The organism is Streptomyces sp. JL2001, assembly GCF_050917515.1.
Taxonomy (GTDB): domain Bacteria; phylum Actinomycetota; class Actinomycetes; order Streptomycetales; family Streptomycetaceae; genus Streptomyces.
The window spans coordinates 1,753,932-1,810,381 of record NZ_CP169421.1; the positions used below are offsets into that span (position 1 = coordinate 1,753,932).

Below are 56,450 nucleotides of genomic sequence, written 5' to 3' on the forward strand. Positions count from 1 at the left end.
CGCGTACGGGTGGACGTAGCGGTCCTCGTGGAAGGGCGTGAACCAGGTCGCGAAGGCCATCGGGGTGATGCCGAGCGACTCCGCCGCCGGGTCCTCGTCTATGCCGTCCATCGAGTCGTCGTAGAGCCACTCGAAGTCCCGGTCCTCGTAGACCCCGGCGGCGAAGACCTCCAGCGCGGCGACGACGCCGTCGTCCAGGAGGTCGTAGAGGTCGAGCGTGATGTGCGCCTGCTCCAGCAGCAGTTTGAGGACGAGTTGCTCGGCGACGCAGCCGAGCCGGCGGAAGCCGCCGTCGGTGAAGCGGGTGGTGAGGGCCACGGCGGTCACCAGGAAGCGGCGGGCGAACCGTTCGTCGTACTGGAGCGCGTAGCGGGGCGGCAGGTCACCGAGGTGCCACAGGTGCCCTTCGCAGGCGGCGGCGTTCGCGTCCTCCTCGGCCAGGACCTGGACATCGTCGAAGAGCTCGTCGACGAGGAGTTCCGCGGCGTGCACGATCGCCCCCGCCGCGACCTCGGCACTCTCCGGGGACACCCCGGCGGTCGCGCTGCCCGCCGCGCCGCCGCGGTCGGCTCCGGGCTCCCCGACGGTTTCGGCGACGGCCGCCGTACCGCCGCGCGGAGCGCCGGCGTCGGCCTCGCCCCGGGTCGGCCCCGGCTCGGGCGGGCGGACCCCGAAGGCCTCCGGCCCGAAGGAGCGCAGCCGGCCGGAGGCCGCGCGGAATCCGGCCCGGTGGTCCGTGCCGTCGGCCGCCCGCTCGGCGGCCGACGCGGCGCCGGCCGTGTGCCGGGCCCGGCGGGCCTCCAGGTCGCTCGGCGGCGCGTCCGGCCCCTCGGCCGCCTCCAGGCTCTCGCGGGCACGGTCGGTGTGCAGCTTCACCTCGCTGCTGCGGACCACCCAGTCGGCCAGCAGCTCCGAACGGTCCAGCACCTCCTCCGTCACGGAGCCGACCGCGTCCTCCGCCAGTTCCAGCGACGTCGCGTCGACGAACACCTGCAGCACCGCGCCGCTCGGATGGACCTCCACGAGCGTGTCGATGAGGTCCACCTCCGTGCCGTCGGGTCCCTCGATCCCGGCCACCGCGTCGAATCCCTGCCGGAGGAGCGCGGTCGCCCCCACCCGATGCAGTTCGTCCAGTTCCGGAGCGCCCTCCGGCGTGTGCGTTTCCACCGTCACGACATAGGTCACGACGGCAAGCCTGCCAGGCCCGACCCACCGGTAACGGGCGAACGGGCAAGCCGGAAAGCCCACATGACCGACAGTCGCCCCCGCCCCGCGTCCGGGTGGCCGGATCACCGGCAGAGGGCCGCGATCCGGGCGATCGCCGGTGGGATCCGGGCGCCGCCGATACGGTGGATGCCGTGATCGAATCGATTCTTCCCACGGGCACGGCGGTCTCCGAGGCGTTCGGGGACTCGGCGGAGGCGACCCTGTACCCCGGCGAGGAGGAGTTCATCGCACGGGCGGTGGAGGCACGCCGCCGCGAGTTCACCACCACCCGGCACTGCGCCCGGCTCGCCCTGCGCGATCTCGGGTACGAGCCGGTGGCGATCCCGAGCGGCGAGAAGCGCGAACCGGTCTGGCCGACGGGGGTCGTCGGCGCGCTGACGCACTGCCTCGGATACCGGGCGGCCGCGCTGGCCCGGGCGGAGGACGTCGTCTCCCTGGGCATCGACGCGGAACCCCATCTCCCGCTGCCCGAAGGCGTTCTGGGATCCGTCTCCCGGTCCGAGGAGCGCGAGCGGATCGCGGAGCTGACGGCGTACGTGCCCGAAGTGCACTGGGACCGCCTGCTGTTCAGTGCGAAGGAGTCCGTCTACAAGGCGTGGTTCCCGCTGGCCCGCCGCTGGCTGGACTTCTCCGAGGCGACCCTGGAGTTCGATCCGTCCGGTCGCGCCTTCCACGCGACGCTCCACCAGGAGGGCCCGCCGGTGGACGGGCGGCCCCTCACCTCGATGAGCGGGCGCTGGCTCGTCGACAACGGCCTGATCACGACGGCGGTCGCCGTCGTCCGCTGAACGCTCGGCTCTCGTCGGCCTCGTCGGCCGGCGGGTTCCAGTGCCGGGGCAGCTCGGCCCCGCAGGGCGCGCAGACGTAGTCGTCCTCGCGCACGACGTTCAGCTGCGCGCAGCGGGGACAGCGCCGGAAGACGACGACGTGGTCGAAGCCCCCGTCGTGGGCGAGGCCCGCGCGGTCGAGGGCGAGGGCGACCGAGTCCCAGGAGTCGGCGTCGGGACAGTAGCCGGTCGACTGGTTGCTGATCTCGACGGCCCGCAGCCCTTCGGGCCCCTCGGCGAAAGCGACCTCACCGGCCGCGCGCACCAGCGCACGGCGCCCGGCGCACGCGACGTGCTCGCTGCGCCGTGGCGCGAGCAGGAGCACGCCGTCCTCGTCGACGACGTAAGTGAAGGGTTCGGCGAGATCCGCGCGGCTCTGCCCGGCGAGCCAGGCCGCGAGGTCCGCTGGGCGGGAGATCGGGCTGCCCGTGCGCCGCTCGGGGGCCGCGGCCCTGATCTCCGGGGGTCCGACGTATCCGTAGCGGCGCGGCTCCGCCGAGGAGATCACGATCCACGGGCGCAGCGTCCGCACGCCGGGACCGGACAGGCGCACCTTCGCCGCGCAGGGCGGGGTGACGGAGTCGACCGGCCGGCCGTGGAAGTCGATGTCCTCGAGGACGAGGGTGTCGCCGTCGAAACGGTCGCCGACCCGGGGTTCGCCGCCGACGCAGCGCACGACGCACCCGGCCGTCTCGGGCGCCGGCCTCGCCTCCCCCGCCGGCCACCGCCCGGTCGTGGGCGGCCCGCCGTCCCCGTACCGCGCCACCTCCAGGATCTGGAGGGCACCACCCCGTAGGTCCACGGGCCGCACCTTAGGGGGCCGTCCCGGGTGTACGCGACCGGACCTCCCTTCCAGGCTACTGGCATCATGGCACTGAGTGTGTTTTGCTGAGGGTACTCAGTGCCAAAAGCCTTCAAGGGGAGCTCCAGATCATGGGCAAGGACTTCGACCTGTATCGCCTGTCCGAGGAGCACGACATGCTCCGGGAGACGGTCCGTGCGCTGGCGGAGGCGAAGATCGCGCCGTTCGCCGCCGCGGTGGACGAGGAGGGGCGGTTCCCCCAGGAGGCGCTGGACGCGTTGGTGGCGGCGGATCTGCACGCGGTGCACGTGCCGGAGACGTACGGGGGTGCGGGCGCGGACGCGCTGGCGACGGTGATCGTGATCGAGGAGGTCGCGCGGGCGTGCGGCAGCTCGTCGTTGATCCCGGCGGTGAACAAGCTCGGGTCGCTGCCGGTGGTGCTGTCGGGTTCGGAGGAGCTGAAGGCGAAGTACCTCGGGCCGCTGGCCAAGGGTGACGCGATGTTCTCCTACGCGCTGTCGGAGCCGGACGCGGGTTCGGACGCGGCGGGCATGAAGACGCGTGCGGTGCGGGACGGGGACTTCTGGGTCCTCAACGGGGTGAAGCGGTGGATCACCAACGCCGGGGTGTCGGAGTTCTACACGGTGATGGCGGTCACCGACCCGGAGAAGCGGTCCAAGGGCATCAGCGCGTTCGTGGTGGAGAAGTCCGACGAGGGCGTCTCCTTCGGTGCGCCGGAGAAGAAGCTCGGCATCAAGGGCTCCCCGACCCGTGAGGTCTACCTGGACAACGTGCGGATCCCCGCGGACCGGATGATCGGCGCGGAGGGCACCGGGTTCGCCACCGCGATGAAGACGCTGGACCACACCCGGATCACGATCGCCGCCCAGGCCATCGGCATCGCGCAGGGCGCCCTCGACTACGCCAAGGGCTACGTCCAGGAGCGCAGGCAGTTCGGCAAGCCGATCGCCGAGTTCCAGGGCGTGCAGTTCATGCTCGCCGACATGGCCATGAAGCTGGAGGCGGCCCGGCAGCTCACCTACGCGGCCGCGGCGAAGTCCGAGCGGGTCGACGGCGACCTGACCTTCTTCGGTGCCGCCGCCAAGTGCTTCGCCTCCGACGTCGCGATGGAGGTCACCACCGACGCCGTCCAGCTCCTCGGCGGCTACGGCTACACCCGTGACTACCCCGTCGAGCGCATGATGCGCGACGCCAAGATCACCCAGATCTACGAAGGCACCAACCAGGTCCAGCGCATCGTCATGGCCCGCAACCTCCCGTAATCGTCTGCCACTTGAAAGGAGCCAGGCCGTGACCCTGAGGATCGCTGTCTGTGTGAAGTACGTTCCCGACGCCACGGGCGACCGCGGTTTCGCCGATGACCTGACCGTCGACCGCGACGAGGTCGACGGCCTCCTCTCGGAGCTGGACGAGTACGCCGTCGAGCAGGCGCTCCAGATCTCCGAGGAGTCCGACGACGCCGAGGTCACCGTCGTGACCGTCGGCCCCGACGACGCCAAGGACGCGCTGCGCAAGGCGCTGTCGATGGGCGCCGACAAGGCCGTCCACGTCAACGACGACGACATCCACGGTTCCGACGTCTTCGGCACCTCGGCGATCCTCGCCAAGGCGCTGGAGAAGACGGGCTTCGACCTGGTCGTGTGCGGCATGGCGTCCACCGACGGCGGCATGGGCGTGCTGCCCGCGCTGCTCGCCGAGCGCCTCGGCCTGCCCCAGGTGACGCTGCTGTCGGAGCTCTCCGTGGCGGACGGCCTGGTCAAGGGCCGTCGTGACGGCGACGCCGCCACCGAGCAGCTGGAGGCCCCGCTGCCGGCCGTCGTCTCCGTCACCGACCAGTCCGGCGAGGCCCGTTACCCCTCGTTCAAGGGGATCATGGCGGCCAAGAAGAAGCCGGTCGAGGAGCTGGACCTGGACGACCTCGGCATCGACGCCGACGAGGTCGGTCTGGCCGGGTCCTGGACCCTGGTGGACTCGGCCGCGGCGCGCCCGGCCCGTACCGCCGGCACGATCGTCACGGACGAGGGGGACGGCGGCAAGCAGCTCGCCGCGTTCCTCGCCACGCAGAAGTTCATCTGACCGTCACCGTTCACCGTTTCAGGAGCAATGAATCATGGCTGAGATCCTGGTTCTCGTGGACCACGCCGACGGTGCGGTCCGCAAGCCGGCCCTCGAACTGCTGACCCTGGCCCGCCGGATCGGCGAGCCCACCGCCGTCGTCCTCGGCGCCGGTGAGGCCGCGGCGGCCATCGCCGCCAAGGCCGGCGAGTACGGCGCGGCCACCGTCTGCGTCGCGGACGCCGCCGAGTTCACCGAGCAGCTCGTCGTGCCGAAGGTCGACGCGCTCACGCAGATCGCCAAGGACAGGGGCGTCGCCGCCGTCCTCGTGACCTCCTCCGGGGAGGGCAAGGAGGTCGCCGCGCGGGTGGCCCTGCGCCTCGGCTCGGGCCTCATCACCGACGCCGTCGAGCTGGAGGCGGGCGAGAACGGCCCGGTCGCCACGCAGTCCGTCTTCGCCGCCTCGTACCAGGTGAAGTCGACCGTCTCGCACGGCGTCCCGGTCGTCACCGTCAAGCCCAACTCCGCCGCCCCGGAGGCCGCCCCGGCCGCCGGCACGGTCGAGAACGTGACCGTCGCCTTCACCGGCAACGCCGCCAAGGTCGTCTCGCGGACCCCGCGCGTCTCCACCGGGCGCCCCGAGCTGACCGAGTCCGCGATCGTCGTCTCCGGCGGCCGTGGCGTCGGTGCGGCCGAGGGCTTCGAGGTCGTCGAGAAGCTCGCCGACTCGCTCGGTGCCGCCGTCGGCGCCTCGCGCGCCGCGGTCGACGCGGGCTGGTACCCGCACTCCAACCAGGTGGGCCAGACCGGCAAGCAGGTCTCGCCGCAGCTGTACGTCGCGGCGGGCATCTCCGGCGCGATCCAGCACCGCGCGGGCATGCAGACCTCGAAGACGATCGTCGCGGTCAACAAGGACCCGGAGGCCCCGATCTTCGACCTGGTCGACTACGGCGTGGTCGGCGACCTGTTCGCCGTCCTGCCGCAGCTGACGGACGAGATCGGCGCCCGCTGACCGGAGTTCGCCGAGGAACGGCCCGCAGGTCCGGTCAGGACCCGCGGGCCGTTCCCGTACCGGGGCCGCGCAGGGACATGAGCCCGTGCCGCAGGACATGAGAAAGGGCCGGTCAGTGGCACCCCGTGCCACCTTCCGGCCCTTTTCGCGCCCGGTCAGATCCAGCCGTCGAGCGGGACCTCTTCACAGAGACGGACGACCGGCTGCGCCGGCACGGTGCCGCCCGAGGAGAGTCTGACGCGCACCCCGGGGCGCACCGCGTGCAGCGGGCCGTCGACCCGGCAGCGGACCACGAAGCCCTCCGCCATGTGCACCGGCCAGAGATCCGCCTCGGCGGCGGTGACCCCGCGGCGCACGGTGATCACGCCCTCGCCCTCGCTGAGTTCGGGCGTCAGGTCGGTCGACCCGCAGGTCGGACAGAGCAGTCTCTGGAACGTCGTGGTGTGGCACCAGCAGCAGCGCTGGAAGTAGAGCTCGGCGCCGGCGGCCGATTCCTCGGTCCGGACGGCGCCGCCGTTCCTCAGTCCCATCTGGAACACGATGCCTTCTCCTTGCACTCGGCGGCTCAACCGTGCATGGAGTCAATCTATGGCACTGAGTGCCATGGAATAAAGACCTGGGGAGACCTGCGTTCCCCGTCGTGATGACACTGAGACCCCTGGGGTACCGCGACCACCCTCACGGCCGCGGCGCGGGTGCCGTACTCAGCTCCCGCCGATGCTCGATTCCACCTCGCGCACCACCCGCCACATGGGCGTCGAGCGCTTGGTGATGACGACGACCACGTCCTCGGTCTCCTCGCCGGCCGCGGCGCCCTGCGGGTGGCCGTCCGGGCTCCAGGTGTCCCGTACGAACTCCAGCGCCCGGTCGACCTCGGCCAGCGGATCCCCCTCGCCGCCGGAACGGAGCCAGTGCCGCAGCGCGTGGTTGTGGGCGGCGACCACACCGGCCGCGGCCACGTTGGCCCGCAGGGTGCCGTCGCGGCGGTCCGCGTAGCGGGTGCGGAGGTAGTCGCCGAGGGTCTTCTCGTACCGCCAGACGACCGACAGTTCGTACGTCCGCAGGCCCGCCACCTCACGGGTGAGGCGGTAGCGCTGCACGGAGAACGTGGGGTTCTCGGCGTACATCCGCATGACGAGGCGGGCGGCGTCGCAGACCCGGCCGATGGGGTCGTCGGTGTCCTCGCTGGCGGCCAGGAACTCGGTCATGTCGGCGAGGCACTGCTCGTGGTCGGGGAAGACCACGTCCTCCTTGGACGGGAAGTAGCGGAAGAAGGAGCGCCGTCCGACCCCGGCCGTGCGGACGATGTCGTCGACGGTGGTCTGTTCGTACCCCCGCTCCAGGAAGAGCTGGAAGGCCGCGGCGATGAGGGATTCCCGCATCCCGGGCTTCGCGGAGTTCGTGGACGCTGTTCCCGTTCCCATGGGCCCGAACCTAGCACCCGGGCACCATGATCACGGCACTTGGTGCCAGCCAAAGCTGGCACCAAGTGCTATCGATCAGCCGGCTCCGTGGGCCGCGGCCTCAGCGGGCCGCCATGCGCAGGGCGCCGTCCATCCGGATCGTCTCGCCGTTGAGGTAGTCGTGCTCGGCGACCATGGTGACGAGCCGGGCGTACTCCTCCGGGCGGGCCAGACGCTGCGGGAAGGTGACGCTCGCGCCGAGCCCGGCCCGGACCTCCTCGCTGAATCCGGCCATCATCGGGGTGTCCACGATGCCGGGGGCGATGGTGACGACCCGGATGCCGAACTGGGCGAGGTCACGGGCGGCCGTGACGGTCATGCCGGCGACGCCCGCCTTGGAGGCGGCGTACGCGATCTGCCCGACCTGGCCCTCGAAGGCGGCGATGGAGGCGGTGTTGACGACCAGCCCGCGCTGGCCGTGCTCGTCGGGCTCCTGGCGGGCGATGGCCTCGGAGGCCAGGCGCATCACGTTGAAGGTGCCGAGCAGGTTGACGTTCAGGACCGCGCGGAAGAGGTCCAGGTCGTGCGGGCCCTTGCGGCCGAGGACCCGGGCGGAGGGCGCGATCCCGGCGCAGTTGACGGCGAGCCGCAGCTCGGCCCCGTCGGCCTCGATCCGGGCCAGGGCCTCGCGGACCGGACCCTCCTCGGTGACGTCGGCGGAGAGCAGGGTGACGCCGTCGGGCTGCGGACCGGCGGCGACGACCGCCTTGTCCAGGTCCAGGCCGTAGACGGTGGCGCCGCGGGCGGCGAGTGCGGCGGCCGTGGCGGCGCCGAGACCCGACGCCGCGCCGGTGACGAGCGCGGCGGAACCGGCGATGTCCATGGAACTCCTCGATCGTGTACGGATGGTCGGCTGGTGTCGTGCGTCAGCGGGCGAGGCCGCGGCTGATCACCAGCCGCTGGATCTGGTTGGTCCCCTCGAAGATCTGCATGATCTTCGCCTCGCGCATGTAACGCTCGACCGGGAAGTCACGGGTGTACCCGTACCCGCCCAGGACCTGTACCGCGTCCGTGGTCACCTTCATGGCGGCGTCGGTCGCGATCAGCTTGGCCGCGCTGGCCTGGCGGCTGAACGGGCGGCCGAGGTCGCGGCGGCGGGCGGCGTCGAGGTAGGTGGCGCGGGCGGAGTCGACGGCCGCGGCCATGTCGGCGAGGAGGAAGCCGAGGCCCTGGTGGTCGACGATCCGGCGGCCGAAGGTGGTGCGCTCGTTGGCGTAGTCGACGGCGGCGTCGAGGGCGGCCTGGGCCAGACCGGTGGCGCAGGCGGCGATGCCGAGCCGGCCGCAGTCGAGCGCGCTGAACGCGATCTGGAGGCCCTGGCCCTCGTCCCCGATGAGCCGGCCGGCGTCGAGCAGCGCGCCGTCCCAGTGGGCGGAGGTGGTCGGGACCGCCTGGAGGCCCATCTTGCGCTCGGGCTTGCCGAAGGAGAGGCCCTCCGCGCTGCCCGGGGCGAGGAAGCAGGAGACGCCGTGGCTGCCGGGGGCCGTCCGGGCGAAGAGGGAGTAGAAGCCGGCCTTGCCGCCGTGGGTGATCCACGCCTTGGTGCCGGTGACGCGGTACGCGGTGCCGTCGGCGGTGCGCTCGGCCTTGCAGGAGAGGGCGGCGGCGTCGGAGCCCGCCTGGGGCTCGGAGAGGCTGTATCCGCCGACCAGGTCGCCGGCGAGCATGGCGGGCAGCCAGCGCTGCTTCTGCTCGTCGGTGCCGAAGGAGTTCAGCGGGTGACAGGCGAGCGTGTGGACGCTGGTGGCGACGGCGACGGCCGCCCAGCGGGCCGCCAGCTCCTCCAGGACCTGGAGGTACACCTCGTACGGCTGGCCTCCGCCACCGAACTCCTCGGGGTACGCGAGGCCCAGCAGCCCCGCGTCGCCGAGGGTGGTGAACAGGCCCTCCGGGTACGTCTCGGCGGCCTCGTGTTCGTCCACGCGGGGAGAGAGCTCCTTGTCGGCGATCTCCCGGGTGAGGGCGATGAGGTCCGCTGCCTCGGGGGTGGGAAGCAGGCGGTCGACATCCATGGCGACTCCAGTGACACTCAGCACCGCTCGAAACGGTACTGGGGGCGGTACGGCAGTACCGTTGAGAGTAGCGCAGAACTGGGGCGCCGTAACCCCCGGAGCAGGCCGACCGGCATACTGTTCGGGTGATCGAGACCTCAGCCGCCGACGCGCCCAAGCTGACGGGCCGCGGCGCGGCCCGCCGGTCCGCCCTGTTCGAGGAGCTGGTGGCCCTCCTGGTCGGCGAGGGCTTCGCGCAGCTGACGCTGGACGATCTCGCCGCCCGCCTGCACTGCTCGAAGCGCACGCTGTACGGCCTGGCGGGCAGCAAGGAGCAGCTGGTCCGGGCGGCCGTCGTCCACTTCTTCCGGCGCGCGACCACCCGGGTCGAGTCGGTCCTCGCCGCCGAGACCGAGCCGGCCCGGCGCCTCGCCGCCTATCTGCGGGCCGTCTCGGCCGAGCTGGCCCCGGTCTCGCCGCAGTTCTTCGACGACGTGGCCGCCTTCGAACCGGCCGCCGAGGTGTACGAGCGCAACACGCGGGCGGCGGCGGGCCGCGTGCAGCAGCTGATCGAGGAGGGCGTGCGGGCGGGCGCCTTCCGCGAGGTGCACGTGACCTTCGCGGCCGACGTCATCGCCTCGGTCATGGTCCGCATCCAGCGGCGCCAGGTGGCGGCGACGACCGGACTCGCGGACGCCGAGGCGTACGAGCAGCTGGCGGAGCTGCTCCTGAACGGCCTGACCAAGGCGTAGCGGGAACCACCGGAAGGCGACCCGTTCGCCACGGGCGACCCGGTGGCGCGACCCGCGTCACCGGGACCGGGGCCTGTGCCCGTCCGCGGACGCCCGGTCCGGGACCAGGAGGCGTCCGTGGTCAGGGGACGGGGACGACCGGCGGGTCCGCCAGGCGCAGGAGCTCCAGGGCCTGGGCGGGGAACCACTCCCCCGCCCGCGGGTCGGCGATCCCCCGTTCGGGATCCAGCGGCCCCGCCGTGCCGCGCAGGCACTGTCCGTCGGACTCGCCGGGGATCTTGATCCAGAGACGGGCGTCGTGGAGCGGATCGCCGGTGGCGGTCGTGGGCGGGGCGCCGAGCCCTCGGCCGGGCGGATTGCACCAGTCCTGCGGATCGGTGTAGCGGCCGGCGGGCGGGGTCCAGGGACCCCGGCCGTTGCGGCTGGAGTCGGTGACGAAGTGCCTCATCCGGTCCGTCGGCGTGGTGACGTGGGCGGCCAGCCAGGTCCGCGCCTGCGCGCGGGGCAGCGTACGGTCCGGGCACTCGGCGGGGTCGCCGCCGCCTTCGGCGTGGGCGAGGCAGGAGGCGACGAGCGTGCCGTACCAGGTCGTGTCGTCGTCGGTGCGGTGGTTGGAGACGTTCACGGCGAAGCCGGTGGCACGTCCGGCCCCGGCCTTCAGCAGGCGGGAGACGACGGTGGGGACCGAGTGCCAGGCTGAATGGCCGGCGTCCACGTAGACCCGGGTGGCGGGCAGGGGTTCGAGGGCGTCGACGGCCCGGGCGAGCGAGGCGTACCGCTCGGCGGTCCGGGAGCCGGCGGCGTCGTCCTGTCCGCACTCCGAGGGGAGCAGGGCCAGGCCGTCGGGCTCCAGGACCACCAGGGCCCGGTGGTCGCCGATGCCGCGGGCGACGGCCTCGGTCCACGCCGTGTACGCGGCCGCGCCGCTCGCACCGCCGGCGGAGTACTGGGCGCAGTCCCGCCCCGGGAGGTTGTAGAGCACGAGGACGGGAACGCTGCCGTCCTCCTTCGCGGCGGAGACGACCCCGCGCACCTCGCGCTCGGTGTCGGCGGGGGTCGCGTCGCCGAACCACACGGCCTGCGGGGTGCGCGTCATGGCGAGCAGGGCAGCGGCGGTGGACGCGTCGCCGCGGGCGACGAGGTCGCGGTGGTGGGCCCGGGCCGCGGCGGAGGGTTCGGGCGCGTACAGCCGCACGGGGGTCCCGGAGGGCACCGGGTCCTGGGCCGTGGGCGGTGTCCGCGCCGGCAGCAGGGCGACGAGTCCGAGGACGAGGGGGGCGAGGAGGGCGAGCGGCAGGGCGGCGCGTCGGCGCATGGGCCGTCCCTTCGTGCGCGTCACGGGATCGGGTCCCGTGACCGGAGTGCCCGGCTCCCGGGAGCGTTCCCCCCGAGCCTCACCCCCGGCCCGGCGGGCGTCAACCGCGCGAACGGCTGATCACGCGGCCGGCCGCCGTGGTTCGGGGCGACCCGTCAGGCGACCCGTCAGGCGACCCGTCAGGCGACCCGTCAGGCGACCGAACCTATCCGGCCGGCGGGCGGGCGCGGGCCGTCGTGGTGGATCGGGGTGTGCGCGCCGGCCAGGGAGGCGCCCGTGCCGCCGCGGCGGTCGGCCACGATCTCGGCGGCGATCGACAGCGCCGTCTCCTCCGGCGTGCGGGCGCCGAGGTCGAGTCCTATCGGGGAACGCAGCCGGGCCAGTTCGAGTTCGGTGACGCCGACCTCCCGCAGCCGCTTGTTGCGGTCCTCGTGGGTGCGGCGGGAACCCATCGCGCCGACGTAGGCGACGGGGAGCTTCAGGGCCGCTTCGAGGAGCGGCACGTCGAACTTGGCGTCGTGGGTCAGCACGCACAGGACCGTGCGGCCGTCGACCTCGGTCGACGCCAGGTAGCGGTGGGGCCATTCGACGACGATCTCGTCGGCCTCGGGGAACCGGGCCGGCGTCGCGAAGACGGGGCGGGCGTCGCACACGGTCACGTGGTAGCCGAGGAACTTCCCCACCCGCACGAGCGCCGAGGCGAAGTCGATGGCGCCGAAGACGATCATGCGCGGGGGCGGCACGGACGACTCGACCAGGAGGGTGAGCGGCTGCCCGCAGCGGCTGCCGTCCTCGCCGATCACGACGGTGCCGGTGCGGCCGCCGTCCAGCATCGCGCGGGCCTCGCCCGCCGCGGTGCGGTCCAGTTCGGGATGGCCGCCGAGACCGCCTTCGTACGACCCGTCCGGGCGGACCAGCAGGGCCCGCCCCATCAGGTCGGCGGGGCCCTCGACGATCCGGGCCAGGGCCGCCGCCTCGCCGGAGACGGCGGCTTCCAGGGCGGCGGGGTAGACCCCGCCGCGTACCGGGGTGACGAGGATGTCGATGATGCCACCGCAGGTCAGACCGACCGCGAAGGCGTCCTCGTCGCTGTATCCGAAGCGCTCGACGACGGTCTGGCCGTCCTCGAGCGCCTGCGTGCACAGGTCGTAGACCGCGCCCTCCACACAGCCCCCGGAGACCGAGCCGATCGCCGTGCCGTCACTGTCGACGGCGAGCGCGGCGCCGGGCTGCCGGGGCGCGCTCCCGCCGACCGCCACGACGGTGGCGACGGCGAACTCGCGTCCCTGCTCGACCCACCGGTGCAGCTCTTCGGCGATGTCCAGCATCTCGGTCTCCTCGGGTGGTGTGGGGAGGGCGGCGGTACGGGCGTCAGCTGACGCCGAGCCAGCTCTCGATCGGATGGATCGCGAAGTACACGATGAAGATCGCGGTCAGGCCCCACATGAAGGCGCCCACTTCGCGTGCCTTGCCCTGCGCCACCTTGATGACGGCGTAGGAGATGACGCCGGCCGCGACACCCGTGGTGATGGTGTAGGTGAACGGCATCAGGACCACGGTGAGGAACACCGGGATCGCGACGGAGCGGTCGCTCCAGTCGACGTGCTTGGCGTTCTGCATCATCATCGCGCCGATGACGACCAGGGCGGCGGAGGCGACCTCGGCCGGCACGATCGCGGTGAGCGGGGTGAAGAAGAGACAGGCCGCGAAGAACGCGCCGGTGACCACGGAGGCGAGACCCGTACGGGCTCCCTCTCCGACGCCGGTCGCCGACTCGACGAAGACGGTCTGGCCGGAGCCGCCGACGCCGCCGCCGAGGACGCCGCCGGCACCGTCGATGAACAGCGCCTTGGACAGGCCCGGCATCCGGCCCTGCTCGTCGGCGAGCTTGGCCTCGGAGCCGACGCCGATGATCGTGGCCATGGCGTCGAAGAAGCCCGCGAGCACCAGGGTGAAGACGATCATGGAGATGGTGATGTAGCCGACGTCGCCCCAGCCGCTGAAGGACACCTCGCCGATGAGCGAGAAGTCCGGCGCGGAGACGGCGCTGCCGTGCAGCTCCGGCGGGCCGGAGAACCAGGCGCCCGCCCCCTCCTTGGGGATGTCCGCGACCGCGTTGACGACCGCGGCGATCACCGTGCCGGCGACGATGCCGATGAGGATGGCGCCGGGGATGTTGCGGGACTGCAGGGCGAAGATCAGGAGCAGGGTGACCGCGAAGATCAGTACGGGCCAGCCCTGGAGCTCACCGGCCGGGCCGAGGGTGACCGGGCCTCCGCCGGGGGAAGGGTTCTCGTGCACGAAGCCGGCCTTCACGAAGCCGATGATCGCGATGAAGAGGCCGATGCCGATGGTGATCGCGTGCTTGATCGCCAGCGGGATCGCGTTCATGATCATCTCGCGCAGCCCGGTGACCACCAGAAGGCAGATCACCACACCGTAGGCCACACACATGGCCATCGCCTGGGGCCAGGTCATCACGGCGACGACCTGCGAGGAGAGCACACCGGAGACGCTGAGACCGGCTGCCAGGGCGAGGGGGACCTTGCCCCAGAAGCCCATCAGCAGGGTCGTCGCGGCGGCCGCCAGAGCGGTCGCCGTGATGAGTGCGGGCTGGCTGAGGACGTTGCCGTCCACGTCCTTGCCGCCGAGGATCAGGGGGTTGAGCAGGAGAATGTACGCCATCGCCATGAAGGTGGTGACGCCGCCGCGTATCTCCGTCGCGACGGTGGATCCTCTCTCCGAGATGTGAAAGTACCGGTCGAGCCAAGAGCGGCCGGCGGGGACGTTCGAGCCGGAGCCCGCGTCCTCCGAGGCGGTCTTGGGCTCCACTGACGACTGGGTCATGGGGCCTACTCCCAAGGTTCAAAGGGACACCCGCATCCGACGGGGAAGACGGAGGTGCTGCGGGATTTGGGATGGTGCGTTGGCTGCACGACCCGGGGGACGGCCCGAGACGAACGTGGACGGATCGGATCCATCCGGTGATTCGCGGTACTGCTGGTGATGCGGGTGATGCCGGGGATCGCTCCGGACGGCGCGGGCGGGGAAGTGTGACGTTCCCGGATGGCGCGCCGCCCGGAGAGTCCTACAAGGTGCCGGTGAGCGCCTCGGGGCGGACCGGCGTCTTGTTGAGCTCCAGACCCGTCGCCTGCCGGATCGCCGCGAGGACGGCCGGCGTGGACGAGAGGGTCGGGGCCTCGCCGAGTCCCCGCAGGCCGTAGGGCGCGTTGGGGTCGGCGAGTTCGAGCACGTCGACCGGGATGGTCGGCGTGTCGAGGATCGTCGGGATCAGGTAGTCCGTGAAGGAGGGGTTGCGCACCTTCGCGGTCTTCGGGTCCACGATGATCTCTTCCATCACCGCGACGCCCAGGCCCTGGGTGGTGCCACCCTGGATCTGGCCGACGACGGAGAGCATGTTGAGCGCCTTGCCGACGTCCTGGGCGGTGGCGAGCTCGATGACCTTCACCAGGCCGAGCTCGGTGTCCACCTCCACCACCGCGCGGTGCGCGGCGAAGGTGTACTGGACGTGGCCGTCGCCCTGACCGGTGACGAGGTCGAACGCCTGCGTCGGCCGGTGGCGGAACTCGAGCTCGATGTCGATCGTCTCGTTCTCCAGGACGTCCGCCAGCGAGGCGAGGACCTCGCCGCCGTCGGTCACGACCTTGCCGCTCTCCAGGACCAGCTCGGCGGTCGCCCACGCGGGGTGGTACGAGCCGAACTTCCGCCGGCCGATCTCCAGGACCCGCTCGCGGACGGCCTCGCAGGTGTTCTTCACCGCGCCGCCGGTCATGTACGTCTGCCGGGAGGCGGACGTCGAACCGGCGGAGCCGACCTGCGTGTCGGCCGGGTGGATGGTCACCTGCGTGACACCGAGCTCCGTACGGGCGATCTGGGCGTGCACGGTGACACCGCCCTGACCGACCTCGGCCATGGCCGTGTGGACCATCGCGACCGGCTCGCCGTTGATGACCTCCAGGCTCACCCGGGCGGTCGAGTAGTCGTCGAAGCCCTCGGAGAAGCCGACGTTCTTGATGCCGACGGCGTAGCCGACACCGCGGACGACGCCCTCGCCGTGCGTGGTGTTCGACAGGCCACCGGGCAGCGCGCGGACGTCCGCGCCCTCGCCGGCGGTCTCCCACTGGCGCTCCGGCGGCATCGGGCGGGCCTTGACCCGGCGCAGCAGCTCGGCGACCGGGGCCGGCGAGTCCACGACCTGGCCGGTCGGCATGATCGTGCCCTGCTCCATGGCGTTGAGCTGGCGGAACTCGACCGGGTCCATGTCCAGCTTCGCCGCGAGCTTGTCCATCTGCGCCTCGTAGGCGAAGCAGGCCTGGACGGCGCCGAAGCCGCGCATCGCGCCACAGGGCGGGTTGTTGGTGTAGAGCGCGATCGCCTCGATGTCGACGTCGTCGATGACGTACGGGCCGACGGAGAGGGAGGACGCGTTGCCGACGACGGCCGGGGAGGCCGAGGCGTAGGCGCCGCCGTCGAGCACGATCCGGCACTTCATGTGCGTGATCTTGCCGTCCTTGGTGGCCCCGTGCTCGTACCAGAGCTTCGCCGGGTGGCGGTGGACGTGGCCGAAGAAGGACTCGAAGCGGTTGTAGACGATCTTGACCGGCTTGCCGGTGCGCAGCGCCAGCAGGCAGGCGTGGATCTGCATCGAGATGTCCTCGCGGCCGCCGAAGGCACCGCCGACGCCGGAGAGCGTCATGCGCACCTTCTCCTCGGGCAGGCCGAGGACGGGGGCGATCTGCTTGAGGTCCGAGTGCAGCCACTGGGTGGCGACGTACAGGTCGACGCCACCGTCCTCGGCGGGTACGGCGAGGCCGGACTCCGGGCCGAGGAACGCCTGGTCCTGCATGCCGAAGACGTACTCGCCCTCGACGATCACGTCGGCCCTCTTGCGGGCCTCCGCCACGTCGCCGCGGATGATCGGCTGGCGGTGCACGATGTTGGGGTGCGGGACGTGACCGCTGTGGTGGTCGTCGCGGCCCTCGTGGATGAGCGGCGCGTCGGGGGCGAGGGCGGACGCCTCGTCGGTGACGAGCGGCAGCTCCCGGTAGTCGATCTTCACCTTGGCCGCGGCACGGCGGGCGGTCTCCGGGTGGTTCGCGGCGATCAGGGCCACCGGCTCGCCGTGGTGCCGCACCCGGCCGTTGGCGAGCACGGGGGTGTCCTGGATCTCCAGGCCGTAGTTCTTCATCGCGGCGGGCAGGTCGTCGTACGTGAGCACGGCGTACACGCCGGACATCGCGAGGGCCTCGGAGACGTCGATGGAGACGATCTCGGCGTGCGCGACGGTCGAGCGGAGGGTCTGGCCCCACAGCATGTCCTCGTGCCACATGTCCGAGGAGTAGGCGAACTCGCCGGTGACCTTGAGGGTGCCGTCCGGGCGGAGCGTGGACTCGCCGATGCCGCCCTGGTTGTGCTTCTGGGTGACGTTCGTCGGTGTGCCCGCCGGAGCGGTGCGCGTGTTCTGCGCCATGGTCAGACCGCCTCTCCCTGACGGGCGGCCGCCAGGCGGACCGCGTCGAGGATCTTCTCGTAGCCCGTGCAGCGGCAGAGGTTGCCGGACAGGGCCTCCCTGATGTCCTGGTCGGACGGGTCGCTCTGCCGCTCCAGGAGCTCGTCGGCGGCGATCAGCAGACCCGGCGTGCAGAAGCCGCACTGGACGGCGCCGGCGTCGATGAACGCCTGCTGGATCGGGGAGAGTTCCACGCCCTCGCCGGTCTGCGAGTCCTGACCGGCCCGCGAGCCGGACTCGCCCTGCGAGGGACGCGCCTCCCACTTCCGGGCGGTGTCGAGCGAGGTGCCGCAGGCGCCGGTGGCGCAGCCGCCGTGGCCGGCGTGCTCCTCGCGCTGCTTGGCGAAGTCGGCGAGGCCCTCGACGGTGACGACGTCGCGGCCCTCGACCTGGCCGGCGGCGACCAGGCAGGAACAGACCGGAACGCCGTCGAGGCGGACCGTGCAGGAACCGCATTCACCCTGCTCGCAGGCGTTCTTGGAGCCGGGCAGGCCCATCCGCTCACGCAGGACGTAGAGCAGGGACTCGCCCTCCCAGACGTCGTCGGCTTCCTGCGGACGACCGTTGACCGTGAAATTGACGCGCATGTCTATGCAGCTCCCTCAAGCGGGCGGCCGGTGCCGCGGTACTGCTCCCAGGTCCAGCCGAGCTGGCGGCGGGCCATGATGCCGACGGCGTGACGGCGGTACTTGGCGGTGCCTCGGACGTCGTCGATCGGGTTCGCCGCGCCCGAGCACAGGTCGGCGAACTGCTTGGCGATCGACGGGGTGATGATCTTGCCGCTCTCCCAGAAGCCGCCCTCCTCCAGCGCCGCGTTCAGGAAGGCCTCGGCCTCCTTGGCGCGGATCGGGGTCGGGGCCGCCGAACCGATGCCGGTACGGACGGTGCGGGTCTCCGGGTGGAGCGCGAGGCCGAAGGCGCAGACCGCGATGACCATCGCGTTGCGGGTGCCGACCTTGGAGTACTGCTGGGGACCGTCCGCCTTCTTGATGTGGACGGTCTTGATGAGCTCGTCGGGCTCCAGCGCGTTGCGCTTCACGCCCGTGTAGAACGCGTCGATCGGGATGAACCGGCTGCCTCGCACCGATTCGACCTCGACCTCGGCGCCCGCGGCGAGCAGCGCGGGGTGCGCGTCGCCGGCGGGGGACGCGGTGCCGAGGTTGCCGCCGACGCCGCCGCGGTTGCGGATCTGCGGGGAGGCGACCGTGTGCGAGGCGAGGGCCAGGCCCGGGAGCTCGGCCCGCAGGTGCTCCATGATCGCGGTGTACGGGACGGAGGCGCCGAGGCGCACGTTCTCCTCCCCGACCTCCCACTCGCTCAGCAGCTCGATACGGTTGAGGTCCAGGAGGTACTCGGGGCGCCGGTGGTCGAAGTTGATCTCGACCATGACGTCGGTGCCGCCTGCGATGGGCACGGCCGTGGGGTGCTCTGCCTTGGCGGCGAGCGCCTCCTCCCAGCTGGCGGGGCGAAGGAAGTCCATGGTGGCTCTCTTCTTGTGCTTCTAGTGGTCGGGGGTCCGTCGTACGGGCCCGGGGGGACGGCCGGCCCTCGACTTCGAATTCGTGTTCATGTGCTGTTCACGCGATGTGTGGCCTAGTACACAAGCCCGGCGCGGCGGGGTGCAGTCACCGAAAACATGAAGGAGTTGGCTGGTGACCTTCCTCGTCTTGTAGATTCGAACGAAAGGCGAGGCTCGGCAACCTCTCCGTTTTCCCCTGGAAACCCCGGCACCGGGCCACCGTCGACAACGCGACACTCTCCCGCGCCGCGGATCCTGGGGATCCACCTGTTTATGTCTTACCCACGAGTGACTGACGAGAAGGAACGGCGGCGACGAGATGCGGCTGCGCGCACTGCTGGAAACCGACGCGCTGGGGCTGCGCCTGCTCGGTGGTGAGGACGAGCTGGACCGCACCGTCCGCGGCGTGATGACGACGGACCTCAAGGACCCCAGCCGGTATCTGTCCGGGGGCGAGCTGGTCCTCACCGGACTCGCCTGGCTCCGCGAGCCGGCGGACGCCGAGCCGTTCGTACGGATCCTGGCCTCCGCCGGGGTCGCCGCCCTCGCGGCGGGCGAGGCGGAGCTCGGGGACATCCCCGACGACCTCGTCCAGGCGTGTTCTCGCCATCGTCTGCCGCTCTTCGCGGTGAACGAGTCCGTTGCGTTCGCGACGATCACCGAGCACGTTGTTCGACAGGTCTCCGGCGAGCGGGCCGGCGACCTGGCCGCCGTCGTGGACCGCCACCGGCGCCTGATGACCTCCGGCCCGACGGGCGGCGGTCCGGACGTGGTGCTCGACCTGCTCGGCTCCGACCTCGACCTGCGGGCCTGGGTCCTCTCCCCCACCGGTCGCCAGATCGCGGGGGCGGGGGAACCGCTGGACGGGAACCTCGCCGCGCGGCTGGCCGGCGAGCACCTGGCCGCCACCCGGACCGGCCGGCGCGGCCCGCACCGGCTGAACGCCGCCGGGGCGACGTACTCGCTCTTCCCGATCCGCAACACCGGCCGCGGGGCCGCACCCGCCTCGCGGGACGTGCGGGAGACGGTGCTGTCCGACTGGCTGCTGGCCGTCGAGGCGGACGCCGGGGACTGGCCCGCGGCGCGGCTGGACCTGCTCCAGGGCGTCACCCAGCTGATCGCCGTGGAACGGGACCGGCGGGACGCGGCCCGCACGGTCCGGCGCCGGCTCGCCCAGGAGGTCCTCGAGCTGGTCCAGACGGGCGCGGCGCCGGCCGAGATCGCGGCCCGCCTGCGGGTGGCCGCGCCGGTCCTGCTGCCGGGCCTGGGCACCGCGCCGCACTGGCAGGTCGTCGTCGCCCGGGTGGAGTGGGAGCCCGAGGGCGCGGCCGGCCAGACGGTGGACGGCGGCCCGGTCGCCCAGGCGCTGCTGGAGGAGATCCTCGTCGACCCCGCGACCGTCGGACCGGACTCGGCCGACCGGATCGCCGTGGCCCACCACGGGGACGAGGCCATCGCCCTGGTCCCGCTGCCCGCGGGCCCGCTGCCGGACAGCGAGGACGAGGACCGGGGCACGAGCGCCGGTCTGCACGCGGACGTGCTCCTCGCGGGGGTGCGGGACCCCCTGTCGTCCGGCCTCGCCGACGACGGCCGCCTCACCCTGGGCGTCAGCGCCGCCGTCCACTCGGCGGAGGGCCTGCGCGGCGCGCTGGAGGAGGCCCGGCACGCACGCCGGGTCGCGGCCGCCCGCCCGGGCCGGGTCTGCGCGGCCGGCCATCACGAGCTGGCCTCGCACGTCCTGCTCCTCCCGTTCGTGCCCGACGACGTCCGCCGCGCCTTCACGGCCCGGCTGCTCGACCCGCTGCGGGACTACGACCGCCGGCACCGTGCGGAGCTGATCCCCACGCTGGATGCCTTCCTGGACTGCGACGGGTCCTGGACACGCTGTGCGACGCGACTCCACCTGCATGTGAACACCCTGCGCTACCGGGTCGGCAGGATCGAGCAACTCACCGGGCGGGACCTGTCGCGCCTCGAGGACAAGCTGGACTTCTTCCTGGCCCTGCGGATGAGCTGAGCCGGACCCGCCGCCCGGCCCGGCTTCCCGGGCCGGGCGCCGGGTGTTGGCCGCCACGGGGCGCCCGCGGTGCGGGACACGCGCGCCCGGCCCCGGGTGGCCCGGCCGCCGTTCCGCCGTCCTCCCCGCCACCCGTCCGGCCCAAGCGGGTGTCCTGGCCATCACGCCGGGAGCCCGGCGAGATCGCCAGGACGCTCCCCGACGCTGTCCCGGTCCTCACCCGGAAGACGGACACGGAGATTCATCTCTTCGAGCGAGGGCGCGGATCCCGCGCACGGGAAATCCGTCCCGCGCACGGCGCGGGACGAGAGCCCCCGGCTTTCCCGGAAGAGTCGGGAACCGCTCCGAATCGGCCCGTCCACCGGTCACATCGGGCCTTCCGTGTCCGTATACCGGATAAACACAAGGCACTTGTGAATTCATTCACCTGACCCCTTGGCCAGGCCCGCCCGTTCGTGCTGAGATTCCAGCCTCACTCAACAGCTCAATGGTGCGCTCGGGGAGGGCAATGTGGCGGACACCGCCATGTCTGGTTCCGAAACGACGGAGGGTGACGATCCGTCCCTTGCCTACGGCAAGGCGACCCCCATGGAGACGGCCATATGGCGGCTGCGTTCGCGCGGCTGCTGGACGGACGCCGCCGCGCTGCTCGCGCCCCGCGCGACCGAGCCGGCCGCGGCGCTCGAACGGGCCGCGCTGCTGATCGAGCGGTGTCTGTACACCGAGCAGGGCTGGGCCGAGGCGGACGAGGCGCTGCGGGCGGCCGAGGCGGTGGCCCAGAGCGACGAGGAGCGCGGGGCGGCGGCCTGCGAACGCGGCTACCTGGCCTACGCGTCGACCCTGCTCGGCGTCCGGGACCGGGCGGACGAGGCGCGGGCGGCGCTGGGCCGGGCCGCCGCGCTGATCAGCCCCTCGGCCGAGGGGCGGCCCCTGCTCGACTTCCGGCGCGGGCTGGTGGCCCAGAACCTCGGCGACTCCCCGGAAGCGGCCCGCGCGGCCTACCGTCGCGCCCACGCCGGGGCGACCGCCCAGGGCGACGCCCTGCTGCTGTCCTTCACCTGGCGTCACCTCGCCGGAATCGCCCTGCGCGAGGGCGAGTTGGCGGAGGCCCGGCACGGGTTCGCCGAGTCGCTGCGGATCCGGGAGGAGCTGGGCTACCTCGTCGGCACGGCGCCGGCGCTCACCGCGCTCGCCGACACCGAGACGGAACCCGAGGCCGGGCGGCTCCGGGAGGAGGCCCGCCGGCTGTTCCGGCTGCTCGGTGGTGTTCCCACCTGGCTGGCCGGACAACTGGCCGTCCCGCGCCCGGCCGTCTGAGGACGATCCGGGCCTCCCGGCGACCGGGGTGGCGGCGCGTCGGCCGATGACGCGTCGTCACCTCGTCCTGCCGGTGGGGTTCTTCACCCGTTCTCGTGGCCGGCCGGGTCCAGGCGGACCAGCACCTCGTCCATCCCGATCACCAGCGCGCCGTCCGGGGTGACCGCCACCGCGCGGACGGGCGGCCCCGGGCGGAAGGCCAGCCGGGTGCCGGAGTCGAGGTGGTGCAGTTCGACGAGCCCGTCGGCCCAGGCGACCGCGAGCGCCGGCCCGGCCGCGGTCGGCGTCGCGTGCAGGTCCACGACCGCCGCCTCCCGCGCGGTGAGCGGGCCCGGCTTGGGATCCTGGCCCGGGACCCAGACGCGGACCGTGCCGTCCGCGCCGCCGCTGCAGACGAAGGGCGTGGCCGTCTCGACGGCGGTCACCGCGGTGACGCGTCCGCTGTGCAGCGCCGCCTGGTGAACGCCCGTCAGACCGAAGGCGTGTACGGAGCCGAGCCGGTCGCCGACCACCACCGAGCCGGCGATCGCCGCGAGCGCGGTGCCCGGGTGCCGGCTGAGGGTCGCCGTCACGGCCTCGGTGAGCCGTTCCAGATACGGCGGACGGGGGGCCGATCCCCGTACGGTGTGCAGCCGGCCGCGCTCGTCCAGGAGCAGGACGGCGCCGTCGGGTGCGGGCGCGAGGGCCTTGACCCGGCCGCCGGGGCTGGTGGCCGGTTCACCGACGGGATGGGCGTCGACGGGATCCAGCAGAGTGACGGTCTCGGTCGGGCCGGCCACGAGGAGCCCGCCCCGGCCCACGCCGAGGGAGGTCGCCGGGCCCGGCCAGGGCGGGGTCAGGTCGCCGCGGACCCGGGTCCACCGCACCCGCCACGGCGCGGCGGCCGCGAGCTCCGCGAGGGCCGGCCGGAGCCGGGGGTCCGCGCCGTCTCCGAGGGATCCGAGCAGGACGAGGGCGCGGTCGGCGGGGTCCTGGTCGCGGCTGAGGGACTGACCGGCGCGCAGCCAGGCGGCCCGCAGTCCGCCGTGTTCCTCTTCCGGGTCGGCGGCGTAGGCGGTGGTGACGCGCACCGGGTCGGCGGTGCAGACGGCGACGGGGTCGGCCGGGTCGGGTCCCGGCTCCGCCTCTCCCGGCCGGGGGCCGGCCGGTGCCGCCGCCCCGCCGTCCACGGACACCGTCGCGGCCCGCCGGGCGGTCAGCGGGCCGGGCGGCTGCGGACCGGTCTCGACGACCAGGCGGACGCGACCGGACTCGGCCAGTTCGGCGAGCAGTTCGGCGCAGGCGTCGGGTTCGGCGGCGGACTGCAGGTCCGTGAGGAGGAGCACGGCGCGGCGGGTCTCGGTGGTGGCGAGGACCCGGACCAGTTCCCCCGGGGTGCGGGCGACCACGCCGAGGCGGTTCGCCAGGGCCCAGGCGGCGCCGAGGGCGCTCTGTCCGGCGAGCGGCACGACCGCCCGTGACGGCCGCCGGCGGCGGCCGCCCGAGCGGGCGCCGTACGTGGCGAGCCAGGCCAGCAGGGCGGTCTTGCCGCGCTCCGGTCCGCCGGTGAGCAGACAGAGCCGCGGCGCGTCGGGGTCGGTCAGCCAGCCGAGCAGGGCGGCGGCGGCGGCCTCGGTGCCGGCGGGGGGCCGCTGTCCGCGGGGGGACCCGCTCACGGGTGCCCTCCCCCGGCCGTGCGCCGGGGAGATCCCCACCGCACCGGAATCGGAGTCGCGGACGGCATGGGACACCTCACGGACGGCGCTGCGCGAGCCGGCGTGCGGGCCGGCCGGCGGGACGGGCTGACGGCAACGACCTTAGTGGTCAGCCACCCGATCCGGTGAAGTGCTCGCGGACCAGGGACTGCACGACCGCCAGGTCCTGGGCGATCAGCGCGTCGAGCAGGGCGGTGTGCTCGGCCGCGTCGGCGACGAGGTCGCCGTGCCGGGTGACGGGGGCGCTCGTCAGCGGCCACTGGGAGCGGCGGTGCAGGTCGTCGGCGACGGCCAGCAGCTGTTCGTTGCCGGCCAGGGAGAGGACGGCACGGTGGAAGGCCCGGTCGGTCTCGGCGTAGTGGGCGCGGTCCCCGCGGGCCGCGGCCGCTCCGGTGGCTTCGGCGAGGGGCCGGAGCTCGGCCCAGCGGGCGGCCGGGACGGTGCGGGCCAGCCGCAGCATGACGGGGACCTCGATGAGCGCGCGGACCTCGGCGAGCTCGGCGAGCTCGCGGGGGGTCCGTTCGGTGACCCGGAAGCCCCGGTTCGGCACGACCTCGACGGCGCCCTCGATCGCGAGCTGCTGCATGGCCTCGCGCACGGGGGTCGCGGAGACGCCGAAGCGTTCGGCGAGGACGGGGGCGGAGTAGACCTCGCCAGGGACCAGTTCGCCGCCGACGAGGGCGGTGCGCAGTGCCTGCAGGATCTGGCCGCGGACGGAGTGGCGCTGGACCGGGCGCGGGAGGCGGGGCGCGGGCGGCTCGCAGTGGGTGTGCTCGCCGCGGGCCGCGCCCGAGGGCTCGGGGCGGGGTGCGGCGCCGCTCCCGCGCGCCTGCGCGGGGACGCGCGCGGCATCGTCGTACGGCGGGTACGGCTCCTCCGCCGCCCGCTCGCGCGCTCTGCCCTGCTCCACCCGGGTCCTCCTGCGGCTTCGTGCCGGACCCGGCTCGCGATACCAGGGCCCCCTGTGCACCATAGGCGGACAGGGCTGCAGTTCAAACATCGCACGCGTCGGGTAAGGTAAGGCTTACCTGCTAACGATCGCGATTCGGTGGTCCCGTATGGCCGTCCCCGCTCTGCTGCCCGCTCCCCTCACCTCGCCTGTCGCGGCCTCCTACGCCCGCCTCGGCGAGGTGTTCCCCGGTCTGCGGATAGACGAGCACGACGGGGACGAACCGATGCCGCGCGGCGGCGGCTGGGTCGGCGCCGACGAGCTCGGCGCGGGCGGTGCGGCTCTCGACGCCTTCCTGGCCTGGGACGACGCCCAGGTGCTCCGCGACTACGGCACGCAGGCCCGCCCGGACGTCGTCGCGAGCTTCGGCCTCCACCGCTACGCCTGGCCCGCCTGCCTCCTGGTCACCGTCCCCTGGTTCCTGCACCGCCGGGTGCCGCGCCTGCCCGCCCGCAACGTGGCCTTCCAGCGCGCGCTCGGACGGCTGGCCGTGCGCGTCGAGGAGTTCGCCTGCCTGCCCGGCGACCCCGCGGCCACCCTGCCGGGGGCCCGGGTCGTACCGGACGAGGAGGCGCTGCGCGCCGAGGTGCGCGCCTCGCTCGCCGAGCACTTCGAGGAGATCCTGTCCGGCTTCGGCTCCCGGATGCGCCGTGGACCGCGGGCACTGTGGGGCATGGCCACGGACGAGATCGTGGAGGGGCTCTGGTACATCGCGACCCTGCTCGGCGAGGAGCCGCGCGGGATGGCGGAGCTGGAGCTGCTCATGCCGGGCACGGCCAAGCCGTACGCCGGCGCGGCGGGCTTCCGCGAGCTCCCGGGCTCCGGTGCCGCCGGGGAGGAGCCGCGGGCGACCCGGGACCGGGCCACGTGCTGCTTCTTCTACACGCTGCGCCCCGAGGACACCTGTCTGACGTGTCCGCGCACCTGTGACGAGGAGCGGGTCCGGCGGCTCGCCGCGACCGCCTGACGGTCAAGCCACCCCCGCGGGTGGCTTGAAATCGAACGCAACTCCCTTCACCCGGTCGCCCGTTCGACCAGATCGCACCTATTCGCATGCCCTGCGGCCCCGATGGCGTGCTCTTGCCGTGAAACCCCCTGTGCGCCCTGCGAGGTCGGCCAGTATGGGCGGCCGAAAGGCCCTACTGCGATGCAAGGGACACCGCATGAGACTGACCGACATATCGCTGGACTGGCTGCTTCCGGGTGGCGTGATGGTGGCCGGAGTCCTGACGGCGGTGGCGGTGCTCGCGCGCGGCAAGCGCGCCGGTGACCAGGCCGCGGCCGAGGACTCCTGGGAACGGAGCGAGGAACGCCGCAGACGCAAGGAAGCCGTCTACGGGACCGCCTCCTACGTCCTTCTGTTCTGCTGTGCCGCGGTCGCCGCGGCCCTGTCCTTCCACGGACTCGTCGGCTTCGGCCGGCAGAACCTCAACCTCAGCGGGGGCTGGGAGTACCTCGTCCCCTTCGGGCTCGACGGCGCCGCCATGTTCTGCTCGGTGCTCGCCGTCCGCGAGGCCAGCCACGGTGACGCGGCGCTCGGCTCGCGCCTGCTGGTGTGGACCTTCGCCGGCGCGGCCGCCTGGTTCAACTGGGTCCACGCCCCCCGCGGTCTGGGACACGCGGGAGCCCCGCAGTTCTTCGCGGGCATGTCGCTGTCGGCGGCGGTCCTCTTCGACCGGGCCCTGAAGCAGACCCGCCGGGCGGCGCTGCGCGAGCAGGGCCTGGTGCCCCGCCCGTTGCCGCAGATCCGGATCGTGCGGTGGCTGCGCGCTCCCCGGGAGACGTTCGCCGCGTGGTCGCTCATGCTCCTGGAGAACGTGCGGACCCTGGACGAGGCGGTCGACGAGGTGCGCGAGGACCGGCGCGAGCGGCAGCAGAACCGCCTGCGCAGGCGCGATCAGGAGAAGCTCGACCGGGCGCGGCTGAAGGCGATCAGCCGGCAGCACCGGGCCTTCGGGCTCGGCCGCGGCGGCGGTCGTCAGGTGGAGGTGGCCGCTCTGGGCTCCGGCACCGGTTCCGCGACGTCCGCGGGGGCGGCCGTCGCGGAGCCCGCCATAGCGGACCCCGGACAGCTGCCGCTTCGACCCCGGCCCTCCCTCGCGGCCGTGAAGGGCGCTGAGTCCCGGACGGTGGATCTCACCGCCGAGGACGACACCCAGGCGCTGCCCCGGCTCGACTCCCTGGAGCGCAAGCTCAAGGACCTGGAGCAGCAGTTCGGCTGAGGTTCACCCTTCGCGCATCGCCCCGGACGGTGGGGCCGCCCGGTTCAGGCGGCCCCACCGTCCAGTTCGAACCACACCACCTTGCCCACGCCGTGGTCCTCCACCCCCCAGGAGTCGGCCAGCGCCTGGACCAGGACGAGCCCCCTGCCGTGCGTACCGTCGTCGGCGATCGGTACGCGCGGCGCGGGGAGCCCGGCCAGTCCGGAGACGTAGTCCCGGACCTCGACCCGGAGTCCGTCGGGAACCACGGTCGCGGTCACCACCGCGCCGTGCTCCGTATGGATCAGCGCGTTGGTCACCAGTTCGCTGGTCAGCAGCTCCGCCACGTCGGAGGCGCCCGGGCCGCCCCATTTCCGCAGCATCGCGCGCAAGGCGTGTCTGACCTCCGGCACCGCCGTGAGATCCGCACCTCCCAGCTTCTTCAGCAGTTGAGTCGGCTGTCCCGCCTCCCCGGCCATAACCCCCACCCACACGTCGGTACCACTTCACGGACTCCCTGCCTCGAACAGGCTCACGGGGATGCATGCCCCGCAGGCCCGTCCGCATTCATGCCGGACCGGCACCGAACGGGCGTGTCGGGGCATCTCCGGTCCGCGCGCCGGGGAAAGGGGGCGCGATGCGCCGGCTCAGGGGCAGCTGGAGCGGTAGTCGCCCGAGTCGGTGGAGCAGCTGTCGAAGCCGAGCCCGCCGTACGCGGCGTCGTTGCCGGCGACGCCGTCACGGGTGTCGAGGGTGTCGTTGCCCGCGTCCCCGTTGAGCCGGTCGTTGCCGCTCTGCCCGAACAGCCGGTCGGCGCCGTTGCCGCCGTTGACCAGGTCGTTGCCGCCGCCGCCGTGGACCGTGTCGTTGCCGCCACCGCCGTTGACGGTGTCGTTGCCGCTCAGCGCGCAGATCACGTCGTTGCCGAAGGTGCCGTTGAGGGTCTCGGTGGCGCTGGTTCCGATGATCGTGCAGCCGCGGGCGTTGTTGACGGTGGTGGCCGCGTTGGCGTTGTTGTTGGCCGGCACCGGGTCGGCCTCGACCGCCGCCGTCGCCACCCAGTCCGTCAGGGTGCCGGTGGCACGCGGCTCGGCCACCACCGTGACGGTGGCGGACGCGCCCGCGGCGAGGTCTCCCAGACGGCAGTTCATCGTGGTCGGGTTCACGGTGCACGGGCCGCCCCGGCTGGGCGTGGCCGAGAGCAGCGTGCCGGAGCCGCCGGTCAGGGTGTCGGAGATCGAGACGGCGGTCGCGGTCGTCGTGCTGTTGTTGGTGACCCGGATCGTGTACGTGGCCTGGTCGCCGATGCTGACGACGGCGGGACCGGTCTTGGTGACCGAGAGGTCCACGCTGGGCGGCGGGGGCGTCCCGCTGATCTGGTAGCGGGCCACCGCGTGGTTGTCGCTGCCGTTGCCGGCCATGACGATCTTGCCGTCGGGCTGGAGGGCGACCGCGCGGCCGTCGTCGAAGTTGCCCTCGAAGTCGGTCGTCACCCGGCCGTCGCCGCTGAATCCGGTGTCGAGGGAGCCGTCGGTGTTGTAGCGGGCGAGCGCGAAGTCGGAGTTGGCTGCCCCGGCGACGACGATCCTGCCGTCCGTCTGCACCGCCATGTCGCGACCGGCCGCGCCGGTGCCGCCGAAGGAGGTGGTGACCTTGCCGTCGCCGTCGAAGGCGGGGTCGAGGGCGCCGTTCTCGTCGTACCGGGCCACCGCGAACTGGGAGCCGACGCCGTCGCCGCTCGACCCGGCGGCGACGATCTTCCCGCCGGGGTGGAGCGCCACGCTCTCGGCCGAGGTGCCGAAGGCGGTGGCCACCTTGCCGCCGTCACCGAAGGTCTCGTCGGCCACGCCGGTCTCCTGGTAGAGCCGTACGAGTCCGAAGCCCGCGGGGCTGGAGCCGGCGGCGACGAGCAGGCCGCCGGAATACACCGTCAGGTCCTGGATCGAGGAGCCCCCGCCCGCGAAGGGGAACACGGCCTTGCCGGAGTTGTCCTCGCCGAAGAGGTCCAGGGCACCGGTGGCGGTGAAGGCCGCGACCATGGCGTCACCGCCGTAGGTGCCGCCGACGAGGATCCGGCCGTCGGTTCCCGAGGTCACGGCGTTGCCCACGGTGGAGACGCTTCCGCCGAGTGCGGTGACGACCTTCCCGTCGCCGTCGAAGGCCGTGTCCAGGGAGCCGTCCGCGAGGTAGCGGGCCACCGCGAGCTGCGCCCGGCTGCCGTCGGGGGTGTCGCTGCGGCCGACCGCGACGATCTTGCCGGCCTGCAGGGTGAGGGCCCGGGCCTCGTCGTTGGTGGCGGCGCCGAAGTCGGTGACGACGATGCCGTCGCCGCCGCCGAAGGAGGTGTCGAGGCTGCCGTCGGCGTTGTAGCGCACCAGCTGGAAGTCGTTGGGCCCGTCGAAGTCGAAGCCGTTGCCGAGGGTGAGGATCTTGCCGTCCGGCTGTACGACGACGTCCTGGCTCTCCTCCACGTTGGCCACGTCGGTGACGACCTTGCCGTCGCCGCTGAAGCCGGGATCGAGGTCGCCGGGAGCGGCGGTCGCCGCCCCCGGCAGGCCGAGCACGAGGGTCAGGCCGGCGGCGCTCGCCGCGCCGAGGCGCCCGGCGCGGCGCCGGGGGGAATGCAGGGACATGAGGGCTCGCTCCGTCGGTGGGAACCTGGGGGCCCTCAGCTTTCTGGGACGCCTGCGCCGCCCCGGTCAACGGCGGGTCGCGCTGCGCCCACTGGACGCCGGGGTTCCACTCTCCGGAGTGACGAACCGTTCAAGCGAGCGAATTCCGTCGTCACGGTCTGGGCAGGTTGCGGAGGTTGGACCGGGCCATCTGGAGCATGCGGCCCACTCCCCCGTCGAGCACGATCTTGCTGGCGGAGAGGGCGAAGCCGGTCACCATCTCGGCGCTGATCCTGGGCGGGATCGAGAGCGCGTTGGGATCGGTGACCACGTCGACCAGGGCCGGACCCTTGTGCTTGAACGCGTCCTTCAGCGCGCCCGCGAGCTGCTTGGGCTTCTCGACACGGACGCCGTACGCCCCGGCCGCGCGGGCGATGGCGGCGAAGTCGGGGTTGCGGTTGGTCGTCCCGTACGAGGGGAGTCCGGCCACCAGCATCTCCAACTCGACCATGCTGAGAGCGGAGTTGTTGAAGAGCACGATCTTCACCGGGAGGTCGTACTGGACCAGGGTGAGGAAGTCGCCCATCAGCATGGAGAATCCGCCGTCACCGGACATCGAGACGACCTGGCGCCCCCGGTCCGTGAACTGCGCGCCGATCGCCTGCGGGAGGGCGTTGGCCATCGAGCCGTGGGAGAAGGAGCCGAGGATGCGACGACGGCCGTTGGGCGAGATGTAGCGGGCGGCCCAGACGTTGCACATGCCGGTGTCGACGGTGAACACGGCGTCGTCGTCCGCGAGTTCGTCGAGCACAGAGGCCACGTACTCGGGGTGGATCGGGACGTGCTTCTCGACCTTGCGGGTGTACGCCTTGACCACGCCTTCGAGGGCGTCCGCGTGCTTCTTCAGCATCTTGTCGAGGAAGCGTCGGTCCGTCTTGGCGCGGACCCGGGGCAGCAGACAGCGCAGCGTCTCGCGCACGTCCCCCCAGACGGCCAGGTCGAGCTTGGAGCGCCGGCCGAGGCGCTCGGGCCGGACGTCGACCTGGACGATCCGCACGTCGTCGGGAAGGAAGGCGTTGTACGGGAAGTCCGTGCCGAGCATGATCAGCAGGTCGCACTCGTGGGTGGCCTCGTAGGCGGCGCCGTAACCGAGCAGTCCGCTCATGCCGACGTCGAAGGGGTTGTCGTACTGGATCCATTCCTTGCCGCGCAGGGCGTGGCCCACCGGCGACTTGACGCGTTCGGCGAACTGCATCACCTCGGCGTGCGCGCCGGCGGTCCCGCTGCCGCAGAACAGCGTCACCCGTTCGGCGTCGTCGATCATCCGGACCAGGGCGTCGATCTCGGCGTCGCTCGGCCGGACGGTGGGCCGGGCCGTGACGAGTGCCGTCTCGACCGTCTTCTCCGGGGCCGGTTCGGAAGCCACGTCGCCGGGCAGCGCCACGACGCTGACGCCGCTCTGGCCGACGGCGTGCTGGATCGCCGTGTGCAGCAGCCGGGGCATCTGGCGCGGGTTGGAGATCAGCTCGCTGTAGTGGCTGCACTCGCTGAAGAGGCGGTCGGGGTGGGTCTCCTGGAAGAAGCCCAGGCCGATCTCGCTGGACGGGATGTGCGAGGCGAGGGCCAGCACCGGGGCCATCGAGCGGTGCGCGTCGTACAGGCCGTTGATGAGGTGCAGGTTGCCCGGGCCGCAGGACCCCGCGCAGGCCGCGAGCCGACCGGTGATCTGGGCCTCGGCCCCCGCGGCGAACGCGGCGACCTCCTCGTGGCGGACCTGGATCCAGTCGATGTCGGGGGTGCGGCGGATGGCGTCGACGACGGGGTTCAGGCTGTCGCCGACGACTCCGTACAGGCGTCGCACGCCCGCCCGGACGAGGATGTCGACGAACTGTTCAGCGACATTCTGTTTGGCCATGGGTCCATCAACCCATGGGCCGCGCCGTTACGCCTCCCAGACCGCGGCCCCCGTGCGGTCGTCGGCGTAGCCCTTCACCCTCAGCTGGACGTCGGCGAGGAAGGCGGCGAGCCCGGGCGGTTCGGGGTCGGCCCAGCGGGCGGCGAGCTCCTTGGCGAGGGCGGGCTGGCCGCGCATCGGCTCGGCGAGACCGTTCGAGGCGAGCAGCAGTATGTCGCCGGGCCGGGCGACGGAGGCACGGAAGCGGAAGGGTTCGGCGGGCGGCGGCAGCGGGTCCTCGACGAAGGGGCCGGGAGCGGTGGTGATGCCGAGGTCCATGGTGAGCCGGTCGCCTTCCGGCGTCGCCTCCGGGACGTCCGGGGGCGGCGAGCCGTAGCCGACGACGGGTGCGCCGGCGAGCGCCGAGGATTCGGGGACGAGCGGCTCGATGTCCTGCCAGGCGCCGTCGCGGAGCCGGAAGAGCCCACCGCGGCCGATGCCGAAGAAGACGCGGGTGCGGCAGTCGGGATCGGCGGACAGGAGCAGGCAGCGCAGGCTCGCGGTGTACTCCTCCGGTGCCAGGCCCCGGTCCGCCGCACGGGCCCGGAGCCGGCCGTAGGTGCGGTCGGTGAGGCGGTGGAGACCGGACTTGAGGTCGCCGCGGCGACCCGCCCGGATGTCCTCGGAGAGCCGGGAGTGGCTGCGGCCGACGGCCTCGCCGATCCACTGGCAGGCGTCGGCGGCGGCGCGGTGGGCGCCCTCGGCGGTGCGGGCCCCGGCTGCCACGGCCACGAGGACGAGCGCGGACTCGTCGTGGCCGAAGCGGGCGGTCAGCAGGGCGTCGCGGCGGGGTTCGCCGCGATAGCGGGCTGAGTCCCCCCGGACGGCGGCGGCCCGCAGGGTGCAGACGCCGTAGCGGGCGCCGTCGAGGACGGTGTCGGCGACGAGGTCGGCCAGCTCGCCGGGGTGGGCGGCGGGCAGCGCGGTGGGCTCCGGCTCGTACGTGGGCGGGCCGCTTCCGATGTGGCCGGTACGGGGCCGGGGGACGGGGACCTCGACGGTCGGCTCGGGCGCGGCGGACCCGGGAGGCCCGGGCGCAGGAGGCTCGGGCGCAGGGGGCTCGGACGCGGGCGCCTCGGGGGTGGCGCTCCAGGGGGCGGGCGCCTCGTAGGGGGGCACCTCGTAGTGCGGCACTTCGAAGGCCGGGACCTCGGAGACCCGGACCTCGGGGATCGGCCCCTCGGTGCGGGGGGCTTCGGCGCGGGGGGTGCCCGGCAGCGGGACCCCGCCCGTCGACCCCGCGGCCCCCGCGGCCCCCGCGGCCGCCGCGGCCGGCGGGGCGGGCGGCCCGGGGTCGGGCGGGGTGGTGGGAACGGGCGGCGCCGGCGGGCGGGGCGGCTCGGCGGGGGCCGTCCGCGGGGCACCGCCGCTGACGGGCCGGGGCTCCCACGGCGCGTGGTCAGGCGGGGGCGGGGCCGGCGGGTCGGTCGGCGGGGCGGCGGGCGCCGGTCCGGCCCCGGCCGCCGTGGCCAGCGCGGCCGAGTCGAAGCGGTCGTCCAGTGTGTCGCCCGTCGCCGTCGGCCCCGTCTCCGGCACCGACTCGTCGTAGAGCTTGTCCCACCAGTTGTCCCCCTGCTGAGTCATGCCCTTATTGTCCACCGCGCAGGCCGCCCGAAAACGGGACATCCGGAAATGCGCGGGAAGAGGCACGAAAAAGGGTGGTCCGCCGAGCGACCCCACCCCCCACGGGAAGGACGCCCGGCGGACCGGCGTGATCAGCGCACGTCGTAAGCGCGGACCACGGTCTGGGTGACGGAGTTGCCGTGGGCGTCCGTCAGTTCGGCTTTCAGGGTGACCGGCTTGCCGGCCGCGCCCGCGTGGTTCACGGTCGCGGTCCACCGACCGCCCTGCTGCGACACCTTCGCCTGCGTCCAGGTCGTACCGCCGTCGTACGAGTAGGCGAGTCCGGCCGAGGTGAGCGCACCGGGCTGGTAGCCCGCGTGACCCGTCACGGTCAGACCGATCTGCTGGCCGTCGTCGGCGGCAAGGGTCTTGAGTCCGTCCTCCGGCAGGTCGTACCGGGGGAAGAGAATCGGGATGCCCTGAGAGTAGACCGTCTCATCGAGCTTGGAGGTGAATTTCCAGACCGAGTTGACGGAGGTGGAGCGCTCCCACACCTTGCTGCCGAACTTCGCGGTGTTCTGTTCGAGAGTGTACGCGCCTTCTTCGGACGGGACTTCGAAGACTCCGAACGGCCATCCGGACGCGCCGAGTTCCACGCCGTCCTTGCTCAGCCGGAGGTTTCCGACGTCACCGAACGAGCCGGACTGGGCGTAGTGGCTGCCGTCGCCCCACAGGGCGTCGGCGAAGCCGATGAGGTTGCCCTGCCGCTCGGCGACGAGGACCGGCAGGCCCGCCGCGTCCAACGGCGCGGTCGGGGCGACGACACCGTCGTACCAGCGCTCGGTGCGCCTCTCCCCCTCCCGGTAGGCGTGCCTGGCCCCCCTCATGAACTCGCCGAACGGGAAGCCGGAGGACAGCACCTGCTCCCACCGGGTCTCCCCGGCGGAGTAGAACTCCGTGCGCGTGCCGGGCGCGGGCACGGTCTCCAGCGCGGCGAAGAAGACTCCGGTGCCGTTGGGCCGGTAGGCCGCCGGGCTGTCCACGAAGTCGGTGGCGACGCCCATGGAGCCGTACGTGGACTCGGTGCGGCCCAACTGCCCGTCACGGAAACGGTAGTTCCGGTCGTCGCGGATCGAACCGGTCTCCTGGAATGCCAGGTTGTAGAGGTAGGGGCTCTTCGCCGTGGCCTTCCAGGACAGCGTGACCTCCCCGGCGGCCAGCCGGGCGAGCAGCGCCGCGCCTTCCGCCGAGCTCACGGCGAGGGCCGGCAGGCCGGCTCCGGTGAAGCCCGCGGCCGGGTACCAGCGGGCCGGTGAGGCGCGGTGGGCGAGGACCGCCACGGCTCCGGCCGCCTTGGCGTCGCGGGCCATGGTGAGCACGTTCGTGGCGGTGTCCGGGAGGCGGACCAGGGCGATCCGGCCCTGGACACCCGCGGCCTCCAGCTCGTCGGGGGTGCCGGCGCCCGCGTCGACCAGCCGGGCGGAACCGGTGCCGTCGAGGTTGGCGGAGCCGGTGGCGGCGGTGACCGGGTGCAGGACCGTGCCGTCGTCCGTCCTGAGCTCGGAGATGAGCGGGGCGGCCGAGCGCCAGTAGCTTCCGAACTCGAACTCGCCCTCGTCCGCGCGCCCTTCGACCGAGGCGTAGTAGCCGAGGATGCTGCGGGGGCCGCCGGCCGTTCCGGCGTGCAGCCAGGTGTCGTCCCAGGAGCGGGCGAAGGCCAGAGTGGTGCCGCGCGACTCACCGGGCCTGTCCGTCTTCACCGACAGCCGGTGCGCCCGGCGGGCGTCGAGGACGACGGTGGTGTCCTTCCTCAGCTCCAGCTGAGGGCGGGCCAGGTAGCTGAGCGAGTCGTTCAGCGTGGCGCCTTCGCCCGCGTCGGGCGTGGTGACGAAGGAGGACAGGAAGTAGCTGCCCGGGCGGACCCGGAAGACCTGGTCGGTGGCGCCCTCGTTGAAGCGGCGCTCACCGCTCGCGTCGTCGGTGCCGATGACGTCGAGCGAGGACGCGCCGTCGGCCGGCCTGCCCTGACGATCGATCAGCTTGACCCGCAGGGTGACGGTCTCGGGCTCGACGTACAGCGAGAAGGGGGTCGAGACGTGGACGCCACCGGGGGCGGTGGCCACGATCCGGCCGGTGACGTCGCCGTACTGGGCGCGCTCCAGGCGGGCGGCCGGGTCGAGGTCCAGGGGGACCTCGACGGTGGCGCCGGCCGGGACGGTGACCGTGCGGTGCCCGAGCCGGGCGACCGGGCCGGTGACGCGCGAGCCGTCGTTGCCGGTGACCTTCTCCACGGCGAGCGCGAGGGTGACCGGGCGGTCGGAGACGTTGGTGTACGGGACGGCGACCGTGGTCCGGTCGCTCCTGTGCTGCGGCCAGGCGAAGGTGCCGCCCTGGACGGCGCCGGTGCCCAGGACCGTCTGGCCGACGGCGGCCTGGACGTCGAGCCGGCCGCCGCCGACCTCGCGGACGTCGCCGGGGACGGCGCTCTCGGCCGAGGAGACGAGCGCGGCCTTGATCTGCCGGGCGGTCCAGTCGGGGTGGCGCTGCTTGACGATCGCGGCGGCGCCTGCGACGTGCGGGGTGGCCATCGACGTACCGGACATGGACCGGTAGGCGTAGACGCCCCGGCCGCCCGCCGCGGCCGCGGATATGGCGACACCGGGGGCGGCGATCTCCGGCTTCAGGGTGTGCCGGACGGTCGTCGGCCCGCGGCTGGAGAAGTACGCGGTGGAGTCGTCGCGGTCGGTGGCGCCGACGGTCAGCACGTCGGGGGCGCAGCCGGGCGAGGAGACGGTGTTCAGGGTGGGGCCGGTGTTGCCGGCCGCGATGACGAACAGCGTGCCCTCGCTCTGCGCGAGTTCCTGTGCGGCGACGCTCATCGGGTCGGTGCAGTCGGTCGGTTCGGGGCTGCCGAGGCTCATGGAGACGACGTCGGCGCCCTGGGCGACGGCCCACTCCATGCCGGCGATGATCCACGAGGCGGCACCGGAGCCGGAGTCGTCGAGGACCTTGCCGTTGAGGAGGTCCGCGCCGGGGGCGACGCCCCTCTTCTTCCCGTCGCTCGCGGCGCCGGAACCGCCGGCGGTGGAGAGGGTGTGGGTGCCGTGGCCCTGGCGGTCGCCAGTGTCCGCGGAGTCGGTGAAGTTCTCCGCGGCGACGATGCGGCCCTTGAGGTCGGGGTGTTCGGCGTCGGCGCCGGTGTCGAGGACGGCGATCCTGGTGCCCTTGCCGTCGAAGCCGGCGGCCCATGCCTCGGGGGCGTGGACCTGCTTCGTCGAGCGCTCCAGGGTCGCCTCGACCTTGCGGTCGAGCCAGAGCTTCCTGGGTCCGGCGGCGGAGCGCCCGGCGGGGGCTCCGGCGACGTCCGCCCAGAAGGCGGTGGCCTGCTTCTTGTCGGCGCGCAGGGCGACGCCGTCGACCGACTTCAGGACCTGGCCGCGGGTGGCGCCGCGCGGGGCGGCGGGCACGGACCGGGCGAGGTCGGAGCCGTAGACGGCGATGAGCGGCAGGGTCGCGCTGCCGGCGTCGTCGTAGCCCTGCCGGATCAGGCCGGTGACGTTGAAGAGCTCCTGGTCGACGCGGCCCGCGGCGAGCGCGGCGGTCGCGGCCTCGGGGTAGACGTACAGGTCCGGGCCCGAGCGCCGGGTCTGGACGAAGGGCACGGTCCCGTCCTCGCGCGGCAGCGCGGCGGCGGCCGGGTTGCCGGCGTCGTCCCGCGTGACCAGGACCCGGTCGCCGGTCACCAGCGTGACCGTGGCGGGTCGCTCGCCGGTGCGGGCGGCGGCCTCGCCACCCACCAGCGGCCGGCCCGCGGCCGGGTCGTCCTGCGGCGCGGCGGCCCCGGACGGCGCGACCGCGGTGACGGCCAGGACGGCGGCGGTCGCCGCCCCCAGGGCCGTACGCGAAATCGGGCGCATCGCTCTCCCCATCTGAATCCGGCACGAGGCGGGCAGAAGCGCCGTGCGCGGAGGCTGTTGGTGTTGCGGTGGCGCCACATTGGCAGAGGTGAGGGTGGTGCAGGGATGATGTGCGCGGCGGGAATGCGCCGTGGCCGATTCCCGCCAGGAACAAACGGAACGAATGCGTCCGACGAACGTCCGGGGAAGTCCCGGGACGTCCGGGACGTCCGGTGAGGGGTGGGGACAGCGATGCTCGGAGCGATAGGCCTCGACGAACGGCAGGAGTCCGCGTACCGCGCGCTGGTCGCGCTGGGCGCGGCCGAGGTCACGGACCTGGCACACCGGCTGGCGCTGCCGGAGTCGGACACCGAGCGGGCGCTGCGAAGACTGGAGTCCCAGGGCCTGGCCGCGCAGTCCTCGGCGCGCACCGGCCGGTGGGTCGCCGCTCCGCCGGGGGTCGCGCTGGGCGCGCTGCTCACGCAGCAGCGGCACGAGCTGGAACAGGCGGAGCTGGCGGCGGCGCTGCTCGCCGAGGAGTACCGGGCGGAGGCGAGCGAGCCGGCCGTCCACGACCTCGTCGAGGTGGTGACCGGAGCGAGCGCGGTCACCCACCGCTTCCTCCAGCTCCAGCTGGGGGCGACCGAGGAGGTCTGCGCGCTGGTCACCGGGAAGCCGATCGCCGTGAGCGGCATGGACAACGACGCCGAGGAGCTGGCGGCGGAGCGGGGCGTGGCCTACCGGGTGGTCGTCGAGCGGGAGGTCCTCACCCTGCCGTCGGGCATCGTCGAGCTGTCGGCGGCGCTCGGCCGTGAGGAGCTGATCCGGGTCGTCGACCGGGTGCCCACCAAGCTGGTCGTCGCCGACCGGACTCTGGCGATGGTGCCGCTGACCGGCCGTGGGGCGGAACCGGCGGCGCTGGTGGTCCACGCGAGCGGGCTCCTGGAGTCCCTCATGGGCCTCTTCGAGTCCGTCTGGCGCGAGGCGCTGCCCCTGCGGCTGGGCGCGGGCGCCCACGTGGCGGAGTCGGAGGTCCCGGGCCCGGACGCGACGGACCTGGAGGTCCTGTCCCTGCTGCTCGCGGGCATGACGGACGCCAGTGTGGCCAAGCAGCTGGACCTGGGCCTGCGCACGGTCCAGCGCCGGGTGAAGGGCCTGATGGAGCTGACGGGGGTGACGACGCGGCTCCAGCTGGGCTGGCACGCGTACGAGAAGGGCTGGGTGGCCCGGACGTAGGACGGCTGCCCTGGGCGCGGGCTCCGCGGGCTCCGGGCGGCGGCCTCCGCCGGGCCGCCGGAAGGGGCGGGGCGGACCTCGGGGCGGGGAGCCGACGGCACACCCCGGCGGGCCCCGCGACCTGCGGGGACGCCGCCGGTCCTGCACGCTGGGCAGATGGGTGTGTGGCAGCTGTTGCTGGTCGCGATGGTCATGCTGCTCGGCCTCTTCGGGGTCCTCGCTCCCGGCGTGCCGGGGCCGTGGCTCGTGTGGGCCGCGATGCTCTGGTGGGCGCTGCACGAGCGGACCGCACTCGCGTGGATCCTGCTGGTCTCCTCGACCGCGCTGCTCCTGCTCACCCAGGTGGTCGTATGGCAGCTGCCCGCGCGCCGGATCCGCGGGCTGGGCATCACCCGGCGGATGGTCACGTACGCGGGCCTGGGGGCGCTGCTCGGCTTCGTACTGATCCCCGTGATCGGCGCGATCCCCGGCTTCGTCGGGGGCATCTACCTCTGCGAACGCCTCCGCCTCGGCGGCCACGGTCAGGCCAGGGCCTCCACCCGGACGGTGATGCGCGCGGTGGGGACCAGCGTGCTCGTGGAGCTGTTCGCCTGCCTGCTGATCGTCGGCGCCTGGGCGGGCGCCGTCCTCTGGGGCTGACGCCCCGGCCGGACCTTGCGGGGGCCGCCCCGGGCGGGACCTAGGTCCACCGTCCTGGGTCGGGATCGGTCCGGGCGCCGATGCCGCGGCCGGGTCCGCGCGGGACGCTGGTCCCATGAGGGATTTCGAGGGATTCAGCGACGCGGAGCGCGCCTATCTCGGCACCCAGCGTCTCGGCCGGATGGCCACCGTCGACGGCGAGGGCCGGCCGCAGGCCAACCCGGTCGGGTTCTTCCCGCAGGAGGACGGCACGGTGCTCGTCGGGGGCATGGCCATGGGCAAGTCGAAGAAGTGGCGCAACCTCCAGGGAAACCCGCAGGTCGCCCTGGTGGTCGACGACCTGGCGAGCGTCCGGCCGTGGCGGGTGCGCGGGGTGGAGATCCGGGGCGAGGCCGAACTGCTCGTCGGCCCGCACGAGCTCGGGCCCCACTTCAGCGAGGAGGTCATCCGGATCCACCCGCTACGGGTCCACAGCTGGGGTCTGACGGACCCTGCGGAGGATCGATCCGGTACGTGACGAAGCCGGTGCCCCGGGCGACCCGGTCGTAGCGGCGCCGCGCGCCGGCGTGGGACGCCTGGGTGTGCCGGTGGACGCGGCCGCACCCCTGCGTCCGGGCCCAGTGGTCCTCGGGTCCGGACCGGTCGGTCGTGATCATGACCGCGATGGTGCCGGGTCCGCCGCCGGCACGGCGTCCAGGTAGCGCAGGGCGTACGAGCGCCAGGGCCGCCAGGCCGCGGTGTCCCGACCGCCCTCGGGGGCCACGTCGGGGTCGCCCAGCGCCCGCATCCGGACGAGGCCCGCGACGGCGGCGCTCACACCGGGTACGGCGAGCAGCGCGCGTTCGGCCTCGTCCCGGTCCGCACCGGGGTCGAGGCGTACGGTCCCGTCGGCGAGCGCGGCGGCCAGGGGACCGGCCACGGGGTGCGCGACGAGGCCCGCCGGGGCGGGGAACAGGTGGGTGAGGCTGCCGCAGGCCGCGTCGAGCGCGGTGCCGTGCGTCCGTACCAGCAGCGCGGCCTCCGCCGGGCCGAGAAGGGTCCGCAGCGCGAACTCCTCGGGGTCGGCCGCGCCCGGCGAGCGGACGCCGGGACGTGCGGCGACCCGCTCGGCGAGGTCCGGGTCGGCGCCGAGGCGCTCGGCGACCGCGTAGGGGTCGGCGTCCAGGTCCAGGAGCCGGCGCAGCCGCTGGACGGCGGTGGTCAGGTCGCGCAGGTCGGTGAGATGGATCCGGGCGTCCAGCCAGGGTCCGCTGCTGCGCTCGTCGACGGACACGATGCCGGTGCCGTAGGGCAGGCGCAGGGTGCGCCGGTAGGTGCGGGCGCCGGTCTCGCCGAGGACCTCCTCGACGTGGGGCAGGATCTCGGCGGCGAGCAGGTCGAAGACCTCGCGGGCGGCGTACGGGCCCCGGTACGCGAGCCGCAGCGGCACTCCGGCGGCGAGCGCGGTGCGCGGCCCGGCGCCGGTGCCGGACTCGGCGCGCAGGTCGGAGGGGGTGCGGGCGTAGATGCGGCGGATCGTGTCGTTGAACTGGCGCACGCTCGCGAAACCGGACGCGAAGGCGATCTCGGTGACCGGCAGGCCCGTGGTCTGGAGCAGGAGGCGGGCCGTGTGGGCCCGCTGCGCCCGGGCGAGGGCGACGGGGCCGGCGCCGAGTTCGGCGGTGAGCTGGCGCTGGACCTGCCGGGCGCTGTATCCCAGCCGGCCGGCGAGTCCGGGGACGCCCTCGCGGTCGACGACGCCGTCGCCGATCATCCGCATGGCGCGTCCCACGACGTCGGCGCGGACGTTCCACTCGGCGGACCCGGGCACGGCGTCGGGCCGGCATCGCCGGCAGGCCCGGAAGCCGTGCCCCTGCGCGGCGGCGGCCGTCGGGAAGAACGTGACGTTCTTGCGCTTCGGCGTGACCGCCGGGCAGCTGGGCCGGCAGTAGATCCCCGTCGTCCCGACGGCGAAGAAGAACGCGCCGTCGAACCGCGCGTCCCGGCTGCTGACCGCTTCGTACCTGGTGTCCTCGTCCATCACACGTCCCAGTGTGCGCGCCCGCGGATGCTGCGACCGGCGGTTTTCGGACGTGGCGCTGGGTGGCACGGCGTGGGGGGCGGAGTGGGGCGGGGGCGGACGGGGGCGGAACAGGGGCGGGCGTCCCGCCTCCGGTACCGCCCGCTCCGCCGGCCCGCCGTCCTCCGCCGTCCCCTCCCGTCCCCTCCCGTCCCGTCAGCGAATGCGGCCCCGCTTCGCCTCCATGGCCGCACGGCCCGCCGCGCCCTTGCGCTTCCAGTCCTTGAGGATCTCGGCGCGGACGCGGGCGTCCGTCTTGGCGACGATGCGCTGGTTCTCGCGCAGCAGCTTGCGGTAGCTCTCCAGCCGGCGGACCGGCAGCGCGCCCTCCTCGACGGCGGCCGTCACCGCGCAGCCCGGCTCCGACTCGTGGACGCAGTCGTGGAAACGGCAGTCGGCGGCCAGGCCCTCGATCTCCGAGAAGACCTGTCCGACACCCGTCTCGGCGTCCCACAGACCCACGCCGCGGAGTCCCGGGGTGTCGATGAGGACACCGCCCCCGGGCAGCAGGAGCAGGTTGCGGGTGGTCGTGGTGTGGCGGCCCTTGCCGTCCACGTCACGGGCGGCCTGGACGGTCATCACGTCCTCGCCGAGGAGGGTGTTGGCGAGTGTCGACTTGCCGGCGCCGGACGCGCCGAGCAGCACGCTCGTCCCGCCGGACACGACGGCGGAGAGCACTTCGACGCCCTCACCGGTCGCGGAGCTGACGGGCAGCACCTGCACCCCCGGCGCCGTCGTCTCCACGTCCTCGACGAGGTACGAGAGCCCCGTCGGGTCGGGGACGAGGTCGGCCTTGCTGAGCACGACCAGCGGCTGCGCGCCCGACTCCCACGCCAGGGCGAGGAAGCGTTCGATACGGCCGAGGTCGAGCTCGACGGCGAGGGAGACCGTGATGATCGCGTGGTCCACGTTCGCGGCGAGGATCTGGCCCTCGGACCGCTTGGAGGAGGTGGACCGCGCGAAGGCGGTCCGGCGCGGCAGCAGCGTCCGTACGTACCGGGGGTTGCCGCCGACGGGTTCGACCGCCGCCCAGTCGCCGGTGCAGACGACCTTGAGCGGGTCGTGCGGTGTCACGAAGGCGGTGTCGGCCCTGATGAGGCCGTCGGCGGTGACGAGGTCGCACTGCCCGCGGTCGACGCGGACGACGCGGCCGGGCAGCAGTCCCTGCTCGGCGTGGGGGGCGAACTCCGCCTCCCAGCCCGCGTCCCAGCCGTAGGGAGCGAGGGCGTGCGAGGGCGAAGCCTGAAGAGAAGTGGATGCCTCGGAAGAGGAGAAAGACAAGGGGAACCCTTCGAAGGGTGGCCCCGGCACGCGCCGTACGGCGCGGAAAGTGGGAAGGTCAGCCGGCGACCACGGAGGTGGGGTGGATGAAGAGCGGGAAGCGGGCAGCGCCCGTCGCGACAACAGCCATCGGTCACACCTCCTGAATCACACGACTACACAGGTGCCGCATCGGCACCTGACGAACTCCGCAGAGAGTAATCAGGCCCGCGGGCCGTCCGCCACCTCTTTTTCGGACGGACCACCGATCGGTCCCGGCCGACCGCCGCCGGCCGGGACCGCCATCCGCCGGAGCCACCCCGACGCCGCGCCCGGGTCGGCCGGATGGAGCACCACGCAGGCGGCGCGACGGACGAACTCCGATGCTGAGTCGGACGCGACCCGCCGGACGGCCGTCCGCCCGGCACCCCCACCTCAGGAGGAACCCTCGTGCCGGCACGCCTCGCAGCCCGCCCCCGTACGCACTCCCGTTCTCGTTCTCGTACGCGCCTGTCCGTCGCCGCGCTCTCCGCCGCCGCGGCGCTGTGCGGGCTCGTGCAGCCCGCGCAGGCGGCGGGGACGCCGCCGTCCCCCGAGCGGAACCTCCAGCGGGAGTTGGAGGAGCTCGTCGCCACCCCCGGCGGACCGCCCGGGGTGATCGCCCTGCTGCGCCGAGGAAACCGGACCGAGGTCGTCCGGGCCGGCGTCGCCGACGTCGAGACCGGCCGGCCGCCGCGGGCGACCGACCACATGCGGCTCGCGAGCGTCGCCAAGGCGTACAGCGGCGCCGTCGCCCTGCGCCTGGTGGACCGGGGCGTGCTGCGGCTCGACGACACGATCGGGAAGTGGCTGCCGGCGCTGCCGGCCGACTGGCACCGGGTGAAGCTCCGTCAGCTGCTGAACCACACGAGCGGGCTGCCCGACTACACGTCGGCGCCCCGGTTCCTCGAGATCCTGAGGGCGGACCCCCGGCACCACTTCGACTCGCGCCGGCTGCTCGACTTCGTCGCGGACCAGGACCTGGCCTTCACCCCGGGGTCGCGGTACGCGTACTCGAACTCCGACAACATCGCCGTCGCCCTGATGGCCGAGGCCGCGACCGGCCGTCGCTACGAACGGCTCCTGGAACAGCAGGTGTACCGGCCGCTCGACCTGCGGCAGACCAGCCTTCCCGAGGGCTACCGGCTGCCGCGGCCCTACCTGCACGGCTACGACGTCACCCCGCCCGCCGCTCCGGAGGACATCAGTGAGGTGCTGAGCGCCTCCGGCATCTGGGCCTCCGGCGCCGTGGTCGCCACGCCGAAGGACCTCGCCTCCTTCATCAGCGGCTACACGAGCAGGAACTACCTCTCCGAGCGGACCCGCCGGCAGCAGCGCACGGTCGTGCCGGGCGGGGCGTCCGAGCCCGCCGGGCCGGGGACGAACGCGGCCGGACTCGGGATCTTCCGCTACACGACCCGCTGCGGGGTCGTGTACGGCCACACCGGCAACTTCCCCGGCTACACCCAGCTGGCCGCCGCGACACCGGACGGCAAGCGGTCCCTGACCTTCTCGATCAACACGCAGACCAACAAGACGACGAAGCCGGAGCTGCTGGCCCGGGTGCGCGCCGTGCAGGAGGACTTCGTCTGCGCCCTGCTGCGGCGACACTGAGCCGCCCCGCCGGCGGCACCCGCGGCCGGTGAGGCCCAAGGGCGGCCCCCGGTCGGCGGAGCGGCACCGGCCGCCCGCCCGCGGCGGGCCGCGGCCGGGTCGCCCCGCCCGCGCCACGTCCGATTCGTACAAGACGTGCGCGCCGGACCCTGCCTACGGTGCGGACATGAACGCACCACGACTCGATGTCATCGGCCTGGTGGTCTCCGACATGGCCGCCTCGCTCGCCTTCTACCGCCGACTCGGGCTGGACCTCCCGCCCGGCGCCGAGGACGCACCGCACGTGGAGGCCGACCTGCCCGGCGGGATGCGGATCGCCTGGGACACGGAGGAGGTCATCCGTTCCTTCGACCCGGGCTGGACCCGCCCGGAGGGCGGCGACCGCATCGGTCTCGCCTTCCGCTGCGGCACCCCGGAGGAGGTGGACGCCACGTACGAGTCCCTGGTCGCCGCCGGCCATGCCGGCCACCTGAAGCCCTGGGACGCGTTCTGGGGTCAGCGCTACGCGGTGGTGCTCGACCCGGACGGCAGCGGCGTCTCGCTCTTCGCCCCGAACGCTCCCGACGCCGGTTAGGTCCTGTCGATCAGGCCGGATCCCGGGTTTCCCACCGTTCGCGCCGGGCAGCGGCGTACGCGCCGACGGTCGTCCCGGCGAGGGCGCGCATCTCGCGGGCCAGGTGCGCCTGGTCCGCGCAGCCCGCGGCGATCGCCGCCTCCGCGTAGGGCGACCCCGCCCCGACCAGGGCGAGGGCGCGCTGCAGTCGCAGGATCCGGGCCAGCGTCTTGGGTCCGTAGCCGAAGGCGTCCAGCGACCGCCGGTGCAGTTGCCGGGCGCCGAGCCCGACCGCGTCGGCGGTCTCGGCTACCGGCCGTCCGGCGTCCAGCCGGGCCGCGACGGCCCGCATCAGCGGATCCGGCCCCGGGGAGTCCGCGGCCCGTCGCAGGGCCAGGGCCTCCAGGGCTACGGCGGGGTCCGCGGCTCCGGCGATCCGCTCGCCGAGCCGCCGCGCCTCCGCCCCGCCCCACAGGGTCCCGGCGTCGACCCTCCGGTCGCGGACCTCCCGCGCCGGCACCCCGAGGATCGCGGGCGCGTCACCGGGTGCGAAGCGGATCCCCGCGTACCGTCTGACCGGTCCCTCGGGAACGTACGCCCGGGTGTCGGGGCCGGCCACGAACAGCCGTCCGTCGGACCAGAGCAGGTCCATGCAGCCGTCCGGCAGCACGGGGTACGGGTCGGCCCCGGTCCCGGCCCCGGGCTCGACGGTCCGGGACCAGACGACGGCACCGTCCAGCCGTGAGGGACGCTCTTCGTACACCCCTCCAGGGTAGGTACGAGCGGGCTCCGGTCGCCCCTCAGTCCTTCTCCCACCCCGAGTGCAGGCGCGACTTCACGTCGTCCGGCGGCAGGAACTTCGACCAGCGTTCCGGGAACTCCGACGGCATGTCCGGGTCGTCCTCGTCCACCTCGTCCGCCTCCGCCCGCAGCCGCGCGACCAGGTCGGCGGCCTGGGCGGCACGGGCCCGGTCGGAGGCCTCGCGGGCCGCGGCCGTGGCGACCGACGGCCAGACGCGGTCGATCGCCGCGTTCACCGCCGCGCCGACCAGCACCGCGAAGGCCGAGATGCCGATCCAGAGCAACACGGCGATCGGCGCCGCGAGGGAGCCGTAGATCGTGGGTCCCTCGACCTGGCTGGTCAGGTAGATGCGCAGCAGGAAGCTGCCGAGCACCCACATGCCGAGGGCCACCAGCGCGCCGGGGATGTCCTCGATCCAGGGCGAGCGGACGGGCACGGAGACGTGGTACAGCGTGGTCAGGAAGGCGACCGAGAGCAGGATGACGGCCGGCCAGTACAGGACGGAGACGACCTCCGTGCCCCAGGGGACCAGCTCCACCACGCGGTCGGGGCCGACCACCGCGAGCGGGAGGACGACCGCGCCGATGATCAGGGCCACGATGTAGAGCAGGAACGCGAGGAGCCGGGTCTTGACGATGCCCCGGTGCCCGTCGAGGCCGTACATCACCGTGATGGTGTCGATGAAGACGTTGACGGCGCGCGATCCGGACCACAGGGCGATGGCGAAGCCGAGCGAGATGAGCTCGGGCCGTTTTCCCTGGGTGACGTCGTCCAGGACCGGTTTGGCGATGTCGTGGACGCCGCGGTCCGACAGAACCGTTCCGGCGGCGTTGAGGATGTTCTGCTCGATGCTGGCCACGGTGTCGGTGTTGGTCCAGTCGTCGGCGTAGCCGAGGAGCGCGATCATGCCGAGCAGCAGGGGCGGCAGCGACAGCAGCGTGAAGAACGCCGCCTCGGCGGCGAGGCCGAGGATGCGGTACTCGATGCACGAGTTGACGGTGTCCTTCAGGAGCAGCCAGACCAGCTTCCGCTTCGACACGTTGCGGTAGAGGACTCGGGCCCGGTGGAGTCTGCTCCCGGGCCGCCGCTCGGGTGTTTCGTTTGCTGCCTGCACCTCCTTACCGTATCGGCATGGCAGCCGGCACCCACACCGTGACCAACCAGGCTCCGCCCCTGGTGGGATATGACGTCTTCATGTCCGACCGGGCTCTGGCGGAGGCGGTCGAACGACATCTGACACCCGAGGTCTTCGCGGAGGCACGCGAGGAGCTCGTGACCCTGGGCCGGGCCGCCGGTTCGGCCCAGGTGCGGGAGTGGGGGGAGCTCGCCGACACCTGCCCGCCGCGGCTGCGGACGCACGACCGGTACGGGAACCGGATCGACGAGGTCGTGTTCCACTCCGCCTGGCACCGGCTCCTGGGCAAGGGGGTCAACGCGGGGCTGACGAACGCGTGGGGCCGTCCGGGTGGTCATGTGCGGCGGGCGGCGGGCTTCCTGGTGGCGACGCAGGCCGAGTCGGGGCACGGCTGCCCGCTGTCGATGACGCACGCGGCGGTCCCCGCGCTGCGCACGGATCCGGAGCTGGCCGCGGTCTGGGAGCCGCTGCTCACCTCGCAGGTCTACGAACAGGGCCTGCGGCCGCCGCGGGAGAAGGCCGGGGTGCTCCTCGGGATGGGGATGACCGAGAAGCAGGGCGGCAGCGACGTCCGGTCCAACACGACGGAGGCGCGTCCGCTGGCCGACGACGGCACGTACGTGCTCACCGGGCACAAGTGGTTCTGCTCGGCACCGATGTCCGACGGGTTCCTGGTCCTGGCGCAGGCCCCCGGCGGCCTGACGTGCTTCCTGGTGCCGCGGGTCCTGGAGGACGGCACGCGCAACGCGTTCGCGATCCAGCGCCTGAAGGACAAGCTCGGCAACCGCGCGAACGCCTCCGCCGAGGTGGAGTTCGACGGGACGACGTGGGCGCGCCGGGTCGGCGAGGAGGGCCGCGGGGTCCGGACGATCATCGGGATGGTGGCGGCGACCCGGCTCGACTGCGTGCTGGGGTCGGCGGCGCTGATGCGGCAGGCGGTGGCGCAGGCCGTGCACCACACCGCCCACCGCCGGGCGTTCGGCGGCGTGTTGATCGAGAAGCCGCTGATGCGCAACGTGCTGGCCGACCTGGCGCTGGAGTCGGAGGCGGCGACGGTCCTCGGGCTGCGGCTGGCCGCCGCGTACGACACCGACTCGGAGGCGGAGCGGGCGTTCCTGCGGATCGCGGTGCCGACGGCGAAGTTCTGGGTGACCAAGCGGTGCACGCCGCTCGTGGCGGAAGCCCTGGAGTGCCTGGGCGGCAACGGCTACGTGGAGGAGTCGGGCATGCCGCGGCTGCTGCGCGAGTCGCCGCTCAACTCGATCTGGGAGGGTTCGGGGAACGTGCAGGCCCTGGACGTGCTGCGGGCGCTGCAGCGCGAGCCGCGGGCGCTGAACGCGTTCCTGACGGAGGTGGGGAAGGCGCGGGGTGCGGACCACCGGCTCGACCGCGCGATCAGGGGGGTGCTGACCGAGCTGGCCGATCTCGACGGGATCGAGGGGCGGGGGCGGCGCCTGGTGGAGCGGATGGCACTGGTTCTCCAGGGCTCGCTGCTGGTGCGGTGGGCGCCGCCCGAGGTGGCGGACGCCTTCTGCGCCTCGCGGCTGGGGGGCGACTGGGGCTCGGCCTTCGGCACGCTGCCGGCCACCCTCGACCTGGGCGCGGTGGTGGAGCGGGCGCGTCCCGTGGGCTGAGGGCCCGTCAACCGGCGGGCCCGCCGGAAGGTCCCGCGCGTGGGTGCTCCTGCGGGGCGGCGATCCGCGCCCCGCCTCCCCTCGCGTCGTCCGTCCGCGCCAGCCAGGGGGCGGCACGCGCGGAAAAGCCGGGGGTGGTGCTGCGCCGACACGGCACCACCCTCGGCTGTTGCACCACCCTCATGCACCTGGCGGGTGTCCGCCAGAGTTGCAAAGGGTTGCAGGATTACCCGAACCGCCCTTCACCCGGGAGCACCGGGCGGCACGATGGGCACCGACACTCCTCTGCAGAACCGATACAGCACCGCAGGTGGCTGGGAGAGACCGATGAAGAACACGCAGCTCGACATGAACCGGCTCGCCGCCATGGACGCCGCCCAGGCCACACGGCTGCTGTACCGGGTGCGGGAGGAGACCCTCGCGGGCCGCACTCCCCCGGTCGCGCCCCGCCCGGTGATCGACGCTTCGTGGCAGCGGATGTTCCGGCTGGGCCTCGATCCGGACCAGAGCACCAGCAGCGTGCTGCTGCGCCGCGACGAGCTGGAGGAGCGGCGGCGGACGACGGTCCTCGGCGAGGTGATGCGGACCCTGAGCGAGGGGCTCGCGGCGATGGCCGACGCCTCCCTCCAGATCATGGTGGTGACGGACGAACAGGGCCGGGTGCTGTGGCGGGAGGGCAATCTCGCCGTGATGCGGCAGGCCAACGGCATCTGCCTGGAGGAGGGCGCGGCCTGGACCGAGCACACCACCGGCACGAACGCGGTGGGGACGGCGCTCGCCATGCGCCGGCCCGTGCAGGTCCACTCGGCCGAGCACTACGTCCACACCCTGCACCGCTGGACCTGCGCGGCGGCCCCCGTGCACGATCCGCGCGACCAGCGCCTGCTGGGGATCGTGGACGTCAGCGGCCCGGCGTCGACCTTTCATCCGGCGACGCTGGCACTGGTGGGCTCGGTCGCGCAGCTCGCGGAGGCCGAGATGCGCGAGCGTCATCTGCGGTCGATCGAACGGCTGCGGTCGGTGGCCGCACCGATCCTGTGCCGGGTGGGGGGCCGGGCCATCGCCGTCGACACGCACGGCTGGACGGCGGCGGTGACGGGGATGGCGCCCCAGGACCGGATCGGCCTGCCGAAGTCGTTCCGCGCGGGGCGGGTCTGGCTGCCGTCGCTGGGGGCGTGCGCGGTGGAGCCGCTGCCGGGCGGCTGGCTGCTGCGGATCGACGACGAGGAGCGTCCGGAGTCGGGCGGGCCGGTGGTCCCGGCGAGCCGCGTGGTGCTCGACCTGAGCCGGCCGCGGCGCTGGTCGGTGGCGGTCGCGGGGGCGGCGGGCAGCTGGACGCAGGAGCTGAGTCCGCGCCATGCCGAGCTGCTGTTCGTGCTGGCGCTGCACCGGGACGGGCGGACGGCGGCACAACTGGCCCAGGACGTGTTCGGGGACCGGACCCGGACCGTCACGGTACGGGCGGAGATGTCACGGATCCGCCGGAATCTGGCGGGGGTACTGGCGCACCGTCCGTACCGCTTCAGCGAGGAGGTCGGTGTGGAAGTGATGCGCCCGCCCCACCCGGAGGACCTGCTGCCGCACTCGACGGCGCCGGCGGTGCGGGCGGAACGGGCGAACCGCTCGGAACGGCGGAGTTAGTAGGGAAATAGGAAGGAAGAGGACCGGACAGGGCCCCGGGGGCCGAAGGGGCGCCCGGGGTGGCTTGCGGACCGCCCCGGACAGGACCTAGAGCTTGCTCATCTTGTTGTACGGGCTCACGATCCGCCGTTGCGCCGAGCCGAAATCCACGACCGCCGCGATTCCGTCCTCGATGCCGACGACCCGGCCGAGGCCGTACATGTCGTGGGTGACCTTGTCGCCTACGGCGAACTCCTTGGGGGGCAGCGCGACCGGGGCCTTGAAGGGGCTGGTGGGCAAATGGCGCTTCGGTGCAGATGGCTTCGTCATTGCCCCCAGTATGCGCCAGCGCGCAGCCGTTCGGTGCGGCCGTCCGGCTCCCTTTCTCGCGCGCGGGCCGGAACGGCACCTCGCGACGGGGCCCGCGCGGCGGATCCCGGGCGCCGGCACGTGCACGCGACCCGTTCCGGCGCCCGCCGGACCGCCGTGGACCGGATGCCGGAGGCGCGTGTCCACGATCCGGACACTCCGTTCACGGCGGCGGGGGGCTGCCTGGGCACCGCCGCCGCGACCGTGATGCGATGAGCGCATGAGCACTACTGTCACCACCTGGTCCCTCGAACAGACCTCGCCGTCCGATCTCCGCCCCGCCGTCGCGCCGGAGGGCGACGACATCACGATCGTGCGGGCCGAGGTGCCCTCCCCCGAGTTCAGCCGCTTCCTCTACACGGCGGTCGGCGGCGACATCCACTGGAACGACCGTCTGCACCTGTCCTACAAGGAGTGGCAGGAGATCGTCGAGAAGCCGGGGGCCGAGATCTGGGTGGCGTACGACAAGGGCACGCCGGCCGGTTACGTGGAGCTCGACCCGCAGGACGACGGCGTCGTGGAGATCATCTACTTCGGACTGATCGCCGCCTTCCGGGGCCGCCGGATCGGTGGTCACCTGCTGACCGAGGGCGTGCGGCGGGCCTGGGACCTGGCCGAGCGCTGGCCCGACCGCGAGCCGACCCGCCGGGTGTGGCTGCACACCTGCTCGCTGGACGGCCCGCACGCGATGGACAACTACCGGCGCCGCGGCTTCCGGCTCTTCGACACCAAGGTCGAGGAGGCCGAGGAGACGGCGACCCCGGGCCCCTGGCCGGGCGCCCTGGGCTGACGCCCCCGTCCTCCCCCGCCGGACGCGCCGGGCCGGTCCCTCCGGCCCGGCCCCGGCAGCGCTACCCGGCAGCCCGGCACCAGGCTCGGTACCGGCCCCGCCCGCACCCCGGACGCGGCCGGCGGCATCCACGGCGCACCGCCGGCGGCCCCCGGAACGGCGCCCTTCGCACCCCTCGCGCCGGCCGCTCCCCGCCCGCCGTACGGACCGGGGACCCCGACACGCCCTCCGCGCACGCCCCTTGAGCACCACCCGCCGGAAGTGACCCACAGCACACCGTCTCACCAAACGAGACGTCTGTGTCCACATCATGGACGAAGCTGGACTGGGTCCAAAGTCCCGTGACACGCTTCCGTCATGTCTGGAACTGGAATTGCCTTGGTGAGTCGGCGGCACGTCGACCTCGGCCGCATGTCCAGCGCCATCTGTCCGGCGCGCTGAGAGAACCAGCACCGCCGCGATCACTTCTCTGCCCGACCCTGCTGCGCACCGCCGCGCCATCATCCCACCTGCGCGCGAGTGTGCAGGTCAGAGCCGCCCTCCCGCAGTCCCGAAGGACGAAAAGCCATGGCCGCCACCCCGGAAAACCCCGCACCCGCCACGCCCCGCCGCAAGGTGAGCCGTCACCGTGGCGAGGGTCAGTGGGCCGTGGGGCACTTCACCCCGCTGAACGGCAATGAGCAGTTCAAGAAGGACGACGACGGTCTCAATGTACGGACACGCATTGAGACGATCTACTCGAAGCGTGGATTCGACTCGATCGACCCCAACGACCTCCGCGGGCGCATGCGCTGGTGGGGCCTCTACACCCAGCGCAAGCAGGGGCTGGACGGCACCAAGACCGGCGTCCTGGAGCCGGAGGAGCTGGACGACGAGTTCTTCATGCTCCGGGTCCGTATCGACGGCGGCCGGCTGACCACCGAGCAGCTCCGGGTGATCGGTGAGATCTCGCAGGAGTTCGCGCGGGGCACGGCGGACATCACCGACCGGCAGAACGTGCAGTACCACTGGATCCGGATCGAGGACGTTCCCGAGATCTGGAACCGCCTGGAGGCCGTCGGCCTGTCCACCACCGAGGCCTGCGGCGACACCCCCCGTGTCATCCTCGGCTCCCCGGTGGCCGGCATCGCCGAGAACGAGATCATCGACGGCACGCCCGCCATCGACGAGATCCAGCGGCGGATCGTCGGCAACAAGGACTTCTCGAACCTGCCCCGCAAGTTCAAGTCCGCGGTCTCCGGATCACCGCTCCTCGACGTGGCGCACGAGATCAACGACATCGCCTTCGTCGGCGTGCACCACCCGGAGCACGGTCCCGGCTTCGACGTCTGGGTCGGCGGCGGCCTGTCCACCAACCCCAAGCTGGGCGTCCGGCTGGGCACCTGGGTCTCGCTCGACGAGGTCCCGGACGTCTACGAGGGCGTCATCTCGATCTTCCGTGACTACGGCTACCGCCGGCTGCGCACCCGCGCCCGCCTGAAGTTCCTCGTCGCCGACTGGGGCGCGGAGAAGTTCCGCCAGGTCCTGGAGGACGAGTACCTGAAGCGGAAGCTGACGGACGGGCCCGCCCCCGAGCAGCCCGCCGGCCGGTGGCGCGACCACGTCGGTGTCCACCGGCAGCAGGACGGCCGCTTCTACGTCGGCTTCGCGCCGCGCGTCGGCCGGGTCGACGGCGCCACGCTCACCAAGATCGCCGAGATCGCCGAGGCGCACGGTTCGGGCCGGATCCGCACCACCGCCGAGCAGAAGATGATCGTCCTGGACATCGAGGAGGGGCAGGTCGACTCGCTCGTCTCCGCCCTGGAGGCCCTGGACCTGCGGGTGAACCCCTCGACCTTCCGGCGCGGCACGATGGCCTGCACCGGTATCGAGTTCTGCAAGCTGGCGATCGTCGAGACGAAGGCGCGCGGCGCGTCCCTGATCGACGAGCTCGAGCGCCGCATCCCCGACTTCGACGAGCCGATCACCATCAACATCAACGGGTGCCCGAACGCCTGCGCCCGTATCCAGGTGGCGGACATCGGCCTCAAGGGCCAGCTCGTCCTGGACGACGACGGCAACCGGGTGGAGGGCTACCAGGTCCACCTGGGCGGCGCGCTCGGCCTGGAGGCGGGCTTCGGCCGCAAGGTCCGTGGCCTGAAGGTCACCTCGGCCGAGCTGCCGGACTACATCGAGCGGGTCCTGGAGCGCTTCCGCAAGGAGCGCGAGGACGGCGAGCGCTTCGCCACCTGGGCGGCGCGCGCGTCCGAGGAGGCCCTGTCGTGAGCGAGCGCGCCGCGCCGTTCCACTGCCCGTACTGCGGCGACGAGGACCTGCGCCCGAACGAGCAGGGCCACGGCGCCTGGGAATGCCGGGCATGCGGTCGAGCCTTCCAGCTGAAGTTCCTGGGGCTGCTCGCCCCGGGCACTTCGAGCGATTCCGACGGAGGGGAAGAGATATGACGACGACTCAGGTCACTGAGGGCGCCGATCTGAAGGAACTGGCCGAGCAGGCCGGGCGCGACCTCGAGGACGCGACGGCGCTGGAGATCCTCCAGTGGGCCGCCGACACCTTCGGCCGGGAGTTCTGCGTCACCTCCTCCATGGAGGACGCCGTCGTCGCCCATCTGGCGTCGCGCGCCCTGCCCGGCGTGGACGTCGTCTTCCTCGACACCGGCTACCACTTCCCGGAGACCATCGGCACGCGTGACGCGGTCGACGCGGTGATGGACGTCAACGTCATCACCCTGACCCCGCGCCGGACGGTGGCCGAGCAGGACGCCGAGCACGGCCCGGGGCTGCACGACCGCGACCCGGACCTGTGCTGCGCCCTGCGCAAGGTCAAGCCCCTCGAGGAGGGCCTGACCGCCTATCGCGCCTGGGCCACCGGCCTGCGCCGCGACGAGTCCCCGACCCGGGCGAACACGCCGGTCGTCGGCTGGGACGAGAAGCGGCAGAAGGTCAAGATCTCACCCATCGCCCGCTGGTCGCAGGACGACGTCGACGCCTACGTCGCCCGGCACGGAGTCCTCACCAACCCGCTGCTGATGGACGGTTACGCCTCGGTCGGCTGCGCGCCCTGCACCCGCCGGGTCGCGGAGGGCGAGGACAGCCGCGCGGGCCGCTGGGCCGGCCGGACCAAGACCGAGTGCGGACTGCACGGATGACGGACACTCAGGAAGTTCAGGAGAAGCGCGTGACGGGTGCCACCATCTGGCTGACCGGGCTGCCCAGCGCCGGCAAGACCACCATCGCCCACGAGCTGGCCGGCCGGCTGCGCGGCGAGGGCCACCGCGTCGAGGTCCTCGACGGCGACGAGATCCGCGAGTTCCTCTCGGCGGGCCTCGGCTTCAGCCGCGAGGACCGACACACCAACGTGCAGCGGATCGGCTTCGTCGCCGAACTGCTCGCCTCCAACGGCGTGAAGGTCCTGGTCCCGGTGATCGCCCCGTACGAGGACAGCCGCGAGGCCGTCCGCAAGCGTCACCAGACCGAGGGCACGCCCTACGTCGAGGTCCACGTCGCCACTCCGGTGGACGTGTGCTCGGTACGCGACGTGAAGGGGCTGTACGCCAAGCAGGCCGCGGGCGAGATCAGCGGGCTGACCGGTGTCGACGACCCGTACGACGAGCCGCGGAACCCGGATCTGCGGATCGAGTCCCAGAACCAGACCGTGCAGGAGTCCGCGGCGCAGCTCCACGCGCTGCTCACCGAGAGGGGTGTCGCATGACGACCGTCGCTCATGTCCACGACGCGACCGACAGTCCGTTCGCGCTGTCGCACCTGGACTCCCTGGAGTCCGAGGCCGTGCACATCTTCCGTGAGGTCGCGGGCGAGTTCGAGCGGCCGGTGATCCTCTTCTCGGGCGGCAAGGACTCCATCGTCATGCTGCACCTGGCGCTGAAGGCGTTCGCGCCGGCCCCGGTGCCGTTCACGCTGCTGCACGTCGACACCGGGCACAACTTCCCGGAGGTCCTGGAGTACCGCGACCGCACGGTGGCCCGCCACGGGCTGCGCCTGCACGTCGCCTCCGTGCAGGAGTACATCGACGCCGGGAAGCTGCGCGAGCGTCCCGACGGGACGCGCAACCCGCTCCAGACGGTGCCGCTGACCGAGGCGATCCAGCAGCACCGTTTCGACGCGGTCTTCGGCGGCGGCCGGCGCGACGAGGAGAAGGCCCGCGCCAAGGAGCGGGTGTTCTCGCTGCGCGACGAGTTCTCGCAGTGGGACCCGCGCCGGCAGCGGCCCGAGCTGTGGCAGCTGTACAACGGCCGGCACGCCCCCGGCGAGCACGTCCGGGTCTTCCCGCTGTCGAACTGGACCGAGCTGGACGTCTGGCAGTACATCGCCCGCGAGGGGATCGAGCTGCCGGACATCTACTTCGCCCACGAGCGCGAGGTCTTCGCCCGCAACGGCATGTGGCTCACCGCCGGCGACTGGGGCGGCCCCAAGGACACCGAGACGGTGGAGAAGCGGCTCATCCGCTACCGCACCGTGGGTGACATGTCCTGCACCGGCGCCGTCGACTCCGACGCCACCACGCTCGACGCCGTCATCGCCGAGATCGCCGCGTCCCGGCTCACCGAGCGGGGAGCGACCCGCGCCGACGACAAGATGTCCGAGGCCGCGATGGAAGACCGCAAGCGCGAAGGGTACTTCTAGCCATGACGAGCACCACCGAGCAGTTCACCGACGTCTCGGCGACCACCCTGCTGCGGTTCGCCACCGCCGGCTCCGTCGACGACGGCAAGTCCACCCTGGTGGGCCGGCTGCTGCACGACTCAAAGTCGGTCCTGACCGACCAGCTGGAGGCCGTCGAGCACGCCTCCCGCTCCCGCGGCCAGGAAGCACCCGACCTGGCGCTGCTCACCGACGGCCTGCGCGCCGAACGCGAGCAGGGCATCACCATCGACGTGGCCTACCGCTACTTCGCGACGGCCCGCCGCCGGTTCATCCTGGCCGACACCCCCGGGCACGTGCAGTACACCCGCAACATGGTCACCGGCGCCTCCACCGCCGAACTGGCCGTGGTCCTGGTCGACGCCCGCAACGGCGTCGTCGAGCAGACCCGCCGCCACGCGGCGGTCGCCGCCCTGCTGCGGGTCCCGCACGTGGTCCTCGCCGTCAACAAGATGGACCTCGTGGACTACGCCGAGCCCGTCTTCGCGGCGATCGCCGAGGAGTTCACGACGTACGCCTCCGAGCTCGGCGTCCCGGAGATCACCGCGATCCCGATCTCGGCGCTGGCGGGCGACAACGTGGTGGAGCCGTCCGCGAACATGGACTGGTACGGCGGTCCCACCGTGCTGGAGCACCTGGAGACCGTCCCGGTCAGCCACGACCTGACGGCCTGCCACGCGCGCTTCCCGGTGCAGTACGTCATCCGTCCGCAGACCGCCGAACACCCCGACTACCGGGGCTACGCCGGCCAGATCGCGGCCGGTGCCTTCCGGGTCGGCGAGCGGGTCACCGTCCTGCCCTCGGGCCGGACGTCCACCATCTCGGCGATCGACGCGCTCGGTGAGCCCGTCGACATCGCCTGGGCCCCGCAGTCGGTCACCATCCGGCTCGCCGACGACATCGACATCTCCCGCGGCGACCTGCTCGCGCCGGTCGACGACGCCCCGGCCACCAGCCAGGACGTCGAGGCGACGGTCTGCCACGTGGCCGACCAGCCGCTCGTCGTGGGCCAGCGGGTGCTGCTCAAGCACACCACGCGCACGGTCAAGGCGATCGTCAAGGAGATCCCCTCGCGGCTGACCCTGGACGACCTCTCCCAGCACCCCGAGCCGGGGCAGCTGGTCGCCAACGACATCGGCCGGGTCAAGGTGCGCACCGCCGAGCCGCTCGCGCTCGACGCGTACGCGGACTCGCGCCGCACCGGTTCGTTCCTGCTGATCGACCCCGCGGACGGCACCACGCTCGCCGCCGGCATGGCGGGCGAGTCCTTCGCCGGCGCCAAGGCCGCGGCGGCCGTCGTCGCCCCCGCAGACGAGGAAGGGTGG

General features: G+C 73.1%; 48 protein-coding genes (2 of these 48 cut by a window edge). 24 read left to right on the top strand and 24 right to left on the bottom strand.

Annotation, left to right across the window (positions count from 1 at the left end; genetic code table 11):
- Positions 1–1,185 carry the 5' portion of a hypothetical protein gene (locus ACE1OA_RS07635; protein ID WP_356607454.1) on the bottom strand. It extends 42 nt beyond the left edge of the window, so only the first 1,185 of its 1,227 coding nucleotides appear in the window; it begins with the start codon at positions 1,183–1,185; the stop codon falls past the left edge of the window.
- A gap of 173 nt (positions 1,186–1,358) precedes the next feature.
- On the opposite strand from ACE1OA_RS07635, the gene ACE1OA_RS07640 reads away from it, so the two are divergent.
- Entirely contained in the window at positions 1,359–2,015 is a 657-nt protein-coding gene (locus tag ACE1OA_RS07640; protein ID WP_432752527.1) for a 4'-phosphopantetheinyl transferase family protein, read from the top strand.
- On the opposite strand, the gene ACE1OA_RS07645 is transcribed toward ACE1OA_RS07640, so the two are convergent.
- Positions 1,987–2,856 carry a hypothetical protein gene (locus tag ACE1OA_RS07645; RefSeq protein ID WP_432752528.1) on the bottom strand — a complete coding sequence of 290 codons (870 nt, stop codon included), beginning with the start codon at positions 2,854–2,856 and terminating at the stop codon, positions 1,987–1,989. The genes ACE1OA_RS07640 and ACE1OA_RS07645 overlap by 29 nt on opposite strands.
- Before the next feature lie 131 nt (positions 2,857–2,987).
- On the opposite strand from ACE1OA_RS07645, the gene ACE1OA_RS07650 reads away from it, so the two are divergent.
- Genes ACE1OA_RS07650 through ACE1OA_RS07660 form a run of 3 tightly spaced genes read left to right on the top strand, consistent with a single transcriptional unit; the run spans position 2,988 to position 5,944 of the window.
- A complete protein-coding gene (locus tag ACE1OA_RS07650) occupies positions 2,988–4,139 on the top strand; it encodes an acyl-CoA dehydrogenase family protein (RefSeq protein ID WP_432752529.1) in 1,152 nt (383 codons plus the stop codon).
- 28 nt (positions 4,140–4,167) lie between these two features.
- Positions 4,168–4,953 (top strand): electron transfer flavoprotein subunit beta/FixA family protein, encoded by a 786-nt coding sequence (locus tag ACE1OA_RS07655; RefSeq protein ID WP_147981623.1) that lies wholly within the window; start codon positions 4,168–4,170, stop codon positions 4,951–4,953.
- Between the two features lie 34 nt (positions 4,954–4,987).
- Positions 4,988–5,944: an electron transfer flavoprotein subunit alpha/FixB family protein gene (locus ACE1OA_RS07660; RefSeq protein WP_432752530.1), complete on the top strand. Its 957-nt coding sequence runs from the start codon at positions 4,988–4,990 to the stop codon at positions 5,942–5,944.
- 155 nt (positions 5,945–6,099) lie between these two features.
- Here the strand turns inward: ACE1OA_RS07660 and ACE1OA_RS07665 are convergent, their stop codons facing one another.
- From ACE1OA_RS07665 to ACE1OA_RS07680, 4 genes are all read right to left on the bottom strand, one after another.
- On the bottom strand, positions 6,100–6,474 hold the full coding sequence (locus ACE1OA_RS07665) for a hypothetical protein (protein WP_356609533.1): 375 nt from the start codon (positions 6,472–6,474) through the stop codon (positions 6,100–6,102).
- A gap of 174 nt (positions 6,475–6,648) precedes the next feature.
- Positions 6,649–7,368 carry a TetR/AcrR family transcriptional regulator gene (locus ACE1OA_RS07670; protein ID WP_356609525.1) on the bottom strand — a complete coding sequence of 240 codons (720 nt, stop codon included), beginning with the start codon at positions 7,366–7,368 and terminating at the stop codon, positions 6,649–6,651.
- A 100-nt stretch (positions 7,369–7,468) separates the two neighbouring features.
- Positions 7,469–8,230 (bottom strand): SDR family NAD(P)-dependent oxidoreductase, encoded by a 762-nt coding sequence (locus ACE1OA_RS07675; protein WP_432752531.1) that lies wholly within the window; start codon positions 8,228–8,230, stop codon positions 7,469–7,471.
- Positions 8,231–8,273: 43 nt separating this feature from the next.
- The gene (locus ACE1OA_RS07680) at positions 8,274–9,419 is read right to left on the bottom strand and encodes an acyl-CoA dehydrogenase family protein (protein WP_147980466.1); all 1,146 of its coding nucleotides are present in this window, start codon (positions 9,417–9,419) and stop codon (positions 8,274–8,276) included.
- Between the two features lie 125 nt (positions 9,420–9,544).
- Here ACE1OA_RS07680 and ACE1OA_RS07685 point away from each other — a divergent pair, with 125 nt between their 5' ends.
- A complete protein-coding gene (locus ACE1OA_RS07685; protein ID WP_356779254.1) occupies positions 9,545–10,150 on the top strand; it encodes a TetR/AcrR family transcriptional regulator in 606 nt (201 codons plus the stop codon).
- 121 nt (positions 10,151–10,271) lie between these two features.
- Here ACE1OA_RS07685 and ACE1OA_RS07690 read toward each other — a convergent pair whose 3' ends face one another.
- From ACE1OA_RS07690 to ACE1OA_RS07715, 6 genes are all read right to left on the bottom strand, one after another.
- Positions 10,272–11,465, bottom strand: a complete 1,194-nt coding sequence (locus ACE1OA_RS07690; RefSeq protein ID WP_432752532.1) for a glycoside hydrolase family 6 protein — start codon at positions 11,463–11,465, stop codon at positions 10,272–10,274.
- Between the two features lie 191 nt (positions 11,466–11,656).
- Positions 11,657–12,793, bottom strand: coding sequence for an XdhC family protein (locus tag ACE1OA_RS07695; RefSeq protein ID WP_432752533.1), 1,137 nt, complete (start codon positions 12,791–12,793; stop codon positions 11,657–11,659).
- A gap of 43 nt (positions 12,794–12,836) precedes the next feature.
- A complete protein-coding gene (locus ACE1OA_RS07700) occupies positions 12,837–14,312 on the bottom strand; it encodes an NCS2 family permease (protein ID WP_356609513.1) in 1,476 nt (491 codons plus the stop codon).
- A 241-nt stretch (positions 14,313–14,553) separates the two neighbouring features.
- Positions 14,554–16,956: a xanthine dehydrogenase subunit D gene (pucD, locus tag ACE1OA_RS07705; RefSeq protein WP_432752534.1), complete on the bottom strand. Its 2,403-nt coding sequence runs from the start codon at positions 16,954–16,956 to the stop codon at positions 14,554–14,556.
- 2 nt (positions 16,957–16,958) lie between these two features.
- Positions 16,959–17,582, bottom strand: coding sequence for a (2Fe-2S)-binding protein (locus ACE1OA_RS07710; protein ID WP_356609509.1), 624 nt, complete (start codon positions 17,580–17,582; stop codon positions 16,959–16,961).
- A gap of 2 nt (positions 17,583–17,584) precedes the next feature.
- Positions 17,585–18,475 carry an FAD binding domain-containing protein gene (locus ACE1OA_RS07715; protein WP_356609507.1) on the bottom strand — a complete coding sequence of 297 codons (891 nt, stop codon included), beginning with the start codon at positions 18,473–18,475 and terminating at the stop codon, positions 17,585–17,587.
- 358 nt (positions 18,476–18,833) lie between these two features.
- Here ACE1OA_RS07715 and ACE1OA_RS07720 point away from each other — a divergent pair, with 358 nt between their 5' ends.
- Both ACE1OA_RS07720 and ACE1OA_RS07725 read left to right on the top strand, forming a co-directional pair.
- Positions 18,834–20,531, top strand: coding sequence for a PucR family transcriptional regulator (locus ACE1OA_RS07720; protein ID WP_432752535.1), 1,698 nt, complete (start codon positions 18,834–18,836; stop codon positions 20,529–20,531).
- 525 nt (positions 20,532–21,056) lie between these two features.
- Positions 21,057–21,848 carry a hypothetical protein gene (locus ACE1OA_RS07725; RefSeq protein ID WP_356609503.1) on the top strand — a complete coding sequence of 264 codons (792 nt, stop codon included), beginning with the start codon at positions 21,057–21,059 and terminating at the stop codon, positions 21,846–21,848.
- An 83-nt stretch (positions 21,849–21,931) separates the two neighbouring features.
- Here ACE1OA_RS07725 and ACE1OA_RS07730 read toward each other — a convergent pair whose 3' ends face one another.
- Together ACE1OA_RS07730 and ACE1OA_RS07735 are read right to left on the bottom strand one after the other, a co-directional pair.
- Positions 21,932–23,503 (bottom strand): WD40 repeat domain-containing protein, encoded by a 1,572-nt coding sequence (locus tag ACE1OA_RS07730; RefSeq protein WP_384870946.1) that lies wholly within the window; start codon positions 23,501–23,503, stop codon positions 21,932–21,934.
- A 148-nt stretch (positions 23,504–23,651) separates the two neighbouring features.
- Positions 23,652–24,452: a GntR family transcriptional regulator gene (locus tag ACE1OA_RS07735; RefSeq protein ID WP_356609499.1), complete on the bottom strand. Its 801-nt coding sequence runs from the start codon at positions 24,450–24,452 to the stop codon at positions 23,652–23,654.
- 148 nt (positions 24,453–24,600) lie between these two features.
- Between ACE1OA_RS07735 and ACE1OA_RS07740 the strand changes: the two genes are divergently transcribed.
- Positions 24,601–25,458 carry a (2Fe-2S)-binding protein gene (locus ACE1OA_RS07740; protein WP_356609497.1) on the top strand — a complete coding sequence of 286 codons (858 nt, stop codon included), beginning with the start codon at positions 24,601–24,603 and terminating at the stop codon, positions 25,456–25,458.
- A 196-nt stretch (positions 25,459–25,654) separates the two neighbouring features.
- Complete coding sequence (locus tag ACE1OA_RS07745; protein ID WP_356609495.1) at positions 25,655–26,713, top strand: DUF2637 domain-containing protein; 1,059 nt, start codon at positions 25,655–25,657, stop codon at positions 26,711–26,713.
- A gap of 44 nt (positions 26,714–26,757) precedes the next feature.
- Here ACE1OA_RS07745 and ACE1OA_RS07750 read toward each other — a convergent pair whose 3' ends face one another.
- The 5 genes from ACE1OA_RS07750 to ACE1OA_RS07770 form a co-directional block, all read right to left on the bottom strand.
- Positions 26,758–27,171, bottom strand: coding sequence for an ATP-binding protein (locus tag ACE1OA_RS07750; protein WP_356609531.1), 414 nt, complete (start codon positions 27,169–27,171; stop codon positions 26,758–26,760).
- A 168-nt stretch (positions 27,172–27,339) separates the two neighbouring features.
- Positions 27,340–29,325, bottom strand: coding sequence for a calcium-binding protein (locus ACE1OA_RS07755; RefSeq protein ID WP_432752536.1), 1,986 nt, complete (start codon positions 29,323–29,325; stop codon positions 27,340–27,342).
- A gap of 151 nt (positions 29,326–29,476) precedes the next feature.
- On the bottom strand, positions 29,477–31,219 hold the full coding sequence (locus ACE1OA_RS07760; protein WP_356609491.1) for a pyruvate dehydrogenase: 1,743 nt from the start codon (positions 31,217–31,219) through the stop codon (positions 29,477–29,479).
- A 27-nt stretch (positions 31,220–31,246) separates the two neighbouring features.
- Positions 31,247–32,842: a protein phosphatase 2C domain-containing protein gene (locus ACE1OA_RS07765; RefSeq protein WP_432752537.1), complete on the bottom strand. Its 1,596-nt coding sequence runs from the start codon at positions 32,840–32,842 to the stop codon at positions 31,247–31,249.
- A 131-nt stretch (positions 32,843–32,973) separates the two neighbouring features.
- On the bottom strand, positions 32,974–36,738 hold the full coding sequence (locus ACE1OA_RS07770) for a S8 family serine peptidase (protein ID WP_432752538.1): 3,765 nt from the start codon (positions 36,736–36,738) through the stop codon (positions 32,974–32,976).
- Between the two features lie 231 nt (positions 36,739–36,969).
- Between ACE1OA_RS07770 and ACE1OA_RS07775 the strand changes: the two genes are divergently transcribed.
- From ACE1OA_RS07775 to ACE1OA_RS07785, 3 genes are all read left to right on the top strand, one after another.
- Positions 36,970–37,953: a helix-turn-helix domain-containing protein gene (locus tag ACE1OA_RS07775; protein ID WP_356609485.1), complete on the top strand. Its 984-nt coding sequence runs from the start codon at positions 36,970–36,972 to the stop codon at positions 37,951–37,953.
- 156 nt (positions 37,954–38,109) lie between these two features.
- Positions 38,110–38,592: a DUF456 domain-containing protein gene (locus ACE1OA_RS07780; protein WP_356609483.1), complete on the top strand. Its 483-nt coding sequence runs from the start codon at positions 38,110–38,112 to the stop codon at positions 38,590–38,592.
- A gap of 115 nt (positions 38,593–38,707) precedes the next feature.
- Entirely contained in the window at positions 38,708–39,109 is a 402-nt protein-coding gene (locus tag ACE1OA_RS07785) for a PPOX class F420-dependent oxidoreductase (RefSeq protein WP_356608407.1), read from the top strand.
- A 135-nt stretch (positions 39,110–39,244) separates the two neighbouring features.
- On the opposite strand, the gene ACE1OA_RS07790 is transcribed toward ACE1OA_RS07785, so the two are convergent.
- Both ACE1OA_RS07790 and rsgA read right to left on the bottom strand, forming a co-directional pair.
- Positions 39,245–40,612 carry a bifunctional transcriptional activator/DNA repair enzyme AdaA gene (locus ACE1OA_RS07790; protein WP_432754045.1) on the bottom strand — a complete coding sequence of 456 codons (1,368 nt, stop codon included), beginning with the start codon at positions 40,610–40,612 and terminating at the stop codon, positions 39,245–39,247.
- 195 nt (positions 40,613–40,807) lie between these two features.
- Positions 40,808–41,932, bottom strand: coding sequence for a ribosome small subunit-dependent GTPase A (gene rsgA, locus ACE1OA_RS07795; protein ID WP_356608405.1), 1,125 nt, complete (start codon positions 41,930–41,932; stop codon positions 40,808–40,810).
- Positions 41,933–42,361: 429 nt separating this feature from the next.
- On the opposite strand from rsgA, the gene ACE1OA_RS07800 reads away from it, so the two are divergent.
- Both ACE1OA_RS07800 and ACE1OA_RS07805 read left to right on the top strand, forming a co-directional pair.
- Complete coding sequence (locus ACE1OA_RS07800; RefSeq protein ID WP_384870962.1) at positions 42,362–43,564, top strand: serine hydrolase domain-containing protein; 1,203 nt, start codon at positions 42,362–42,364, stop codon at positions 43,562–43,564.
- Between the two features lie 166 nt (positions 43,565–43,730).
- Positions 43,731–44,138, top strand: coding sequence for a VOC family protein (locus ACE1OA_RS07805; RefSeq protein ID WP_432752539.1), 408 nt, complete (start codon positions 43,731–43,733; stop codon positions 44,136–44,138).
- 10 nt (positions 44,139–44,148) lie between these two features.
- On the opposite strand, the gene ACE1OA_RS07810 is transcribed toward ACE1OA_RS07805, so the two are convergent.
- Positions 44,149–44,880 (bottom strand): helix-turn-helix domain-containing protein, encoded by a 732-nt coding sequence (locus ACE1OA_RS07810; RefSeq protein ID WP_432752540.1) that lies wholly within the window; start codon positions 44,878–44,880, stop codon positions 44,149–44,151.
- A gap of 37 nt (positions 44,881–44,917) precedes the next feature.
- Positions 44,918–46,033: a YihY/virulence factor BrkB family protein gene (locus ACE1OA_RS07815; protein ID WP_356608397.1), complete on the bottom strand. Its 1,116-nt coding sequence runs from the start codon at positions 46,031–46,033 to the stop codon at positions 44,918–44,920.
- 17 nt (positions 46,034–46,050) lie between these two features.
- Between ACE1OA_RS07815 and ACE1OA_RS07820 the strand changes: the two genes are divergently transcribed.
- Together ACE1OA_RS07820 and ACE1OA_RS07825 are read left to right on the top strand one after the other, a co-directional pair.
- Positions 46,051–47,688 carry an acyl-CoA dehydrogenase family protein gene (locus ACE1OA_RS07820; RefSeq protein ID WP_356608395.1) on the top strand — a complete coding sequence of 546 codons (1,638 nt, stop codon included), beginning with the start codon at positions 46,051–46,053 and terminating at the stop codon, positions 47,686–47,688.
- A gap of 327 nt (positions 47,689–48,015) precedes the next feature.
- A complete protein-coding gene (locus tag ACE1OA_RS07825; RefSeq protein ID WP_384870969.1) occupies positions 48,016–49,329 on the top strand; it encodes a helix-turn-helix domain-containing protein in 1,314 nt (437 codons plus the stop codon).
- 87 nt (positions 49,330–49,416) lie between these two features.
- Here the strand turns inward: ACE1OA_RS07825 and ACE1OA_RS07830 are convergent, their stop codons facing one another.
- A complete protein-coding gene (locus ACE1OA_RS07830; protein WP_147980518.1) occupies positions 49,417–49,638 on the bottom strand; it encodes a CarD family transcriptional regulator in 222 nt (73 codons plus the stop codon).
- A gap of 259 nt (positions 49,639–49,897) precedes the next feature.
- On the opposite strand from ACE1OA_RS07830, the gene ACE1OA_RS07835 reads away from it, so the two are divergent.
- From ACE1OA_RS07835 to ACE1OA_RS07870, 8 genes are all read left to right on the top strand, one after another.
- Positions 49,898–50,467 (top strand): GNAT family N-acetyltransferase, encoded by a 570-nt coding sequence (locus ACE1OA_RS07835; protein ID WP_384870971.1) that lies wholly within the window; start codon positions 49,898–49,900, stop codon positions 50,465–50,467.
- A 357-nt stretch (positions 50,468–50,824) separates the two neighbouring features.
- Positions 50,825–50,908, top strand: a complete 84-nt coding sequence (locus ACE1OA_RS07840) for a putative leader peptide (RefSeq protein ID WP_310591794.1) — start codon at positions 50,825–50,827, stop codon at positions 50,906–50,908.
- 126 nt (positions 50,909–51,034) lie between these two features.
- The gene (locus tag ACE1OA_RS07845) at positions 51,035–52,732 is read left to right on the top strand and encodes a nitrite/sulfite reductase (RefSeq protein ID WP_356779238.1); all 1,698 of its coding nucleotides are present in this window, start codon (positions 51,035–51,037) and stop codon (positions 52,730–52,732) included.
- Positions 52,729–52,908 (top strand): hypothetical protein, encoded by a 180-nt coding sequence (locus tag ACE1OA_RS07850; RefSeq protein WP_147980521.1) that lies wholly within the window; start codon positions 52,729–52,731, stop codon positions 52,906–52,908. Before ACE1OA_RS07845 ends, ACE1OA_RS07850 begins: the two co-directional genes overlap by 4 nt.
- On the top strand, positions 52,905–53,612 hold the full coding sequence (locus tag ACE1OA_RS07855; protein WP_432752541.1) for a phosphoadenylyl-sulfate reductase: 708 nt from the start codon (positions 52,905–52,907) through the stop codon (positions 53,610–53,612). The genes ACE1OA_RS07850 and ACE1OA_RS07855 overlap by 4 nt, the downstream gene beginning before the upstream one ends.
- Positions 53,609–54,175, top strand: a complete 567-nt coding sequence (gene cysC / locus ACE1OA_RS07860; RefSeq protein WP_356608383.1) for an adenylyl-sulfate kinase — start codon at positions 53,609–53,611, stop codon at positions 54,173–54,175. Before ACE1OA_RS07855 ends, cysC begins: the two co-directional genes overlap by 4 nt.
- Positions 54,172–55,107, top strand: a complete 936-nt coding sequence (gene cysD / locus ACE1OA_RS07865) for a sulfate adenylyltransferase subunit CysD (RefSeq protein WP_147980524.1) — start codon at positions 54,172–54,174, stop codon at positions 55,105–55,107. Before cysC ends, cysD begins: the two co-directional genes overlap by 4 nt.
- 2 nt (positions 55,108–55,109) lie before the next feature.
- Positions 55,110–56,450, top strand: partial view of a sulfate adenylyltransferase subunit 1 gene (locus tag ACE1OA_RS07870; protein ID WP_356608380.1) — the 5' portion only. It continues 9 nt past the right edge of the window; only the first 1,341 of its 1,350 coding nucleotides appear in the window; the start codon lies at positions 55,110–55,112; the stop codon falls past the right edge of the window.

Excerpts from the sequence above, each read along its gene's own strand:
- ACE1OA_RS07675 (WP_432752531.1), bottom strand. The coding sequence starts at position 8,230 with ATGGACATCGCCGGTTCCGCCGCGCTCGTCACCGGCGCGGCGTCGGGT.
- ACE1OA_RS07750 (WP_356609531.1), bottom strand. The coding sequence starts at position 27,171 with ATGGCCGGGGAGGCGGGACAGCCGACTCAACTGCTGAAGAAGCTGGGA.
- ACE1OA_RS07765 (WP_432752537.1), bottom strand. The coding sequence starts at position 32,842 with ATGACTCAGCAGGGGGACAACTGGTGGGACAAGCTCTACGACGAGTCG.
- ACE1OA_RS07720 (WP_432752535.1), top strand. The coding sequence starts at position 18,834 with ATGCGGCTGCGCGCACTGCTGGAAACCGACGCGCTGGGGCTGCGCCTG.
- ACE1OA_RS07755 (WP_432752536.1), bottom strand. The coding sequence starts at position 29,325 with ATGTCCCTGCATTCCCCCCGGCGCCGCGCCGGGCGCCTCGGCGCGGCG.
- ACE1OA_RS07690 (WP_432752532.1), bottom strand. The coding sequence starts at position 11,465 with ATGCGCCGACGCGCCGCCCTGCCGCTCGCCCTCCTCGCCCCCCTCGTC.
- ACE1OA_RS07835 (WP_384870971.1), top strand. The coding sequence starts at position 49,898 with ATGAGCACTACTGTCACCACCTGGTCCCTCGAACAGACCTCGCCGTCC.
- ACE1OA_RS07660 (WP_432752530.1), top strand. The coding sequence starts at position 4,988 with ATGGCTGAGATCCTGGTTCTCGTGGACCACGCCGACGGTGCGGTCCGC.
- ACE1OA_RS07780 (WP_356609483.1), top strand. The coding sequence starts at position 38,110 with ATGGGTGTGTGGCAGCTGTTGCTGGTCGCGATGGTCATGCTGCTCGGC.
- cysD (WP_147980524.1), top strand. The coding sequence starts at position 54,172 with ATGACGACCGTCGCTCATGTCCACGACGCGACCGACAGTCCGTTCGCG.
- ACE1OA_RS07740 (WP_356609497.1), top strand. The coding sequence starts at position 24,601 with ATGGCCGTCCCCGCTCTGCTGCCCGCTCCCCTCACCTCGCCTGTCGCG.
- ACE1OA_RS07710 (WP_356609509.1), bottom strand. The coding sequence starts at position 17,582 with ATGCGCGTCAATTTCACGGTCAACGGTCGTCCGCAGGAAGCCGACGAC.
- ACE1OA_RS07665 (WP_356609533.1), bottom strand. The coding sequence starts at position 6,474 with ATGGGACTGAGGAACGGCGGCGCCGTCCGGACCGAGGAATCGGCCGCC.
- ACE1OA_RS07775 (WP_356609485.1), top strand. The coding sequence starts at position 36,970 with ATGCTCGGAGCGATAGGCCTCGACGAACGGCAGGAGTCCGCGTACCGC.
- ACE1OA_RS07680 (WP_147980466.1), bottom strand. The coding sequence starts at position 9,419 with ATGGATGTCGACCGCCTGCTTCCCACCCCCGAGGCAGCGGACCTCATC.
- cysC (WP_356608383.1), top strand. The coding sequence starts at position 53,609 with ATGACGGACACTCAGGAAGTTCAGGAGAAGCGCGTGACGGGTGCCACC.
- ACE1OA_RS07840 (WP_310591794.1), top strand. The coding sequence starts at position 50,825 with ATGTCTGGAACTGGAATTGCCTTGGTGAGTCGGCGGCACGTCGACCTC.
- ACE1OA_RS07725 (WP_356609503.1), top strand. The coding sequence starts at position 21,057 with ATGTCTGGTTCCGAAACGACGGAGGGTGACGATCCGTCCCTTGCCTAC.
- pucD (WP_432752534.1), bottom strand. The coding sequence starts at position 16,956 with ATGGCGCAGAACACGCGCACCGCTCCGGCGGGCACACCGACGAACGTC.
- ACE1OA_RS07790 (WP_432754045.1), bottom strand. The coding sequence starts at position 40,612 with ATGGACGAGGACACCAGGTACGAAGCGGTCAGCAGCCGGGACGCGCGG.
- ACE1OA_RS07745 (WP_356609495.1), top strand. The coding sequence starts at position 25,655 with ATGAGACTGACCGACATATCGCTGGACTGGCTGCTTCCGGGTGGCGTG.
- ACE1OA_RS07820 (WP_356608395.1), top strand. The coding sequence starts at position 46,051 with ATGGCAGCCGGCACCCACACCGTGACCAACCAGGCTCCGCCCCTGGTG.
- ACE1OA_RS07700 (WP_356609513.1), bottom strand. The coding sequence starts at position 14,312 with ATGACCCAGTCGTCAGTGGAGCCCAAGACCGCCTCGGAGGACGCGGGC.
- ACE1OA_RS07785 (WP_356608407.1), top strand. The coding sequence starts at position 38,708 with ATGAGGGATTTCGAGGGATTCAGCGACGCGGAGCGCGCCTATCTCGGC.
- ACE1OA_RS07770 (WP_432752538.1), bottom strand. The coding sequence starts at position 36,738 with ATGCGCCCGATTTCGCGTACGGCCCTGGGGGCGGCGACCGCCGCCGTC.
- ACE1OA_RS07845 (WP_356779238.1), top strand. The coding sequence starts at position 51,035 with ATGGCCGCCACCCCGGAAAACCCCGCACCCGCCACGCCCCGCCGCAAG.
- ACE1OA_RS07855 (WP_432752541.1), top strand. The coding sequence starts at position 52,905 with ATGACGACGACTCAGGTCACTGAGGGCGCCGATCTGAAGGAACTGGCC.
- ACE1OA_RS07760 (WP_356609491.1), bottom strand. The coding sequence starts at position 31,219 with ATGGCCAAACAGAATGTCGCTGAACAGTTCGTCGACATCCTCGTCCGG.
- ACE1OA_RS07695 (WP_432752533.1), bottom strand. The coding sequence starts at position 12,793 with ATGCTGGACATCGCCGAAGAGCTGCACCGGTGGGTCGAGCAGGGACGC.
- ACE1OA_RS07825 (WP_384870969.1), top strand. The coding sequence starts at position 48,016 with ATGAAGAACACGCAGCTCGACATGAACCGGCTCGCCGCCATGGACGCC.
- ACE1OA_RS07650 (WP_432752529.1), top strand. The coding sequence starts at position 2,988 with ATGGGCAAGGACTTCGACCTGTATCGCCTGTCCGAGGAGCACGACATG.
- ACE1OA_RS07805 (WP_432752539.1), top strand. The coding sequence starts at position 43,731 with ATGAACGCACCACGACTCGATGTCATCGGCCTGGTGGTCTCCGACATG.
- ACE1OA_RS07830 (WP_147980518.1), bottom strand. The coding sequence starts at position 49,638 with ATGACGAAGCCATCTGCACCGAAGCGCCATTTGCCCACCAGCCCCTTC.
- ACE1OA_RS07715 (WP_356609507.1), bottom strand. The coding sequence starts at position 18,475 with ATGGACTTCCTTCGCCCCGCCAGCTGGGAGGAGGCGCTCGCCGCCAAG.
- ACE1OA_RS07670 (WP_356609525.1), bottom strand. The coding sequence starts at position 7,368 with ATGGGAACGGGAACAGCGTCCACGAACTCCGCGAAGCCCGGGATGCGG.